At 70.8% G+C, this 56,433-nt stretch carries 52 protein-coding genes and 5 tRNA genes (1 of these 57 only partly in view); 40 read left to right on the top strand and 17 right to left on the bottom strand.

Annotation, left to right across the window (positions count from 1 at the left end; all coding sequences use genetic code 11):
* The 6 genes from CIK71_RS09430 to CIK71_RS09405 form a co-directional block, all read left to right on the top strand.
* On the top strand, positions 1-522 hold the final stretch of the coding sequence (locus CIK71_RS09430) for a thiamine pyrophosphate-dependent dehydrogenase E1 component subunit alpha (protein ID WP_096165197.1). It extends 618 nt beyond the left edge of the window; 522 of the gene's 1,140 nt are visible here — the last part of the coding sequence; its start codon lies beyond the left edge, outside the window; its stop codon occupies positions 520-522.
* Entirely contained in the window at positions 519-1,511 is a 993-nt protein-coding gene (locus CIK71_RS09425; protein ID WP_096165195.1) for an alpha-ketoacid dehydrogenase subunit beta, read from the top strand. The genes CIK71_RS09430 and CIK71_RS09425 overlap by 4 nt, the downstream gene beginning before the upstream one ends.
* A gap of 31 nt (positions 1,512-1,542) precedes the next feature.
* Positions 1,543-3,096 carry a dihydrolipoamide acetyltransferase family protein gene (locus CIK71_RS09420; protein ID WP_096165192.1) on the top strand — a complete coding sequence of 518 codons (1,554 nt, stop codon included), beginning with the start codon at positions 1,543-1,545 and terminating at the stop codon, positions 3,094-3,096.
* 211 nt (positions 3,097-3,307) lie between these two features.
* Positions 3,308-3,916, top strand: coding sequence for a fluoride efflux transporter FluC (locus tag CIK71_RS09415; protein WP_241964253.1), 609 nt, complete (start codon positions 3,308-3,310; stop codon positions 3,914-3,916).
* The gene (locus tag CIK71_RS09410) at positions 3,913-4,326 is read left to right on the top strand and encodes a fluoride efflux transporter FluC (protein ID WP_096165189.1); all 414 of its coding nucleotides are present in this window, start codon (positions 3,913-3,915) and stop codon (positions 4,324-4,326) included. Before CIK71_RS09415 ends, CIK71_RS09410 begins: the two co-directional genes overlap by 4 nt.
* Positions 4,323-6,251, top strand: coding sequence for a copper resistance D family protein (locus CIK71_RS09405; RefSeq protein ID WP_096165187.1), 1,929 nt, complete (start codon positions 4,323-4,325; stop codon positions 6,249-6,251). The genes CIK71_RS09410 and CIK71_RS09405 overlap by 4 nt, the downstream gene beginning before the upstream one ends.
* A 215-nt stretch (positions 6,252-6,466) precedes the next feature.
* Here CIK71_RS09405 and CIK71_RS09400 read toward each other — a convergent pair whose 3' ends face one another.
* From CIK71_RS09400 to CIK71_RS09385, 3 genes are all read right to left on the bottom strand, one after another.
* Positions 6,467-7,894 (bottom strand): flavin-containing monooxygenase, encoded by a 1,428-nt coding sequence (locus CIK71_RS09400; RefSeq protein WP_096165184.1) that lies wholly within the window; start codon positions 7,892-7,894, stop codon positions 6,467-6,469.
* 182 nt (positions 7,895-8,076) lie between these two features.
* Positions 8,077-8,709 carry a DUF1345 domain-containing protein gene (locus CIK71_RS09395; RefSeq protein WP_141393710.1) on the bottom strand — a complete coding sequence of 211 codons (633 nt, stop codon included), beginning with the start codon at positions 8,707-8,709 and terminating at the stop codon, positions 8,077-8,079.
* A 431-nt stretch (positions 8,710-9,140) separates the two neighbouring features.
* A complete protein-coding gene (locus CIK71_RS09385) occupies positions 9,141-10,130 on the bottom strand; it encodes an N-acetylglucosamine kinase (protein ID WP_096165175.1) in 990 nt (329 codons plus the stop codon).
* A gap of 224 nt (positions 10,131-10,354) precedes the next feature.
* Between CIK71_RS09385 and CIK71_RS09380 the strand changes: the two genes are divergently transcribed.
* From CIK71_RS09380 to CIK71_RS09350, 7 genes are all read left to right on the top strand, one after another.
* Positions 10,355-11,332 (top strand): N-acetylmuramic acid 6-phosphate etherase, encoded by a 978-nt coding sequence (locus CIK71_RS09380; RefSeq protein ID WP_096165173.1) that lies wholly within the window; start codon positions 10,355-10,357, stop codon positions 11,330-11,332.
* A 224-nt stretch (positions 11,333-11,556) separates the two neighbouring features.
* Positions 11,557-13,260, top strand: a complete 1,704-nt coding sequence (locus CIK71_RS09375; RefSeq protein ID WP_096165170.1) for an ABC-F family ATP-binding cassette domain-containing protein — start codon at positions 11,557-11,559, stop codon at positions 13,258-13,260.
* Between the two features lie 253 nt (positions 13,261-13,513).
* On the top strand, positions 13,514-14,812 hold the full coding sequence (locus CIK71_RS09370; protein ID WP_096165168.1) for a bifunctional o-acetylhomoserine/o-acetylserine sulfhydrylase: 1,299 nt from the start codon (positions 13,514-13,516) through the stop codon (positions 14,810-14,812).
* Between the two features lie 406 nt (positions 14,813-15,218).
* Positions 15,219-15,929 (top strand): HAD family hydrolase, encoded by a 711-nt coding sequence (locus CIK71_RS09365; protein ID WP_096165165.1) that lies wholly within the window; start codon positions 15,219-15,221, stop codon positions 15,927-15,929.
* On the top strand, positions 15,926-16,624 hold the full coding sequence (locus CIK71_RS09360) for an HAD family hydrolase (RefSeq protein WP_096165163.1): 699 nt from the start codon (positions 15,926-15,928) through the stop codon (positions 16,622-16,624). The genes CIK71_RS09365 and CIK71_RS09360 overlap by 4 nt, the downstream gene beginning before the upstream one ends.
* Positions 16,625-16,787: 163 nt before the next feature.
* Positions 16,788-18,728: a thioredoxin-like domain-containing protein gene (locus tag CIK71_RS09355; RefSeq protein ID WP_096165162.1), complete on the top strand. Its 1,941-nt coding sequence runs from the start codon at positions 16,788-16,790 to the stop codon at positions 18,726-18,728.
* A 60-nt stretch (positions 18,729-18,788) separates the two neighbouring features.
* Positions 18,789-21,314, top strand: coding sequence for a pyrophosphatase (locus CIK71_RS09350; RefSeq protein ID WP_245857438.1), 2,526 nt, complete (start codon positions 18,789-18,791; stop codon positions 21,312-21,314).
* A 208-nt stretch (positions 21,315-21,522) separates the two neighbouring features.
* Here the strand turns inward: CIK71_RS09350 and CIK71_RS09345 are convergent, their stop codons facing one another.
* Together CIK71_RS09345 and CIK71_RS09340 are read right to left on the bottom strand one after the other, a co-directional pair.
* Positions 21,523-22,098, bottom strand: coding sequence for a TetR/AcrR family transcriptional regulator (locus tag CIK71_RS09345; RefSeq protein WP_096165160.1), 576 nt, complete (start codon positions 22,096-22,098; stop codon positions 21,523-21,525).
* Positions 22,099-22,380: 282 nt separating this feature from the next.
* Positions 22,381-22,451: transfer RNA gene (locus tag CIK71_RS09340), tRNA-Gly, on the bottom strand.
* A gap of 151 nt (positions 22,452-22,602) precedes the next feature.
* Between CIK71_RS09340 and dcd the strand changes: the two genes are divergently transcribed.
* Both dcd and CIK71_RS09330 read left to right on the top strand, forming a co-directional pair.
* Positions 22,603-23,196 carry a dCTP deaminase gene (gene dcd / locus CIK71_RS09335; protein ID WP_096165158.1) on the top strand — a complete coding sequence of 198 codons (594 nt, stop codon included), beginning with the start codon at positions 22,603-22,605 and terminating at the stop codon, positions 23,194-23,196.
* Entirely contained in the window at positions 23,193-24,020 is an 828-nt protein-coding gene (locus CIK71_RS09330) for a hypothetical protein (protein ID WP_096165155.1), read from the top strand. Before dcd ends, CIK71_RS09330 begins: the two co-directional genes overlap by 4 nt.
* A gap of 129 nt (positions 24,021-24,149) precedes the next feature.
* Here CIK71_RS09330 and CIK71_RS09325 read toward each other — a convergent pair whose 3' ends face one another.
* Positions 24,150-25,541, bottom strand: coding sequence for an MFS transporter (locus CIK71_RS09325; RefSeq protein ID WP_096165152.1), 1,392 nt, complete (start codon positions 25,539-25,541; stop codon positions 24,150-24,152).
* A gap of 127 nt (positions 25,542-25,668) precedes the next feature.
* Here CIK71_RS09325 and CIK71_RS09320 point away from each other — a divergent pair, with 127 nt between their 5' ends.
* Genes CIK71_RS09320 through CIK71_RS09295 form a run of 6 tightly spaced genes read left to right on the top strand, consistent with a single transcriptional unit; the run spans position 25,669 to position 32,607 of the window.
* The gene (locus tag CIK71_RS09320) at positions 25,669-28,602 is read left to right on the top strand and encodes a Na+/H+ antiporter subunit A (protein ID WP_176485599.1); all 2,934 of its coding nucleotides are present in this window, start codon (positions 25,669-25,671) and stop codon (positions 28,600-28,602) included.
* Entirely contained in the window at positions 28,592-29,248 is a 657-nt protein-coding gene (locus tag CIK71_RS09315) for a Na(+)/H(+) antiporter subunit C (RefSeq protein ID WP_096165149.1), read from the top strand. Before CIK71_RS09320 ends, CIK71_RS09315 begins: the two co-directional genes overlap by 11 nt.
* Positions 29,245-30,807 carry a Na+/H+ antiporter subunit D gene (locus CIK71_RS09310; protein WP_096165146.1) on the top strand — a complete coding sequence of 521 codons (1,563 nt, stop codon included), beginning with the start codon at positions 29,245-29,247 and terminating at the stop codon, positions 30,805-30,807. Before CIK71_RS09315 ends, CIK71_RS09310 begins: the two co-directional genes overlap by 4 nt.
* Positions 30,804-31,340 (top strand): Na+/H+ antiporter subunit E, encoded by a 537-nt coding sequence (locus CIK71_RS09305; RefSeq protein ID WP_096165143.1) that lies wholly within the window; start codon positions 30,804-30,806, stop codon positions 31,338-31,340. The genes CIK71_RS09310 and CIK71_RS09305 overlap by 4 nt, the downstream gene beginning before the upstream one ends.
* Positions 31,337-32,005: an MrpF/PhaF family protein gene (locus CIK71_RS17715; protein ID WP_096165141.1), complete on the top strand. Its 669-nt coding sequence runs from the start codon at positions 31,337-31,339 to the stop codon at positions 32,003-32,005. The genes CIK71_RS09305 and CIK71_RS17715 overlap by 4 nt, the downstream gene beginning before the upstream one ends.
* On the top strand, positions 32,002-32,607 hold the full coding sequence (locus tag CIK71_RS09295; protein ID WP_096165138.1) for a cation:proton antiporter: 606 nt from the start codon (positions 32,002-32,004) through the stop codon (positions 32,605-32,607). Before CIK71_RS17715 ends, CIK71_RS09295 begins: the two co-directional genes overlap by 4 nt.
* A 66-nt stretch (positions 32,608-32,673) precedes the next feature.
* On the opposite strand, the gene CIK71_RS09290 is transcribed toward CIK71_RS09295, so the two are convergent.
* The 3 genes from CIK71_RS09290 to CIK71_RS09280 all read right to left on the bottom strand — a co-directional run bounded on the left by CIK71_RS09290 (position 32,674) and on the right by CIK71_RS09280 (position 36,099).
* Positions 32,674-34,359 (bottom strand): formate--tetrahydrofolate ligase, encoded by a 1,686-nt coding sequence (locus CIK71_RS09290; protein WP_096165403.1) that lies wholly within the window; start codon positions 34,357-34,359, stop codon positions 32,674-32,676.
* 62 nt (positions 34,360-34,421) lie between these two features.
* Complete coding sequence (locus tag CIK71_RS09285; protein ID WP_158542011.1) at positions 34,422-35,531, bottom strand: hypothetical protein; 1,110 nt, start codon at positions 35,529-35,531, stop codon at positions 34,422-34,424.
* 46 nt (positions 35,532-35,577) lie between these two features.
* The gene (locus CIK71_RS09280) at positions 35,578-36,099 is read right to left on the bottom strand and encodes a PadR family transcriptional regulator (protein ID WP_096165137.1); all 522 of its coding nucleotides are present in this window, start codon (positions 36,097-36,099) and stop codon (positions 35,578-35,580) included.
* 242 nt (positions 36,100-36,341) lie between these two features.
* On the opposite strand from CIK71_RS09280, the gene mvk reads away from it, so the two are divergent.
* Genes mvk through CIK71_RS09245 form a run of 7 tightly spaced genes read left to right on the top strand, consistent with a single transcriptional unit; the run spans position 36,342 to position 43,125 of the window.
* Positions 36,342-37,391, top strand: a complete 1,050-nt coding sequence (gene mvk / locus CIK71_RS09275; RefSeq protein WP_096165134.1) for a mevalonate kinase — start codon at positions 36,342-36,344, stop codon at positions 37,389-37,391.
* The gene (mvaD, locus tag CIK71_RS09270; RefSeq protein WP_096165132.1) at positions 37,346-38,314 is read left to right on the top strand and encodes a diphosphomevalonate decarboxylase; all 969 of its coding nucleotides are present in this window, start codon (positions 37,346-37,348) and stop codon (positions 38,312-38,314) included. Before mvk ends, mvaD begins: the two co-directional genes overlap by 46 nt.
* Positions 38,311-39,402 carry a phosphomevalonate kinase gene (locus CIK71_RS09265; protein ID WP_096165130.1) on the top strand — a complete coding sequence of 364 codons (1,092 nt, stop codon included), beginning with the start codon at positions 38,311-38,313 and terminating at the stop codon, positions 39,400-39,402. Before mvaD ends, CIK71_RS09265 begins: the two co-directional genes overlap by 4 nt.
* Entirely contained in the window at positions 39,392-40,525 is a 1,134-nt protein-coding gene (gene fni / locus CIK71_RS09260) for a type 2 isopentenyl-diphosphate Delta-isomerase (protein WP_096165127.1), read from the top strand. Before CIK71_RS09265 ends, fni begins: the two co-directional genes overlap by 11 nt.
* Entirely contained in the window at positions 40,515-41,567 is a 1,053-nt protein-coding gene (locus CIK71_RS09255) for a hydroxymethylglutaryl-CoA reductase (RefSeq protein ID WP_096165125.1), read from the top strand. Before fni ends, CIK71_RS09255 begins: the two co-directional genes overlap by 11 nt.
* A complete protein-coding gene (locus CIK71_RS09250) occupies positions 41,564-42,724 on the top strand; it encodes a hydroxymethylglutaryl-CoA synthase (RefSeq protein WP_096165122.1) in 1,161 nt (386 codons plus the stop codon). Before CIK71_RS09255 ends, CIK71_RS09250 begins: the two co-directional genes overlap by 4 nt.
* A 38-nt stretch (positions 42,725-42,762) precedes the next feature.
* Positions 42,763-43,125: a hypothetical protein gene (locus CIK71_RS09245; protein WP_141393709.1), complete on the top strand. Its 363-nt coding sequence runs from the start codon at positions 42,763-42,765 to the stop codon at positions 43,123-43,125.
* Positions 43,126-43,128: 3 nt separating this feature from the next.
* Here the strand turns inward: CIK71_RS09245 and CIK71_RS09240 are convergent, their stop codons facing one another.
* The 6 genes from CIK71_RS09240 to CIK71_RS09215 form a co-directional block, all read right to left on the bottom strand.
* The gene (locus CIK71_RS09240; protein WP_096165401.1) at positions 43,129-44,217 is read right to left on the bottom strand and encodes a type I restriction endonuclease; all 1,089 of its coding nucleotides are present in this window, start codon (positions 44,215-44,217) and stop codon (positions 43,129-43,131) included.
* 224 nt (positions 44,218-44,441) lie between these two features.
* Positions 44,442-45,047 (bottom strand): flavin reductase family protein, encoded by a 606-nt coding sequence (locus tag CIK71_RS09235; RefSeq protein ID WP_096165114.1) that lies wholly within the window; start codon positions 45,045-45,047, stop codon positions 44,442-44,444.
* Positions 45,048-45,150: 103 nt separating this feature from the next.
* Positions 45,151-45,223, bottom strand: a tRNA-Phe gene (locus CIK71_RS09230).
* A 113-nt stretch (positions 45,224-45,336) separates the two neighbouring features.
* Positions 45,337-46,359 (bottom strand): NADP-dependent oxidoreductase, encoded by a 1,023-nt coding sequence (locus CIK71_RS09225; protein ID WP_096165110.1) that lies wholly within the window; start codon positions 46,357-46,359, stop codon positions 45,337-45,339.
* Between the two features lie 253 nt (positions 46,360-46,612).
* A tRNA-Asp gene (locus tag CIK71_RS09220) sits at positions 46,613-46,686 on the bottom strand.
* 138 nt (positions 46,687-46,824) lie between these two features.
* A tRNA-Glu gene (locus CIK71_RS09215) sits at positions 46,825-46,897 on the bottom strand.
* A gap of 117 nt (positions 46,898-47,014) precedes the next feature.
* On the opposite strand from CIK71_RS09215, the gene CIK71_RS09210 reads away from it, so the two are divergent.
* Complete coding sequence (locus tag CIK71_RS09210) at positions 47,015-47,380, top strand: metallopeptidase family protein (RefSeq protein WP_096165398.1); 366 nt, start codon at positions 47,015-47,017, stop codon at positions 47,378-47,380.
* 133 nt (positions 47,381-47,513) lie between these two features.
* On the opposite strand, the gene CIK71_RS09205 is transcribed toward CIK71_RS09210, so the two are convergent.
* Together CIK71_RS09205 and CIK71_RS09200 are read right to left on the bottom strand one after the other, a co-directional pair.
* A complete protein-coding gene (locus CIK71_RS09205; RefSeq protein ID WP_096165395.1) occupies positions 47,514-48,185 on the bottom strand; it encodes a response regulator in 672 nt (223 codons plus the stop codon).
* Positions 48,182-49,321, bottom strand: coding sequence for a sensor histidine kinase (locus CIK71_RS09200; protein ID WP_241964133.1), 1,140 nt, complete (start codon positions 49,319-49,321; stop codon positions 48,182-48,184). The genes CIK71_RS09205 and CIK71_RS09200 overlap by 4 nt, the downstream gene beginning before the upstream one ends.
* Before the next feature lie 210 nt (positions 49,322-49,531).
* Here CIK71_RS09200 and CIK71_RS09195 point away from each other — a divergent pair, with 210 nt between their 5' ends.
* The 11 genes from CIK71_RS09195 (at position 49,532) to CIK71_RS17480 (ending at position 56,429) form a co-directional block, all read left to right on the top strand.
* Positions 49,532-50,515: an ABC transporter ATP-binding protein gene (locus tag CIK71_RS09195; protein WP_096165107.1), complete on the top strand. Its 984-nt coding sequence runs from the start codon at positions 49,532-49,534 to the stop codon at positions 50,513-50,515.
* 67 nt (positions 50,516-50,582) lie between these two features.
* A complete protein-coding gene (locus tag CIK71_RS09190; protein ID WP_096165106.1) occupies positions 50,583-51,317 on the top strand; it encodes an ABC transporter permease in 735 nt (244 codons plus the stop codon).
* Positions 51,318-51,549: 232 nt separating this feature from the next.
* Entirely contained in the window at positions 51,550-53,181 is a 1,632-nt protein-coding gene (locus tag CIK71_RS09185) for an alpha/beta hydrolase (protein ID WP_096165098.1), read from the top strand.
* Between the two features lie 99 nt (positions 53,182-53,280).
* A tRNA-Thr gene (locus CIK71_RS09180) sits at positions 53,281-53,353 on the top strand.
* 134 nt (positions 53,354-53,487) lie between these two features.
* A complete protein-coding gene (locus CIK71_RS09175; protein WP_096165095.1) occupies positions 53,488-53,694 on the top strand; it encodes a hypothetical protein in 207 nt (68 codons plus the stop codon).
* Positions 53,691-54,035: a hypothetical protein gene (locus CIK71_RS09170; RefSeq protein ID WP_096165092.1), complete on the top strand. Its 345-nt coding sequence runs from the start codon at positions 53,691-53,693 to the stop codon at positions 54,033-54,035. Before CIK71_RS09175 ends, CIK71_RS09170 begins: the two co-directional genes overlap by 4 nt.
* Positions 54,036-54,102: 67 nt before the next feature.
* Positions 54,103-54,399, top strand: a complete 297-nt coding sequence (locus tag CIK71_RS09165) for a hypothetical protein (protein WP_096165089.1) — start codon at positions 54,103-54,105, stop codon at positions 54,397-54,399.
* Positions 54,396-54,860, top strand: coding sequence for a hypothetical protein (locus CIK71_RS09160; RefSeq protein WP_141393708.1), 465 nt, complete (start codon positions 54,396-54,398; stop codon positions 54,858-54,860). Before CIK71_RS09165 ends, CIK71_RS09160 begins: the two co-directional genes overlap by 4 nt.
* 52 nt (positions 54,861-54,912) lie before the next feature.
* Entirely contained in the window at positions 54,913-55,368 is a 456-nt protein-coding gene (locus CIK71_RS09155) for a helix-turn-helix domain-containing protein (RefSeq protein ID WP_096165082.1), read from the top strand.
* Positions 55,365-55,880, top strand: coding sequence for a hypothetical protein (locus CIK71_RS17485; protein WP_141393707.1), 516 nt, complete (start codon positions 55,365-55,367; stop codon positions 55,878-55,880). The genes CIK71_RS09155 and CIK71_RS17485 overlap by 4 nt, the downstream gene beginning before the upstream one ends.
* Positions 55,881-56,174: 294 nt before the next feature.
* Positions 56,175-56,429 (top strand): PIN-like domain-containing protein, encoded by a 255-nt coding sequence (locus tag CIK71_RS17480; RefSeq protein ID WP_141393706.1) that lies wholly within the window; start codon positions 56,175-56,177, stop codon positions 56,427-56,429.
* The last annotated feature ends 4 nt before the right edge of the window (positions 56,430-56,433 follow it).

Here is a 56,433-nt window from a genome sequence, read left to right as displayed (position 1 = left end):
CCCACCTCGGTGCAGTCGCGAGTGCCTCTCGCGCAGCGCTCGCGCGGCTGGGGCATCCCCTCGGTGCGGGTCGACGGCAACGACGTGCTCGCCGTGCTCGGCGCCGTGCGCACGGCCCTGGACGCCGCCCGCGCGGGGGAGGGCCCGCGGTTCATCGAGGCCGTCACCTACCGCATGGCCGCCCACACCACGAGTGATGACGCCTCCCGCTACCGCCCGTCCTCCGAGGAGGAGGAGTGGGGCGAGAAGGATCCGATCCTGCGCCTGCGCCGCCACCTCGAGCAGCTCGGGGAGATCGACGAGGCGTTCATCGCCCGCTGCGACGAGGAGGCCCACGACCTCGCGATGCAGCTGCACCACCACATCCACGGCATGGAGGATCCGGACCCGGTGGGCATGTTCACCCATGCCTATGCCGAGCCCCACCCGATCGTCGAGGCCGATCGCGACCAGTACCTGGAGTACATCGCGCAGTTCGAGGACGATGACGAGGACGCCGAGCAGACGGGGAAGGACGCATGAGCGCGACGTCGACCACCAACCTCCCGATCGCCAAGGCGATCACCGCTGGGCTCCGCGATGCGATGCACGCGGACGACAAGGTGCTGCTGATGGGTGAGGACATCGGCGTGCTCGGCGGCGTCTTCCGCGTCACCGACGGCCTGCACGCCGCGTTCGGCGGCCAGCGCGTGGTCGATACCCCGCTGGCCGAGGCCGGGATCGTCGGCACGTCCGTGGGCCTCGCCGTGCGCGGCTACCGACCCGTGGTCGAGATCCAGTTCGACGGGTTCGTGTTCCCCGCGTTCAACCAGATCACCACCCAGGTCGCCAAGATGCACAATCGCACCGCGGGGGCCGTGCACATGCCCATCGTGATCCGGATCCCGCACGGCGGCGGGATCGGCGCGATCGAGCATCATTCCGAGAGTCCGGAGGCGCTGTTCGCGCACACCGCGGGCCTGCGGATCCTGGCCCCCTCGAACGCGCAGGACGCCTACTGGATGACCCGTCAGGCGATCGAGTGCGAGGATCCCGTGATCCTCTTCGAGCCGAAGAAGCGGTACTGGGTCAAGGGAGACGTGGACCCCGACCACCGCCCCGAGATCTCCCCCTGGCAGGCTCAGGTGGTGCGTCCGGGGACCGATGCGACCCTGCTGGCCTGGGGTCCGAGCATGCCCCTCGCGCTCGAGAGCGCGGAGGCCGCCGCCGAGGAGGGCATCGACCTCGAGGTCATCGACGCCCGGTCGCTGGCCCCCATCGACTATCCGACGATCATCGCCTCGGTGCAGCGCACCGGGCGCCTGCTGATCACGCATGAGGCCCCGGTGCTCGGCGGGATCGGCGGCGAGATCGCCGCCCGGATCTCCGAGGAGTGCTTCTACCACCTCGAGGCGCCCGTGCTGCGGGTGGGCGGCTACCACCTGCCGTACCCGCCGGCGCGCATGGAGCACGCCTACCTCCCCGACCTCGACCGGGTGCTCGACGGTGTGGACCGTCTGCTCGAGCACTGACGGCCGCGCCCCTGCGTGAAAGGATCCCCTTATGCCAGACGAGACTGCGACTCCCTCTTCCGCGTCGGTCGTGACGATCGCCCTCACCGACCCCGGTGAGGGTCTCACCGAGGCCGAGATCATCGACATCAGGGTCGCCGTGGGCGACACCATCGCGATCAACGACCCGGTGATCGAGGTGGAGACCGCAAAGAGCGCGGTCGAGCTGCCCAGCCACGTCGGCGGGACGGTCCTGGAGATCCTGGTCGCCGTCGGGGACGAGGTGCCCGTCGGCACCCCGCTGCTGCGCGTGGACACCGCCGGAGGCCCCGCCCCGGCGGCGGGCCCGGCTCCGTCCGGTGCGCAGGACATCGAGTCCGGCGAGGGATCTTCCGACGCCGACGCCGACGCCGACGCCGACGCCAACGCCGACGCCAACGCCAACGCCGACGCCGACGCCGGGGCCGACGCTGCTGCCACGGCGGCTGCCGAGGCGCAGACCGCCGCCGAGGTGGCGCCCCAGGAGAGCGAGGAGGGCGAGCCCAAGAACCTCGTCGGCTACGGCGCGAAGACCGCCCCGCAGCGTCGACGCCGTCGGCGCAGCGCCCAGGACGACGGCCCGCAGGTGCCCATCGACCGCATCCTCGCCAAGCCGCCCGTGCGCAAGCTCGCCCGGGACCTCGGGATCGCCCTGGCCGACGTGTTCGCCACCGGTCCGGACGGGACCGTCACGCGGGCCGACGTGCTCGCCGCGCAGCAGCGCGCCATGAGCGGCGGCGCCCCCGCCGGCGCCGTCGACCAGGACGGGGAGTACTTCCCCCAGGAGTCCCCGCAGGCACCGGAAGGACTCGGAGGAGCCATGAAGACCACCCGTGACCAGCCGTTCGCCGGCGTCACCAGCGATGAGCGCACCACCCGCGTGCCGATCCGCTCGGTGCGCAAGCGCACCGCGGAGGCGATGGTGGCCTCGGCCTTCACCGCCCCGCACGTGACGGTCTTCAACGAGATCGACATGACCCGCACCGTCCAGATCATCTCGGACCTCAAGTCCTCCCGGGAGTGGAAGGACATCAAGGTCAGCCCGCTCGTGGTGATCGCCAAGGCGCTGCTGGTGGCGATCCGCCGTAACCCCGAGGTCAACGCCTCCTGGGACGAGCAGGCACAGGAGATCGTCTACAAGCACTTCGTGAACCTCGGCATCGCCGCGGCCACCCCGCGCGGGCTCATCGTGCCCAACCTCAAGGACGCGCACCTGATGACCCTGCGCGAGCTGGCCGAGGGGATCGACGAGCTCGCTCGCACCGCCCGGGCCGGCCGCACGTCGCTCTCCGACACCCGCGAGGGCACCATCACGGTCACGAACTTCGGCGTGTTCGGCATCGACTCCGGCACCCCGATCCTCAATCCGGGGGAGTCCGTGATCCTCGGCGTCGGCGCCATCAAGGAGAAGCCGTGGGTGGTCGACGGCCGGATCGAGATCCGCCGGGTCGCCCAGCTCGCGCTGAGCTTCGACCATCGTCTGATCGACGGAGCGCTGGGCTCGGAGCTGCTGCGGGACATCTCCGCCGTGCTCGAGGATCCCGCCCTGGGCCTGGTCTGGGGGTGAACGCCCCGTCGCGCGGGCTGCGACAGGCGCATCGGTGCGAGGGTCGTGCTGGTCGCGCAGATGGTGCTGGGCGTGCAGGTCGTGCTGGTTGCGCAGATCGTGCCGGCTGCGCGGGTTCGGCTGCTTCCGGCGGGGGCCTCGAGGGTGCCGTGCCGCACGCCTGCGGTGCCAGCTGTGACCGCCACGAGGCGCGCGTCGGTACCCTGATCCGGTGACCTCGAGCCCCACCACGCCTCCGACCCCGCGCCGCGATGATCCGCGGATGCGCACGGTCGAGATGGCGGCGCTGAATCTCGAGGACGTCGACGCGACCGAGACCTTCGGCTCCGGGCCCGTGCAGACCACCCTGCCGCGCTGGAAGATCGCGCTGCTGGTCGCGGGCGGCGGCGCAGTGGGCTCGCTGCTGCGCTTCCTGCTGTCGGTGCTGATCCCGACCGTCACCACGCCCACCCTGGTCGAGCTGCCCTGGGCCACCTTCTGGGTCAACGCCGTGGGATGCCTGGGCCTCGGCGTGCTGACGGGTGTGCTCGAGGCGCGACCCGCACGGCCCTGGGTGCTCCCCCTGGTGGGCACGGGCCTGTGCGGAGGCTTCACGACCTTTTCCACCGTGGTGCTCGAGGGCTCCGCGATGATCGGTGCGGACTTCCCGCTGCAGGCGTTCACCTACGCCATGATGACCATGGTGGTGTGCCTGCTGGCCGTGGCGTTCGGGATCCTCGGCGGGCGCCGCGGGTTCGTCTTCGTCGCTCGGCGGCGGGATCGTCACGATCCGCGCGGCGGCCAGGCCACGAACCTGCAGGACGCGGAGGCGGACTCATGAGCCCCGGCACCGTCCTGCTGGGCGCACTGCTGGTGGGCATCGGCGGCGGCGCGGGCTCCGCGCTGCGCTGGTGGCTGCGCGATCTGGGCATGCGGGAGGCGGCGCGCCGCTACCGCAACGGCGACGTGCGCGTGAAGCCCTGGCTCACCTTCTTCGTCAACGTGCTCGCGAGCTTCCTGCTGGGACTGATCGTCGCGCGGCTCGGCTCCTCCGCCGCGGGTGCCGCAGAGCTCGGCTACCTGGTGCTCGCCGCCGGCTTCTGCGGCGGCCTGTCCACCCTCTCCACCGCCGCGCTCGACGTGGTCGAACTGATGCGACGCGCCGGCTTCGCGATCGCCGTGAGCTACCTGCTGCTCTCGGTCGGCACGAGTATGGCCATGCTCTGGCTAGGAGTGGTGATCGCCTCATGACCAGCACGCCCCCCACGCGGCCCTCGCCGCTGGTCGTCGGCGCCGTCGTCGCCGGACTCGCGGTCCTCTCGCTGCTGTCCGTCTTCGCGGCCGACGCCGCCGGCGGCGACAACCTCGTGCTGCGCGACGCGGGCCCGCTGGCCCGCCTGGGGTCACCGATCGCCTCGATGCTCGCTGATCTCGCCGCGGCGCTCACCCTGGGCGGCGCGGTCGTCGCCGGATGGCTGCTGCGCGAGGACGCGGATCGCGCCCGCGCCCTGTCCGTGATCGGGATCGCCGCCGCGGTCACCACCCTCGCCCGCGGCGCCTCGCTCGCCTTCTCCTATGCGGTCGCGACCGGCCAGCCCGTCGGCTCCGAGCGCTTCGGCTCCGACCTCAGCGTCTTCCTCGCCACGGAGCTCGGCCTCTGGCTGGTCGCCGCGCTGGTGATCGCGGCGACCGCGACGACGGCCGCCTTCACGGGCACCTCCCGCACGACCGCTCGCGTGGTCGCCGTCGCCGCAGGTCTGGTCGCCTTCGCCAGCGCCATGACCGGCCACGCCGCCGGGGACTCGAGCCATGAGGTCGCGACCTCCACGATGCTCGTGCACCTGCTCGCCGTGGGCATCTGGCTGGGCGGCCTCGGCATCCTCCAGGTGCTGCCCACCAGCTCGCGGGACGACGTCGCCGTGCTGCGCGGCTACTCCCATCTGGCGCTGATCTGCTGGATCGCGCTCGCCGTGAGCGGCGTCTGGGCGCTCGCCGTGCGCATGAACAGCATCGCCGAGATCCTCACCAGCGCCTATGTGCAGCTGGGAGTCGCGAAGGCGGTGCTGCTGATGGCGCTCGCCGGCCTCGGCGCGCTGCAGCGCCGCCAGCTGGCCACGGGCCTGGGCCACGACGCCACGGGCCGGGAGGCCGCCGGCACCTATCGCCGGCTCGCCCTGCTCGAGCTCGCCCTGATGGGCCTCGCGGTCGCGCTCGCCGCGGCCATGAGCTCCTCCCCGCCGCCGGCCGACGCCGGCACCCCGCCGGCAGGTCCGGCCGGCGTGCTCACCAGCTACCCGCTGCCCGATGCCCCGAGCGTCGCCACCCTGCTCACGTCCTGGCGTCCGGACCCCTTCGGCATGATGCTCGCCTGCGTGTTCGTGCTGCTGTGGTGGCGCCCGCGCGGTCCTGAGCGCGAACGCGGTGCGAGCGTGCGACTCGTGCTCAGCGGGGTCGTGCTGGTGCTGCTGACCAGCGGAGCGCTGAACGTGTACAGCAAGGTCATGGTCTCCGCGCACCTGCTGCAGCACCTGCTGCTGCTGGCGGCTGCCGGAGCGCTCCTGGGCAGCGCGGTCGCCGTGCCCCGGGTGCTGGGCACGCTCCTCGGAGACCGCTGGTGGCTCGCCGCGCTCCTCGCGGCGGTGCCCCTGGCGCTCCTCGCCGGCGTCTACGCGAGCCCCCTGCTGCGGCTCGCCCTGGACTCCCATGCCCTGCACCTCTCGCTGCAGATGCTGGCCCTGGCCGGGGGAGTGCTGATCACCCTCGTCGTGCGCGCTGTGCGAGGGACGGGGCTGCGACTGCTGGTGCTCGCGGTGCCGGTCGTGCTGGGTCTCGCTGCGGGCGTCACCCTGCTGCTCACCGATCTGCTGATGGCAGCGAGCTGGTTCGGAGGCACCGGACGGACCTGGCTCCCCGACGCCCTCGCCGATCAGCAGCGCGGCGGGATCGGCGTGCTCGGCGTGACCGTGCTGGCCGGAGGCGGCGCCGCAGCCGCCCTGTGGATCCGTCGGCCCCGCCGCGGCACGGAGACCGGAGCCGGCCACGGCACCGCAGGCGACGGTCAGGCCGAGCGCAACGAGCGGGCCGGGCGCGGGGACCGGGCCGGGAGTGGGGACCGGGCGGGGCGCGGCGAGCAGCCACGACCCACCGGGCGGGCGCGGCAGCGCGAACGGGCCTGACCGACGCCCCGGGTCCGCCCGGAGAAGCGAGCGCGATGCGCAGCGCCCGTGCCCCGCAACGCCTCGGACCCTGCGCACCGGCTATTCACTCCAGCGGGCAGCTCTTTCCAGCGGGCAGCTCACTGCAGCAGGCCGATCGCTGCAGCAGGCAGCTTCACTGCAGCAGAGGCCGTGCACTGCAGCGGCTGCTCACTCCAGCGGCCGGTGCACCGATCTCACTCGAACAGGCCGCGCACCGATCGCAGCCGCGCCAGCAGGGTGTCGCGGTCCACGGCGGGCACCAGCTTCTCGATGCCGTCGTGCGGGGTCCCGGACGCCGCGCGGGGAGTGACCCGGTGGGAGCCGATCAGCCCGCCCAGGCGGCCCAGGACGCCACCGGAGGAGTCGGTGTCGGCCGTGGGGATGGAGCTCTCGGAGCCGGCCCGCTGGCGCTGGAAGCTCGCCAGAGCAGGGGATCCGCCGTCGCGGGAGGCTGCGAGCACGTAGGCGGCGACGTCGGCCTGCTCGACGAGAACGGGGAGCACGCCGCCGGCCACGCGCTGCTGGCCGAGCACGACGAGGTCGTCGCGGCCGCGCGGGAAGGCTCCGAGGAACAGATCCAGGTCTCCGCTCGCGGTGCGGGGCACGACGTCCTCGGGCAGATGGTCCGCGCCGGACTCGTAGCCGGTCGCGAGCACGATCAGATCGGGGGCGTAGCGGAGATGACCGGCATGGCGCTCGGCGCCGAGGTGGGTGACGGTGCCGTCCTGATCGATCCCGGTGACATCGCCGACGGGGGAGATGCGCCCCTCCCGCACCCGGTCGAGCACGTGGTCCGAGACGATCACCGAATCCTCGAGGAGGGGGGCCTCGGGGCGGGGCAGCCCGGCATCGGCGGGGCGGCCGACGGTACGGGTGACGACGGTCTCGGCGATCTTCGCGTTCAGCCCGCCCAGCAGGGAGGGCTCGCGGGAGGCGGCGACGTCCCCGGGGACCCCGCCCACGCGGCGCGGCACCACCCAGTGGCCGCTGCGCATCGACCAGCGCACCTCGAGGGCACGACGGGCGGCGTCGACCGCGATGTCCGCGGCGGACTGCCCGGAGCCGACCACGAGGACCCGCTTGCCCTCGAGCCCGTCGGGCCCGTTCCACTCCTTGGAGTGGATGACCTGCACGGACTTGGGGACATCGGCGGCCCAGTCGGGGCGGTGGGGACGCTCGGAGATGCCATGGGCGGAGATCACCGCGCGGTAGATCAGGATCTCCCCGGTGGACAGCTCGACCTGCCACACATTGTCCTCGAAGGGGCGGGCGTAGCGCACCGCGACCTGCGGGCGGAAGTGCTCGGTCAGCTCATGGCGTGCGGCATAGGCGCGCAGGTACTTCGCCATGTGGCCGGGGCTGAGGAACTCCGGGAAGGAGACCGGCTGCAGCATGTCCTCGTACTGGGTGAACTCGCGGGAGGAGATCATGTCCATCGAGGACCAGACTGGGGTGTCCTCGCGCTCCTCGTTCCAGATGCCGCCGACGTGCTTGGCGCGGTCGACCAGGTCGAAGGGGACGCCCAGCGCCTTGAGGGCGGCGGCGGCCGCAAGGCCGGCGGGACCGGCGCCGATGATCAGCACCTTCTCGCGGCTGGGGATCTGGTCGTGAGGGTCGGGCATCGAGTGAGCCTTCCGGGTCGAGCGGCGCGCGGTGCCAGGGAGGCTTCCCGGGCACCCGTCTCAGCGGCGGGCGGACGCTGGCCATCCTAGTCTTCCATCGCGCCCGGGCCAGGAGGTTCACAGGGATCGTCGGTCCCGGCACGTCGGCCGCCCGGCGGGTCCGCGAGTCGGCCCTCGAGCGTTCAGCTCAGCGTCGTGAGCAGGGCGGAGACGCCCAGTGTGAGGAGGATCGTGCTGGTGACATGGGCGAGGATCACGTGATTGCGCACGATGCGACGGGCGGCCGACGTGATCGGGACGAGATCCGAGGCACCGCTGGAGGCCTGGATGAGCACGGCGCCGTACACGTAGTCGGACAGGTCCCGCTCGTGCGCCGGGCCGCCGGGCAGGTCGAAGGCGTCCCCGTGGGCGTCCTCGGCGGCGTATTCCACCGCGAAGGTCATCACCGAGCCGATCCAGGCGGTGGCCATGGCAGCGACCGTCAGGGCCAGGAGCGCCCCGAGGGGAAGGCCCTCGGGCCGGGTCACGAGCAGCCCGATGGCGATGGCGGCGGTGATCAGCAGCTGCAGCACCTCGCCGCTGGATCCGCTGCGCCCGGAGAGCCAGCGATAGGTGCGGACGTGCTTGCGTGCGCGCACCAGTCGGGCGGTGCCCACCATGCGTGCCCGCGGCTGACCCGTCAGCGCCCAGTGCGTGAGCGCGGCGAACAGCAGGGAGTACAGGGACATCGTGACGATCATCAGGAGCAGCACCGTCGCGGGGCTGCCGTCCTCGGCGGTGCCGATCCCCTGCAGACCGGTCATGGCCAGGGTCACGGCGAAGCCGACGCAGAGCGCCACGAGCAGCGAGAGCGCGGTGCGCAGGTTCTCCGAGAGGAGGCGGTCGCGCCAGGGCCGACGGATTCGCGTACCGGACCGGCCCCGTCGGCCCCATCGGCCCCGTCGGGTCCATCGACCCCGCGGGCCCCGTCGGCCCCATCGGCCCCGTCGGTCCCGTCGGTCCCGTCGGTCCCGTCGCGGGAGCCCTCTTGCCGTGGTGGCAGGGTCCCTGCGGTCCTCCCCGGCAGCAGTCGTGGCCGCTCCGGGCACGAGGGCGGGAGCGTTCGGCTCGCGGGGCTCCATCGGTGTGCTGTCCCGCGGCGCCGGAGCTGAGGGCAGCCGCCCTCCCGGCACGAGCCCTGTCCCATGGCCGACGCGTCGCCGTGCGGTCACCGGCCGGGGACGGCGCATCCTGGGCGTGGGCCGGCTCATCGCAGGTCGACCGCGGCCTTCTCCCGGGCCAGCCGGAGAGCTCCGGGCAGCCCGGTGGGTGCGGTGCGGAAGTCCCGACCGGAGGCCTCGAGCCCGGTGACGACCTCGTCGTGCAGGGGACCGGGCGTGGCCAGCACGGAGCCGGCCAGGACCACCGGCAGCCCGCAGTCGGGATCCAGCGCCCGCACGGTGTCCATGACATGCCGCACCGCGGTATCCAGGATCTCCCGGGCGGCGGGGTCCTCGGGGATCGTTCCGGGCAGCGGTGCGAAGCGTCCCAGCGCCGCAGGCGACCCGGCGGGAAGCAGATCGTCCAGCGCCCGGATCAGGTCCTGGCGGGGGTCCCCGGTGGGGGAGGGCGGCAGCAGTCCGTCGCGCAGGTCGAGGTCGAGCATGTCTCCCACGAGCTCCGTGAGCTCCGTGTGCCTGCCGCGGTGGTCGAGATCCGCGGCGACAGCCTGCAGGGTGCGCCGCCCCAGCCAGACGGCCGAGCCGATGTCGCCCAGCAGCCAACCCATCCCGTCGCGGCGCTCGACCGACTCGCGCCCGTCGAAGCGCACCGCGACCGCGCCGGTGCCGGCGAGCACCAGCAGTCCGTCATCGCCCACGCCTCCGGAGAGGAAGGCGGTGTGCAGGTCGTCGGTGATCAGCACCCGATCCGGCGCGATGCCCAACGGCTCGAGCCGCTCGGTGACCGCGCTGCGCACCTCCTCGGCGCGCGCAGGGCCGGCTCCGGAGATCCCCAGCGCCACAGCGGTGATGTCCAGCTCCGCCCCCAGCTCGCGGCGACCGGCCTCGAGCACCTCGCGCAGGGTCTCGGCCACGTGGTCCAGGGCCTCGGGGCCCGACGAGCGCAGATTCGCGCCGGGCCCCTTCGCCTCGGCGAGCACCTCGCCGTCGCGGCCGGCGAGGGCCAGGCGCGAGCTGGTCCCGCCGATGTCCCCGGCGATGACGACGGGGAACGGTGCGTTGGCGTCGGCGCCCATGGTGACTCCCTCGATCAGCGATGCCCCGATGGGCGGCGCCCGGGGGTGGGGACCCTCATCGTAGGCGGAGAGGCAGGCGCAGAGGCAGCGGATCGGACGGCGCGGGAGGGAGGCAGGGCGCGGCGTGATGGCTACGCTGGTCGTGGTGGACGCGGGCGTTCGCCGCCGATCACTGATGATCCCGATCTTCGCCCCACCTCCCGCACCCGATCCCAGGAGACACCGTGACCGAGTCCCCCCGCCGCGACGATGCCGCGATCCCCCTCGACCTGGTCGACCTGCCCTCACCCACCGAGGAGCGCAACCCGGCCAGCAGCGGACTCGACGCCCTCGACTCACGCGGCATGGTCGACGTGATCCTCGCCGAGGACGCGAAGGTCGCCACCGCGGTCCAGCAGCAGGCCGAGCGGATCTCCGAGCTGGTCGAGGTGTGCGTGAGCGCGATCGCCGGTGGCCGCACCGTGCATTACGTCGGTGCCGGCACGTCCGGCCGACTCGGAGTGCTCGACGCGGTCGAGCTCGCCCCCACCTTCAACGCCGACGACTCGATGGTCACCGCCCATCTCGCCGGAGGCCCTGGAGCGTTCATGACCGCGGTCGAGGGCGCCGAAGACGACCCCGAGGCGGGTGCCGCCATGGTGCGGGAGGTCTGTCAGGCCGGTGACGTGGTGATCGGTCTGGCCGCGAGCGGCCGCACGCCCTTCGTGCGCGGCGCGCTGCAGGCCGCCCGCGAGGCGGGGATGCCCACTGCCCTCATCTCCGCGAATCCGCGCGCCGAGCTCGCCGGGGAGGCGGACATCGCGATCCTTCCCGACGTCGGCCCGGAGGTCGTCACCGGCTCGACCCGGATGAAGGCCGGCACCGCCCAGAAGCTCACCCTGAACGCGCTGTCCACCGCCACGATGGTGCGCCTGGGCACGACGTTCGGGAACCTCATGATCGACGTGCGCCCCACCAACGCGAAGCTCGTGGGCCGGACCGTGCGGATGCTCGTGCAGGCCAGCGGCGAGAGCGCGGAGCGCGCCGGCGAGGTGCTGGAGGCCGCTGAGGGCAGCGTGCGCGTCGCACTGGTCGCCCTGCTCTCCGGGGCCGACGTCGAGCGGGCGGCCGCAGCACTGTCCGAGCATCCCCGGGACCCGCAGCGGATCGGCGACCCGGCCGGGATCCGCTCCGCCGTCGACGCCCTCACCACCGAGGACTGAACTCTTCCGGACGCTGTACGGGGCCGAGGCTGAACCGCTGCCGGCCCCGGGACGCTCGGAACTCGTGGTGGAGCCCTCCGCAGGACAGCTCCGTAAATTCCTCGATGCCCCGCGACCAGCTCCATAATTCCCTCGACGCCCCGCACGACAGCTCCTACACTCGCCGTCATGCTCCTGTGATCAGCCCCTGTCCCATCCGCGTCGTCGCGATCCGGAGCTGATCCATGCCGTCATCATCCTCACCCTCGTCCCTGGTCCCCACTGCCCTCCCCGGCACCGGCGACCCGGCTCTGCATCTGCGGGCCGACGGGATCTCCTTCTCCTTCCCCGACCGCCGGGTCCTGACCGACGTGAGCCTCGTGGTCCCCGCCGGGCGCCCCACCGGCCTGCTCGGCGAGAACGGCAGCGGGAAGTCCACGCTGCTGCGCATCCTCGCCGGAGAGCTCCCGGCGGACGCCGGCACCGCCTCCGCGCCGGGCCCGATCGGCTTCCTCCACCAGGAGCTGCCGTTCGGCCCGTCGGCGACCCTCGCCGACGTCATCGCTCACGCTCTCGAGCGCTCGCGCCGCCTGGAGCAGGAGCTCACCGCGGCCGGTGAAGCCCTCGCTGCCGCCGACGGCGAGCTCTCCGCCGGCGCGGCGCGCCACTACGACGAGGTGCTCGCCGAGGCGACGCTGGCCGACGTGTGGAACGCCGCCCAACGGGCGGATGTCGTGCTGGAGGGGCTGACCCTGGCGAGCCTCGCCCGGTCGGTTCCGCTCGGAGAGATCAGCGGCGGCCAGCGCGAGCGTCTCGCCCTGGCGCACCTGCTCATCGCCCGCCCCACCAGCTGGCTGCTGGACGAGCCGACGAACCATCTCGACGACGACGGCGCCGCCTTCCTCGCCGGAGCGATCGCCGCCCACCCGGGCCCGGTGCTCATCGCCAGCCACGACCGCGCCTTCCTCGACGACGCCACCACTGCCCAGCTGGACCTGGATCCCGCCGAATCCCCGGCCCGCACCGACCCGGGCGGACTCACCGTGTACTCGGGCGGCTTCAGCGACTACCTGCTGGCCCGATTCGAGGCCCGCGACCGCTGGGAGCATCGCTTCCGCACCGAGCAGGAGGAGCTGAAGGCACTCCGGCAAGCGGTGAAGGACTCCCGGACGGTGGGCCACCCCGGGGCACCGCCGCGCACCGAGGCGAGGGCCGCGAAGAAGTTCTACGCGGATCGAAACGCCACCGTGATCTCGCGCCGGCTGCGCGAAGCCCGGGCACGCCTCGCCCAGCTCGAGGAGGAGCAGGTGCGCAAACCGCCTGCGGAGCTGCATCTCACGCATCTCCCGCAGGCGCCCGGCGGCACCGGCGGGACAGGGTCGGTGCTGCTCAGCGCGAGCGGCGTCGCGGTCCAGGGGCGCCTGGACCCGGTCTCCTTCAGCCTCTCCCGCGGCGAGCGCCTGCTGATCACCGGGGCGAACGGCAGCGGGAAGTCCACCCTGCTGGACACGGTCACCGGCTGCCTCGACCCCACGGAGGGCGCCGTGGACCATCCGCGCGGCCTGCGCATCGGGCACCTCGGGCAGGACGATGTGGTGATCCCCGGCCGCACCGTCGGCCATCACCTGCGCGCGGCGGCGGGTCAGGAGAATGCCGAGACGGTCGACGCTCCCGTGCCGGAGCTGTTCGGGCTCGTGCATCCCCGCGACCTTCCTCGCCCCCTCGAGCTGCTCTCACGCGGGCAGCTGCGCCGCGTGATGCTCGCCGCCCTCCTGCTGGACCCGCCCGAGCTGCTCGTGCTCGATGAGCCCACGAACCATCTCGCGCTGGTCACCGCGACCCGCTTCGAGGCCGCGCTCGCCGAGTGGAGCGGGACCGTGCTGATCGCCTCGCACGACCGCTGGCTGCGCAGCCGGTGGGAGGGCGAGGTGCTCGAGCTCGGCTCCTGACCGCCCGGCTGAGGCCCAACCTTGCGGCCATTTCCCGATCCTGCGGCTGGTGCGCGTACCTGCACCTGGATCCCGGCCCTGGGCCTGGTTCCCGATCCGGCGCCCGGTTCCCGATCCTGAACTCGGTGCGTGTCCACGGTGAGACTCCTGCGGAACGCCCTCTCTCGGCGTCTGTCACACGGGTTCATGGTCCTCGCCACTGCCACGGGCATCGGCCACTCTGGGGAGGTCCCCCGCTGAGAGAAGGATCCCCATGACCGAGCAGAGCCCGAAGTTCGAGACCCTCGCCATCCACGCCGGCCAGAGCCCCGATCCGACCACCGGATCTCGCGCGCTGCCGATCCACCAGACCACGAGCTTCGTGTTCCCCAGCGCACAGGCCGCCGCGGATCGCTTCTCGCTCGCCGAGCTGGGCCCGATCTACACGCGGCTGAACAACCCCACCACCGAGGTCGTCGAGAACCGTGTCGCAGCGCTCGAGGGCGGCGTGGCCGCACTCATGGTCGCCTCCGGGCAGAGCGCGATCACGCTGTCGATCCTCACCCTCGCGCAGGCCGGCGACTCGATCGTGGTCTCGCCGAGCCTCTACGGCGGCAGCTACAACCTGTTCAAGCACACCCTGCCGCGCCTGGGGATCGAGGCCAGCTGGGTCGAGGATCCGGACTCCCTGGACTCCTGGAAGGCGGCCGTCCGCCCGAACACCAAGGCGTTCTTCGCCGAGTCCATCCCCAACCCGCGCCAGGACGTGCTCGACGTCGAGGGCGTCTCCGCGATCGCCCACGACGCTGGCGTGCCGCTGATCGTCGACAACACGATCGCCTCCCCGTTCCTGCTGCGCCCGCTCGAGTACGGGGCCGACATCATCGTGCACTCGGCCACCAAGTTCCTGGGCGGGCACGGCACCGCCATCGGCGGTGTGATCGTCGACGGCGGTCGCTTCGACTTCGGCGCGGACCCTGAGAAGTTCCCGCTGTTCAACGAGCCGGACCCGTCGTACAACGGCATCGTCTACAGCCAGATCGCGCCCGCGCTGCCGCCGTACGCGATCCGCGCCCGGGTCTCGCTGCTGCGCGATCTGGGCCCGGCGATCTCTCCGCACAACGCCTTCCTCATCGCTCAGGGCATCGAGACCCTGCACCTGCGCATGGAGCGCCACGTGGAGAACACGAAGAAGGTCGCCGACTACCTGGTCGGCAAGCCCGGTGTGGCCTCGGTGGCCTACGCGGGCCTGCCGGACTCGCCGTTCTACGACCGGGCGCAGAAGTACCTGCCCCGCGGCGCCGGCTCCGTGCTCGGCTTCGTGCTCGAGGGCGGGGTCGAGGCCGGCACGGCCTTCGTCGACGCGCTCGAGCTGCATTCGAACGTCGCGAACGTCGGCGACGTGCGCAGCCTGGTGATCCACCCGGCGTCGACCACGCACTCCCAGCTGAGCGAGGACGAGCAGAAGGCCGCGGGCGTCGAGCCCGGCTTCGTGCGCCTCTCTGTGGGCCTCGAGCACATCGACGACATCCTCGCCGATCTCGATCGGGGCTTCGCCGCGATCGCCGCCTGATCACCCCGTGACCGGCCGGTGGCGGTCCAGTACGGCCCCCGCCGGGCGGTGGGTCCTGATCGTGCCTGTCATGGGCGGTGGTCCCCGAGCGTGCCGGTCATAGACGGTGGGTCCCGAGCGTGCCTGTCACGGGCGGTGGTTTTCGGTCGTTCCTGTCGTGGGCGGGCCGGTGGTGAGGTGACGTGGCGATATCGCCAGAGCTCGTCACTATCGGCCCGCCCGTGACGCAGCGGGTCCGTCGACGGTGCGAGACTGCACGATTCCCGCCATCCGGTCCACCCTCCGCACAGCCCACCGGCATGGGCACGGTGCGGAGCTGGTGAGGACCGGGCTCCTGGCGCGGAACAAGCGCGGAACTGGCGCGGAACAGGCGCTATGGAGGAACGCTCTATACGCTGGAGCCATCATGAGCACCGACACCTCGCCCCTGCCCCTGCCGCCCTCGCCGCTGGACACCTGGCCTCCGGCGTGGACCCCGGCAGCAGCGATCTTCGACTGCGACGGCCTGCTGGTGGACACCGAGGGGCACTGGGTCGCCCTGCAGGACCGTTACCTCGCCCGCCACGGGGCCACGCTGGACCCGGCGACCCGTCGGGCGATCACCGGCCGCGCCGTGGAGACGGTCGTGGTGACCATCGGCGAAGCCGTCGGCAAGGACCCCTACGCGGTGGGGGAGGAGCTGCTCGAGGAGCACCGTCAGACGCTCGGGGGCGAGATCGCCCCGATCCCCGGCGCGCTGGAGACCCTGCGGGCGGTCGCGGCCGTGCGCCCCGTCGCCGTCGCCTCGAACTCCCCGCGCGATCTGCTGGACACCACGCTCGCCTCGCTCGGCATCACGGACCTCATCGACGCCTCCGTGTCCGTGGAGGACGTCGCCACCCCCAAGCCGGCACCCGACATGTACCTCACCGCGGCGGCGGCGCTCGGCGCGGACCCGGCCGACTGCCTGGGCTTCGAGGACTCCGAGACCGGGGCGGAGGCCGCGCTCGCCGCGGGACTGCAGCTGATCGCCGTCCCCTCCATCCCTGGTCAGGAGCCTCGCGCGCCGCGTCGTCTGGACTCGCTCGCGGATCCCGTGCTCACCTCCTGGATCGCGGGTTGGGAGAGCCTCCGATGAGCGCCGCGATACCCTCACGCGGCGCCGCCCCCTCCCGGTTCCTGGAGGCCTTCGGCGACTGGACACCCCGCGCGGTGGTCTTCGACTGCGACGGCCTGCTGCTGGACACCGAGACCGTGTGGCAGCGCGCGCAGGACACCGTCGTCGCCGCTCACGGAATCGTGCTGCTGCCCAGCGACGATATCGAGCTGCACGGGTCGACCCTCGAGGTGGCCGCGGAGATCCTCGCCTCGCGCGCCGACCAGGACGAGCAGGTCATCATCGACGATCTGCGCCGGGAGTTCGATCGGGAGCTGGGCACGGGGATCCGTCTGATGCCCGGCGCGGAGGAGATCGTGCGCCTGGCGGGCTCGAAGGTGCCGCTGGGCTGCGCCTCCAACTCGTGGCTGGAGTCGCTCGACCAGAAGCTCATGCTCGGCGGGCTGCGCGAGCACTTCCGTGTGCTCGAGGCCTCCGACACCGTGGAGCATCCCAAGCCCGCACCGGACATGTACGCCGCGGCGGCCCGCGCGCTGGGCGTCGACCCGACCGAGGCACTCGCCCTGGAGGATTCCGAGACGGGTGCCCGCGCGGCGCGCGATGCCGGTCTGAGACTGCTCGCCGTGCCCGCCCCCGGGCACCCGGCACCCTCGGCGGATCTCGCCCTGAGCGACCTCACCGACCCGGACCTCCTCGCGTGGATCGACACCTGGTGAGCGCGTCGGTGACGGGGCTGGTGAGCGTGCCGGTGACGAGTCCGGTGACGGGGCACGAGGCGTCCCGGCGGTGCGGGGCGGACGGCCCAGCGCCGGAGACTGTTTGTCCGCGCATGTCACCCGAGTTGGCCAGCGGACCCGCGCGCAGTGTTCACTGGTCCTCATGACCACACCGCCAGATCCCTCTGCGCCTCTGACTGCTCGTGCCCATGGATCCGCTCTGCGCGGCCGGGGATGGTTGAACACGGGCGGCGCCGACCTCGACCTCGAAGCCCTGCGCGGCAAGATCGTGCTGCTGGATTTCTGGACGTTCTGCTGCGTGAACTGCCTGCACGTGCTCGACGAGCTGCGCCCGCTCGAGGCGAAGTGGGCCGACGAGCTCGTGGTGATCGGCGTGCACTCCCCGAAGTTCGAGTTCGAGAAGGACCCGGACGCCCTGGCCGCGAACATCGAGCGCTACGAGGTCACCCATCCCGTCATCGATGACCCCGAGCTGGAGACGTGGACCGAGTACGGCGCCCGCGCCTGGCCCACCCTCATGGTGCTGGACGCCCACGGCCGCATCGCCGGGAACCTCTCCGGCGAGGGCCACGCCGCGAACCTCGATGCGCTGATCGGCCGTCTCGTCGCCGAGGGCGAGACCGACGGTTCTCTGCGCCGCGGGCCCGCCCCGACGGTGCTCGCCGAGCGCACCCCGCAGACCCTCCGCTTCCCCTCGAAGCTCACCACCCTGCCGGACGGCCGCCTGGTCGTCTCCGACGCCGGTCAGCATCGCCTCGTGGTCTTCCAGAACGACGGCCAGACCGTCGACGAGATCATCGGCACCGGCACCCGCGGGAACACCGACGGCGATGCCGAGACGGTCCAGTTCGCCGAGCCCAACGGTGTGCTGGCCCTCCCGCACGAGATCGCCGCCGAGGTGGGCTACGACCTCCTGGTCACCGACACCGCCAACCATCTGTTGCGCGGGGTCAAGGTGGGCCAGGACCGTCTGCTCCGCTCCCGCACCGCCACCGAGGTGGTGACGGTCGCAGGGACCGGCGATCAGTGGATGCAGGGGCAGGAGCTGCCCCGCGGTGAGGGCGATGCGCGCTCCTACTCGCTGTCCACGCCGTGGGACATCACCTGGTCCCATGTCCTGAACCGGGCCGTGATCGCCATGGCCGGCATCCACCAGCTGTGGACCTTCGACCCTGTCACGGGCGCCCTCATGGTGCTCGCGGGCACGACCCAGGAGGGTCTGGTCGACGGACCTGTCGTCACCTCCTGGTGGGCCCAGCCCTCCGGCATCGACGAGATGCCCGACGGTCGCCTCGTGGTCGCGGATTCCGAGACCTCCGCTGTGCGCGTGCTGGACCCCCACACCATGCAGGTGCGCACCCTGGTGGGCCAGGGCCTGTTCGACTTCGGGCACGTGGACGGCCCCGGCGGGCCGGACGGCATCGCACGCCTCCAGCACCCGCTCGCGGTCACCGCTCTGCCCGACGGACGCATCGCCGTCGCGGATACGTACAACGGCGCCATCCGCATCGTCGAGGAGCACGACGCGGAGGATCCGGAGGTGACCGCCGAGATCACGGTGGTCACCGTCGCGACCGATCTCGACGAGCCCTCCGCCGCGATCGTCGGCCCCCCGGTGGACGGGATCGGCCAGCTGATCGTCGTCGAATCCGGGGCGCACCGCGTCACCTGGGTGCCGGTGGCCAAGGCCGCCGAGCGGGTCATCGACCAGGGCGCCCAGCGCTCCGAGCGACCCACCACTGAGGTCGGTCCCGGTCCGCTCACGGTGCGGGTGCTGTTCACGCCGCCGGAGGGGCACAAGCTCGATGACAGTCTCGGCCCGTCCACCCAGGTCACCGTCTCCACGACACCCTCGGCGATGCTCACCGTCGGCGGGGGAGTGGACACCGCGCTCGAGCGCACCCTCGAGCTGGACCCCGCGTATACCGAGGGCGTGCTCCACGTGAGCGCCCGCGCCGCCTCGTGCGATGCGGACCCGGCCGTGGAGTTCCCCGCCTGCCACATGCACCAGCAGGACTGGGGTGTGCCGATCCGCGTCGTCGACGGCGCCCCGACCCATCTGGATCTGTCCCTGCTCGCCTGATAGCCCCGCTCGCCGGGGCGTCATGACGGTCCGGCGAGCCCCCACGACGGAAGTTGTCTAGTGGACCTGATCACGCAATTCCCCCTGGGCGATGACATCGCCGTGACCCTCCTGGTGCTCGGTGTCCTCGCCGTCGTCGCCCTCGTGGCCGGGGCCGTGGTGCCCAGCCGCCTGCAGCGCGACGAGGACTCCGACGAGGTGGACGACGACCTTGGGCGCCGGCTGGGCCGACAGCTCACCGCGTCCGGCTCGCTGGTGCTCTGGGTCGGACTGCCGGCGATGGTGCTGCTGTACCTGGTGCCCGGCTCGACCGACGATCGCATCCTGCGCTCGGCCATGATGCTGGTGGGTCTGCTGATCGGTCCGTTCGCCGCCTGGCGCGGACTGGCCGTGCAGCTGGCCGCGCTGGGGGTGGATGCCGAGCGTCGACCCGCGCTGATCGCCCGGCTCGGCGCCCTGACCGTCACCGGCGCGCTCGGCATCGCGATCCTCCCCGTCGTCGTGCTGGTGTGGTTCGTGCACGCCTCCGGGGCCTCGGCCCTCATGGCACTGGCCGCCGGCGCCGCGATCTCGGCGCTCGCGATCCGCGTGACCGCCGCCCCGCTGGACACGGCCGCCTCCGCAGCGGGCGTCCTGGTGGGGACCGACGAGCACGAGATCGAGGCCGACGACCCCGGGAACCTCGGCGCCGCCCACCTGCGCACCGCCCGCATGTACCGTCGCGGCGCCGCTCTCAGCGCCGACCTGGTCGCGCTCACCACGGCGGCCGCCGCCGTGGGCATTCTGCTGGGAGTCCCCGTGTTTGCCGGCGAGGGCATCCTGGTGGTGCTCCTCGGTCTCGGCGTGGCGATGCTCGCCGCCGGAGCGGTCGCCCTCGTCCCGCACCTCGGCGACGCCGGCCGGGAGCGCGGCGCCCTGCGCCTGGGCGGGCTGATCCCCGCCGTGCTGGGCGGCATCGGGATGGTCGTCGCCGCCGCGCTGTGGCTGCCCTCGGCCTACAAGAACCTGCGCTTCGCCCAGGTGGGCATGGAGACATTCACCGATCAGGCCGTGGCCGGCCCGGACCCTCTCCCGCGGGAGCAGCTGCTGCCGCAGATCGAGCAGGCCGGTGCGGACATGGGCGAGATGGTCTCCTACACCGACGACTCCCGTGACGCCAGCGCGCTCCTGGACGTCGTCGGCCTCTACACCGTCTCCCCGAGCACGGTCGTGGCGGGAGCCCTGGGGTTGGGCGTGGTGGTCGCCCTGGCCGCGCTGCTCCTGCTGGATCGCACCGGGAACCGTCAGGGCGGGACCGTGCTGCGCGCCGCCCGCACCAGTCGCACCGGCGGCGCCCTGGGCACCCTGGCGGGCCTGGGCTCCTCGGCGCTGCTCGCCGCCGGCGCCCTGTCCCTGCTGCTGCTGGTCGCCGCGGTGCTCAGCGTGCTCAGCGCCGGTGTGCCCGGCCTCGCCCTGCTGCTCCTGGTCCATGTGGGGCTCGGAGCGCTCGTGGTGGGCGTCTCCTGCGCCGGGTCGCTGATGGCCGCGACCCTCGCCGACCGCCCGGGCACCGAACGCGGTCTGCGGGACGCCGCGGCGGGCTCCGCGACCGGCCCTCGTGCGGTGCTGCTGCTGGCGGCCACCGCCGTCGCCCTGCCCGCCCTCCTGCCGGTGGTCACCGCGCTGCAGGGCGCGCCCCGCGCCGCCACCCTGTGGGAGGACCGTGCGCTGCACGCGCTCACGCCCCTCTCGCTGCCGGTGCTGGCCGGCGTGGGCCTCGGTGCGGTCACCGTGCTGCTGGTGACCGCCTCCCTGCTGGACGGGTCCCGACGGCTCGGGGCGTCCGCGGTGGTCGAGACCCGGGCGGCCTTCCTCGAGAAGCGCAGCGCCGTGAACTTCGACGAGCTGTCCGAGACGGTGCGCCGGGCCGCGCTGCCAGCCATGGTCGTGGTGGTCGCCATGCCGCTCGTGGCGGCGTTCGGTCTGGGCCCTGCGGCCCTGCCCGGCTTCGTCCTCGGCGCGGTGCTGTCCGCCGCGGCGCTCGGCCTGTGGTCGCTCGGCGCGGGGGCGACGCTCGCCAGTGCGTCGGCCATCATCGGGCACGGCCGCTACGGCGGCGCGGGCTCCTGGGGCCACTCCGGGGCGCTCGGCGGCGCGGTGCTCACCGCGGCGCTGCGCTCCGCGATCGGCTCCGTGGCCCTCCCGCTCATGCTCACCAGCTCGCTGGTCTCCGCGCTGATGGTCAGCTCCGCCGCGGGCATGTTCACCGATGACACCAGCGCCTTCCTGCGCTGGGGCATCGCCGTCGTCGCGCTCGTGATCGCGCTGACCTGCTGGGTGGTTGCCGCGACCGCTCCCGAGGTCGACCTCGAGGACGGCGAGGGGGAGATCGCGAAGCCGCTGTTCTCCCGCCCGGATGAGGAGCCCACCGACAGCCTGGACGCGATGGACTGGGAGGTCGAGGACGAGAGCGCCGAGCCCCTGGCGGCCTCGAAGACCGCACGGTCCACGCGCTCGCAGAGCTCTCAGGACCAGGACGGGAGCGCGCGCAGCAAGGGCGCCACGGCCGGCTCTGGCCGCAAGAGGCGGGGCAAGAAGCGCAAGTAGGCCCCAGCAGGCCCGGCGGGCCCGACTGAGCTGCGGGCGCGCGTCGCGACGCCCACGGGAAGCGCCCCGGGGAGGACGCCGGCAGGCATCGTCCCCGGGGCGTCGTCGGTGGTGCGCGTCTTCTCCGCTCCGGGCTGAGACTCCAGCTCTCAGCTCTCAGCTCGCAGCGCTCAAGCTCAGTCCTCAGACAGGCCTTAGACCTCAGACCTCAGACCTCAGCGCCGAGGCCTCGCAGCACGAAGTCCTCGAGGGCCTCGCGGGAGAAGCGGCGCGCCGTCGACCCCACCAGCAGCGAGTTGATGATGCGCACGGTCGCCGAGATGTCGAGGTCGGCCGCGAAGTCGCCCTTGTCGACGCCGTCGCTGATGATGCGATGCAGCACCTCCTCGATCAGCAGCACGTGCTCGCGCATGCGTGTTGCGGCGCTCTCGGTGAGCTGGCCGTTGCCCGTGGACTGAGGCATGTGGAACGACACGTTCAGCTCGAGCTGGGTGCGCACGTAGGCGAGCGCGGCGTCACGCGGGGTGGCCGACTCGCTGACCCCGGCGCGCAGCTGCGTGATGTAGTCCGCCGTCTCGTGCAGGGCGTACTCGACCAGCAGCGTCTCGCGGTCGGGGAAGTGGTTGTACATCGCCGTGCGTCCCACGCCGGCGGCTGTGGCGATCTTCGAGAACGTGATCGCCTCGAAGTCCTGGGTCTCGAGCAGCTCGGCGAGCGCGGTGAAGATCTTCTCCCGCGTGCGTTCTCGGTGCTCCTCGAGCGACCCTCCGATGATCTTGGGCATGACGCATTCTTACACTTCGACAGAATCCGGGTGCCACTGTCCTGAGGTGCAGATCTCCTCCGTGGCCTGCATCGGCAGCAGAATCGGGGCCGAATCCGTGTCCGGGCGGAGAACGAGGGCGCCGAAGCAGGTCCGGCGGGCGGCGGAGCGGGGCGCCGGGGAGAGCCCGTGGAACGGCCGACGGGACCCTTGAGCAAGCGGCTGGGCGAGGGGCCGACGAGGGCCCGGGGGCGGGGCCCGGAACGAGAAGAACCGTCGGCCCACGGCCGACGGTTCTCAGAGAGCGGGTGACGGGAATCGAACCCGCGCTATCAGCTTGGGAAGCTGAAGTTCTACCATTGAACTACACCCGCGAAGCGCCCTGGGGCCGATCAGGATCACGGTGGATCCGGACTGCCCGAGCGGACGCCGACCATCGTACCTGAGCGGAAGGACGTCCGCGAACCGAGTTCGCCAGGGGGCGTGATGCCGTGTCCCCGGCGGGCGCCGGTTAGGCTGGGCGACGTGCTGCTGAGCGATCATGACATCCGGGGCCAGATCGATGCCGGGCGAGTGCGCCTCGAACCCTTCGACGAGGAGATGATCCAGCCTGCGTCCGTGGACGTGCGGATCGATCGTTTCTTCCGCCTCTTCGACAATCACAAGTACGCGATGATCGACCCTGCCACGGAGCAGGCGGACCTCACCCGTGAGGTCGTCGTCGACCCGGAGGAGGCGTACATGCTGCATCCGGGCGAATTCGTGCTGGCCTCCACCTATGAGCAGATCACGCTGCCGGACGACGTCGCCGCGCGCTTGGAGGGCAAGAGCTCGCTCGGCCGGCTGGGCCTGCTCACCCACTCCACCGCCGGGTTCATCGATCCCGGTTTCCAAGGACACATCACCCTGGAGCTCTCGAACATGGCGACCCTCCCCGTGGCGCTGTGGCCCGGGATGAAGATCGGCCAGCTCTGCTTCTTCACGCTCTCCAGCGCCTCGGACAATCCGTACGGCAGTGCCGGTAACCTCAATCGCTACCTGGGGCAGCGCGGGCCCACGCCCTCGCGCTCCTCCCAGAACTTCCACCGCACCGTGATTCCCGTTCAGGAGGGCTCATGAGCGACGTCGTCGACTCCGCGGAGCCGGCTGCCCGCACCGGTCACCGTCTCCAGCTGCCGCGCGACACCGACCCGCAGGACGTGCTGGCGATGGTGCGCAATGTGCGCCCGGGGGCCGAGTTCTCCGAGGACGGCTCCCTCGAGACGGGGGAGGACACCCGCCTCGTCCCGGATCCGTCCCCGCGCGGCGCGGGCCGCTGGACGATCGAGACCCCGCGGGTGCGCGAGGACCCCGTCCCCGAGGGGATGGGCGATTCCCACGGCTACGGGCGCGCCTTCCCCGAGGGCATGCCGTTCGACGTCGAGCGGCGTGCACTGGACCTCGTGTGGTCGCTGGCCCGCCGCCTGTACGGCGCAGTCGTGACCGACGACGGCGTCCGCCTCGAACCCCATCCGTTCCACCTGCGCGACCTCATCGTGGTCAGCCCCCACGCGCTCGCCCCGGAATCGCTGGCCGAGCTGATCGCTCCGCTGGAGCCGGAGGCGGAGCTCGACCAGGTCGCCGACGGCACCCCGCGCACCGGATACAGCGCGACGATCCCGCTGGGTGACGGCGACGAGATCGTCGTGCGGGTCTCCCGCAGCAGCCGCCACAGCGCACTGGACGCCGTCGCCTGGCTCGACGATGCGGTCGACTACGAGCTCGTCCACGTGCCGAGGGACGACGAGGAGGACGCGATCGAGGTGCCCGACGCGGAGACGGCCGAGCGCTGGTCGCTGGCTTATCGCCGCATCGGCTTGATCGCCGGGCTGCTCACCGAGACCGTCGGTGGCTATGTCGTCGACCTCGAGGGTTTCCTGGTGGACCCCGCCGACCTCGCCTGAGTCCTAGGCGACCTCGGCGACCCCGCTGACCTCGCTTGAGTCGAGACCGGCCCCGTCGATCCCGCTGACCTCGCCTGAGTCCTGATCGGTCCCGTCGACCCCGTCGGCCGGTCCCGAGCCCCGGGCCCGTCAGCGGGTCGTCGGCTCGCCTGTCGGCGCGGAGCGCGCCGGCGTCGGCCTCCCGGCGTCGCCGAGCTTGATCGGCACGAAGGCGACCAGCCCCAGCGCGATGACGATGACGATCCCCAGGATTCCCGTGCGGGTGTCGTGGGAGATGGCGACGGTCGCCGCGAAGGCGGCGGTGCCCAGGAAGCCCAGCGCGCGTCCGGTGGTGGCGTAGAGGCCGAAGTTCTCGGTCTCCCGGCCCGGCTGCGAGAGGCGCGTGAGCAGGTTCCTGGAGGCGGACTGCACGGGGCCGACGAACAGGCAGATCGCCAGGCCCGCGATCCAGAACACCAGGGTGGAGCCGAAGATCAGCACCACCAGGCCCAGCACGATGATGCCGAGGCAGCCCAGGATGATCACGAACCGCGTGCCCCGACGGTCGTCCAGCCGCCCGCCGAGGAAGACGCCGATGCCGGCGACCAGGTTCGCGGCGATGCCGAAGATGATGATCTGGACGGTGTCGAAGCCGTAGGCGTTCGCGGCCAGCACGCCGGCGATGGAGAACACGGCGCCCAGCCCGTCGCGGTAGATCGCCGAGGCGACCAGGTACTGCAGCATGACCGGCTCCTCGCGGAAGGCGCGCACCACCCGTCGGCCGATGCTGGCGTATCCCTGCCAGGGGGTCCACCGCTCACCGGGCGCCGACGGCGGATGCTTCGGGGTCCAGATCATCAGCGGCAGCGTGCCCACCAGGATCCACAGTGCGACGAACAGGGGAATCGCCCGGTAGTTCCAGCCGTCGTCCCCGGTGACCCCGAGCAGACCCGTACCGGGCATCACGAACAGCACGAGCACCAGGCCGAGACAGACGATCGAGCCCCAATAGCCCACCGCCCACGCGGTCCCGGAGACCTTCCCGCGGTTCTCCGGCGTGGAGATCTCCGGCAGCACCGAGTTCACGAACACGCCGGCGAGCTCGCTGAACACGACCGCGAGGGCGATCAGTGCAGCGCCGAGAACGAGGTAGTCGGCGTCGAGGGCGACCAGCGGCATCAGCGCCACCACGACCACCGTGGCGAGCGTCGACAGCCGCAGCAGCAGATTGCGCACCCCGCCGCGGTCGGCGAGATTGCCCAGCAGCGGGGCGAGCAGCGCGATCGCGACGGCCCCGATCGACTGCCAGGTGGTGAGCACCTGCGAGCCGTGATCCTGCGCGGCCTTGAGCGCGTCCTCGCCTACGACGCCCTCGGAGGCGACGGCGCTGGCGACATAGGTCGCGAACACGAACGTGAGGATCACCGAGCTGAAGGCCGACATCCCTCCGTCCCACAGGGCGAAGGAGACGACGGAGCGCCGACGGGGCGGAGCGGAGGAGGGGGAGGGCGCGACCGGGTCGCCCGGGGGAGGGAGGGCCATGTGCTCACTCTACGGAGCACACGACCCGTATTCCGATGCAGAATGCGAGAAGGCGCTCAGATTCGGACGCCATATCTCCCGTAAGATGTTCACGGCCCCTTCCCTGCTTCGATGGACGGAGACGTGCATGTATACGATGCTCCTCGCCCATCTGGGGGCGGCACTCATAGGGCCGGTCCTGGTGCGGGCGATGGGCCGTTCTGCGTTCTTCCTCCTCGCGCTGGTGCCGGCGGCCTCTGCCGCCTGGCTGGCCACGATCGATCCTCGCGGGCTGGCCGAGAACCCCCTCGAGGTCTCCGTCCCCTGGATCCCGGCCTTCGACATCCACCTCAGCTTCCGTCTGGACCCCCTGAGCTGGGTCCTGGCGATGATCGCGACCTCGATCGGTGCGATCGTGCTGCTGTACTGCGCGCGGTACTTCAAGGACACCGAGCCCGGGCTCGGCCGCTTCGCCGGCGTGCTCACGGCCTTCGCGGGCGCGATGATCGGCCTGGTGCTCGCCGACGACGTGATGGTGCTCTACACCTTCTGGGAGCTCACCACCGTCTTCTCCTACTTGCTCATCGGGCACTATCAGGACAAGCAGTCCTCCCGTCGTGCTGCGATGAACGCGCTGATCTCCACCACCGCCGGGGGACTGGCGATGCTGGTGGGCCTGCTGATGATCGGGGCGCAGGCCGGATCGCTGAACCTCTCGGACATCCTGGCCTCCTCGATGTGGGCCGACGCCGGGCCGTACCTGGTGGTCGCCGTGCTGCTGATCCTGGCCGGGGCGATGTCGAAGTCCGCGCTGATCCCGACACACTTCTGGCTGCCCGGCGCGATGGCCGCGCCCACCCCGGTCTCCGCATACCTGCATGCCGCGGCGATGGTGAAGGGCGGCGTGTACCTGATCCTCCGGTTCGGTCCTGCGCTCACCCACATGGAAGCCCTCAGCATGGTCATCGCCGGGTTCGGTGCGGCGACGATGATCCTGGGCGGCTGGCGCGCCCTGCGGCAGACGGACATCAAGCTGCTGCTCGCCTACGGCACCGTCTCCCAGCTCGGATTCCTCTCCGCCGTCGCCGGGCTGGCCACGCATGACGCGCTGCTGGCGGCGCTGTCGATGCTGATCGCCCATGCCGTGTTCAAGGCACCGCTGTTCATGGTGGTGGGCATCATCGACAAGAAGTTCGGGACCCGTGACCTCCGGGTGCTCTCGGGGGTCGGGAAGGTCGCCCCGATGGTCGCGGTGATCGGCATCGTCTCGGCCGCCTCCATGGCCGCGGTCCCGCCGCTGTTCGGCTTCGTCGCCAAAGAAGCGCTGTTCACCGCGCTGTGGAACGGTGAGCCCTGGCACCGCCTGCTGCTGATCGCTCTGGTCGCGGGGTCGATCCTCACCGTCGCCTACTCCTGGCGCTTCGCGCACGGGTCCTTCGGCACCGCGCCGGGCGCCCCGCCGGTCGAGCGGCCCAGCATCCCGGTGCTGTTCTGGCTGCCGCCCGCCGCGGTCGCACTGTTCTCCGTGGTGCTCGTCGTGCTCGCCTCCCCGCTCGAGAAGATCCTGCGCGGCTTCTCCTCGGTGCTCCCGGAGACCGGGGAGGAGGTCCACCTCGCGGTGGTCCCGCACCTGGGCGTGCCGCTGCTCGCCTCGGTGGTCGCTCTCGGGGTCGGTGCGCTGCTGTGCGTGTTCGCGAAGCCGTTCGCGAGGTTCCAGAAGAAGGTGTCCCCGCAGACCTGGGCGAACGACGAGGTGCTGGACCGGATCGACGCCGAGCGCGGCTTCCGTCGCGTGATGCGTGCGGTGGACTCCGTCTCCATCGCGGTGACCCCGCTGTTCCAGCGCGGTTCCCTGCCCTACACGCTCGGCACGATGCTGCTGGTGCTCATCCTGCTGGTGACCCCGATCGCGGTCTCGCAGTCCTCGGTGCCGGACAACCTGGTGCTGTTCCACCATCCGGTCGAGCTGATCATCCTGCCCGTGGCGGCGCTCGCGGCGCTCGGCGCCGCGCGCTCACGGCGCCGCCTGCGCGCGGTCTTCCTGATCTCGGTGACCGGCTACGCCGTGGCGATCCTGTTCCTGGCCGCCGGGGCGCCGGACGTTGCCACCACCCAGGTGCTGGTCGAGACCGCGATGACGGTGGTGCTCGTGCTGGTGCTGCGACGCCTGCCCACCCACTTCTCGCGCCGGCCCCTGCGGATCGGCGCCTGGGGTCGTTGGGCGATCGCGATCGCGACCGCTGTGGTGCTGTGCGGGGCGGCCCTGTACGCGGCCGACGCACGCTACCTCGAGCCGCTCGGACCTGGTCTCATCGAGACGGCCTACACCATCGGCGGTGGCCACAACGTGGTCAACGTGGCGCTGGTCGATGCCCGCGTGTGGGACACGATGGGCGAGATCTCGGTGCTGCTCGTGGTCGCCACGGGCGTCGCCTCCCTGATCTTCGTCACCCGGCGCGAGCAGACGATCTCCCGCGTGCGGGACCTCGACTCCCGCACCTCGATCTGGCGTCGGCGCAACGATTCCGCCCTGCCCCAGAACGCGCTGGACTTCGATGCCCGGCCCGATGACGTCAGCGGCGGCAACAGGTGGCGCACCTGGCTCTCCGCGGGGCTGACCCTGGCCCCGGAGCGGCGCATGGTGATCCTCGAGGTCGTCACCCGCATCGCGTTCCCGCTGATGATGATGTTCTCGCTGTACCTGCTGATGGCCGGGCACAACCTCCCCGGCGGAGGGTTCGCCGGCGGCCTCGTGGCCGGGCTCGCCCTGGCTCTGCGCTATCTCGCCGGAGGCCGCTACGAGCTCTCCGAGGCGGCGCCGGTCCAGGCCGGCTTCGTGCTCGGCACGGGCATGGCGATCGCCGTCGCCGCGGGAGTGCTCCCGGTGCTGATGGGCGGCAACGTGTTCTCCACCGCCACTCCGGTGGTGGAGGTCCCGTTGCTGGGGGAGCTGCACTTCCCCAGCGCACTGATCTTCGACGTCGGCGTGTACCTCGTGGTCGTCGGCGTCATCCTCGATTTCCTCAGGACCCTCGGTTCTCAGATCGACCAGCAGCAGGAGGTGGAATCGGATGCCGGTTAGTCTCACCCTGCTCCTGACCGCCGGGGTGCTCATCGCCTGCGGTGTGTATCTCGTGCTCGAGCGCACCCTGACTCGAGTGGTCCTCGGTTTCGTGCTGGTCGGCAACGGGGTGAACCTGCTGTTCATCGTCGCTGCGGGACCACCCGGGAAGCCGCCGTTCGAGGGCAGCGGCGACCCCTCGGAGATGACCGACCCGCTCCCGTTCGCGATGGTCCTCACCGCGATCGTGATCTCCCTGGGCATCACGGCGTTCGGCATGGCCCTGGCCTACCGCGCCTGGCAGCTGTTCGGTCACGACGAGGTCCCGGACGACGTCGAGGACCGTCGGGTGCTGCGCCGCCGTCGTCGGCGCACCGAGGACACGGAGAAGCTGTCCTGGTCGCAGGCGCTGTCGGAGGAGTCCCGGCGCGGTGCCCTCATGCATTCCCAGGGCTTCGCCCCGGCCGAGGACGACGACCAGCTCGGCTCCGACCTCACCAGCGCGGAGGACGTCCCGCAGGACGCCACCGAGGCCGACGAGGGGCAACCGGCGCGCCGGCCCGGGCTGCGCCGCCGCGAGCGCGACCACCCTGCCGCCGACGCCCCCGGCACCGGCCGCGGGACGGAACCGGACCGCGACGACACCGCAGGACGGGGGGAACCGTGAACATCGAACTCCTCCTCGCTCTGCCGGTGATGCTGCCGTTGGGCGGCGCCGCCATCACCCTGCTGATGCGTCACCATGCCCGCGTGCAGCTGGGCCTGTCGATCCTCACGCTCGTCGCGATCCTCACGGTCGCGCTGGTGATGGGCTATCACGTGACCCAGGAGGGCGTGCTGGTCCTCCAGATCGGCAACTGGACCCCGCAGCTGGGGATCGTGCTGGTGGCAGACCGGCTCACCGCGCTGATGCTCGTGGTCTCGAGCTTCGTGACGCTGGCCGTGCTCGTGTACTCGAGCGCCCAGGAGGTCAACGAGCGAGCCGGACGCACCCCGCTGGCCATCTACTACCCCACGTATCTGGCGCTGGTGGCCGGGGTGTCGATGGCGTTCCTCGCGGGGGACCTGTTCAACCTGTATGTGGGCTTCGAGGTGCTGCTCGCGGCGAGCTACGTGCTGCTCACCCTCGGCGGGTCGGCCAGCCGCATCCGCGCGGCCACCACCTACGTGATCGTCTCCCTGCTCAGCTCGATCATCTTCCTGGCCGCGATCGCCGCGGTGTACGCCGCGACCGGCACCGTGAACCTCGCCGAGCTGGCGGTGCGCCTGGACGGACTGGACTCCGGCACCCGCATGATGCTCGAGCTGATGCTGCTGGTCGCGTTCGCGATCAAGGCGGCGATCTTCCCGCTGAGCGCCTGGCTGCCGGACTCCTATCCGACGGCGCCCGCGCCGGTGACGGCCGTGTTCGCGGGCCTGCTCACCAAGGTCGGCATCTACGCCATCCTGCGCCTGGAGACCCTGCTGTTCCCGGCGTCGCAGATCCAGAACCTGCTGCTGGCCGCAGCGGCGCTCAGCCTCTTCATCGGGATCCTCGGCGCCGTCGCGCAGACGGACCTCAAGCGCGTGCTGTCCTTCACGCTCGTCTCCCACATGGGGTACATGCTGTTCGGCATCGGGATGAGCACGCAGCTGGGCATGGGCGCGACCATCTACTACGTCGCCCACCACATCACCGTCCAGTCCACCCTGTTCCTCGGCGCAGGGCTGATCGAGACCCGCGGGGGGACCACGAACCTCATCAAGCTCGGCGGGCTCGCGAAGCTCGCACCGGTGATCGCGGTCCTCTTCTTCATCCCCGCCATGAACCTCGCCGGGATCCCGCCGTTCTCCGGGTTCATCGGCAAGGTGGGACTGATCGAGGCCGGTATCGAGTACGACCGCGCCTCGGGCTGGATCCTCATCGCCATCAGCGTGATCACGAGCCTGCTGACGCTCTACGCGATCGCGAAGATCTGGAACCGTGCCTTCTGGCAGGAGCCCAGCGAGGAGATCATCCGTCGCGAGGTCGCGATGCCGCGGGTGATGACCGGCGCGACCGCCGCGATGATCGCGTTCTCGCTGCTGCTGACGGTGCTGGCCGGGCCGATCATGACCTATGCGAACGAAGCGGCCGCCTCGGTGCTCGAGCGCACGCCCTATGTGAGCTCCGTGCTCGGGGACGACGCCGCCGACGATCTGGTCTACCGCATCGATCCCGGCGGCGAGAGGCTGGAGGACCGATGAGACGTCGAGTGGTGGAGCTGGCCCGTTCGTGGGTCTGGATCCTGGTCTCCGTGGCCCTGTGGTGCCTGCTGTGGGGCGGCATCGACCTGAAGAACGTGCTGGGCGGACTGGTCGCCGCGATCTTCGTGTTCGTGCTGTTCCCGATGCCCCCGCTGGGGCACGAGCTCACCGTGCGCCCGGTGCGGTTCGTCCTGTTCCTGCTGCGCTTCCTGTACGACCTGTGCGCGTCCGCGATCGAGGTGGGCTGGTACGCGATCCGTCCGGCTCCGCAGCCGCCCAGCTCGGTGATCGCCGTGAAGATGGCCTCCCGCTCGGATCTCTTCCTCACCACGACCGGCGTGCTGTGCACCCTGATTCCGGGGTCCGTGGTGGTCGAGGCGCAGCGCGCCACCGGGATGCTGTTCCTGCACACCATCGGCACCGGCACCCCCGAGGAGGCGGAGAAGGCTCGCCGCCAGGTCCGCGAGCAGGAGGTGCGGCTGCTGCGTGCGGTCGCCCGCCGAGAAGTGCTCGAGGAGGCTGGTCTGCTGTGACACCGTTCGAGATCATGCTGATCGTCTACGGGACGATCCTCTCCGTCACCGCGATCGGCGTCGTCTACCGCATGGTGGTCGGCCCCACGATCCTGGACCGCGCCGTCTCGACGGACTCGCTGGTGGTGCTGGTCGTGCTGGGCATGGCGCTGTACACGGCGTGGGCGAAGGAGAACTGGGCGGGCCCGGCAATGCTGAGCCTGACGGGGCTCGCCTTCGTGGGCACGGTGACCTTCGCCCGCTTCCTGAGCCGCGAGACCCCGGCCTCGAACGGCAGCACGCCGAGCCGGGAGCCGGGGACCGGCACCGGGCCGCTGGATGCGATCCACGTCGATCACGACGGCACCCAGCGCTCGCCGACCTCGACGGAGCCGATCAACACCATCGAGGCCGACCTCGAGGCGGAGCCCGCGATCTACCCGGTGACCGAGACGCACGACCACTTCGAGAGGGGCTTCGGCTTCGAGGAGACCCCGCGCGACGTCGAGTCCCCGGAGCACGAGGGAACCTCGGACCGCGAGGGGTCTGCGGAGCACGAGGGGCGCTCGGGCCACGAGGGAGCACCGGAGTTCGAAGGAACGCCGGAGCACGAAGGGCACTCGGGCCACGAGGGACCCCCGGACCGCGGCTCCGGGCCGACGGACGGAACAGGAGGCGCACGATGAGCGTGGTCGAGATCATCGCGGCGGTGCTGATCGGCGCCGGAACGCTGCTCGCCGCCGTCGCAGCGGTGGGCCTGAACCGCTTCGACGGCGTGCTGATGCGCATCCATGCCGCCTCCAAGCCGCAGGTGCTGGGCCTGATCCTGGTGTTCACCGGGGTGTCCCTGGTGGTGGGATCGTGGGCGCTCGCGGGCTTCCTGCTGGTGGTGCTGCTCGCCCAGATGATCACCGTTCCGGTGGCGAGCGTGATGGTGGGGCGCGCGGCCTTCCGGCGAGGGTTCATCCGCGGCGGCGACTACGCGATCGATGAGCTGAGCCCGCGCCTGGCGACGTCGACCGGCGATGACGACGAGGAGGGCGGCTTCCTCGATGACGTGGACGACGAGCACGAGGGCATGGCCTTCGACGGGGCGGAGGAGTTCCCCGAGAACATCGTCGAGACCACCGAGGGCGCCCTCACCGACCGCAACTGGGAGGAGCCGGAGGAAGGCGCGGAGGAGGTCGACCACGCTCTGCTGGACATCGACCTCGAGGACGAGACCGAGCGGGAGGCCGAGTCGGTCGCCGAGCGCGATTCCCGGGTGGAGCGGACCCCTCGACGCTGAGCCCGGCCGAGCCCGGCTGAGCCCGTCGCCCGTCCGAACACTCGCCGAGCGCCCTTCCAGGACCGCTCAGAACAGGCCGACGGAGTCCCCGGCCTCCGTCACGCCCATGCGCAGCGCCGCAGGCTCCTTGGGCAGCCCCGGCATGGTCATGATCGCTCCCGTCAGGGCGACGACGAAGCCCGCCCCGATCTTCGGCACCAGATCGCGCACGTGCAGCACATGACCGCTCGGCGCGCCCAGCAGCGTCGGATCGTCGGAGAACGAGTACTGGGTCTTGGCCACGCACACCGGCAGCGTGTCCCAGCCGTTGCGCTGCAGCATCCGCAGCTGCGCCGGTGCCCGCCCCTCGAGCACCACGTCGTCGGCCCCGTAGATCTCCCGCGCCAGGGTGCGCAACGAGTCCTCCAGGCCGTCGGCCGGATCGTAGAGGGGATGGAAACCGGGGCCCTGCCCGGAGTCGATCGCGGCGAGCACCTCGTCGGCCACCGCCAGGCCGCCGTCGCCTCCCAGCGCCCACACCTCGCTGAGCGCGGCATGGAATCCCTGCTGCCGGGCCCAGTCCAGGATCGCGTCGAGCTCGGCCTCGGTATCGCTGGGGAAGCGGTTCAGGGCGATCACGGGCTCGAGACCGAACTTGCGCAGGTTCTCGGCGTGCCAGGCGAGGTTCTCCGTGCCGGCCAGCGCCGCCGCCACGTCCTCTCGTTCGAGGTCCTTCTGGGCGACGCCCCCGTGCAGCTTGAGCGCCCGCACGGTCGCGACCACCACGGCGGCGTCCGGGGTGAGGCCGCCCAGACGCGACTTGATGTCCAGGAACTTCTCCGCGCCGAGGTCGGAGCCGAAGCCGGCCTCGGTCACCGTGATCTCCGAGAGCGACAGGGCCAGGCGCGTCGCGGCCAGGGAGTTGCAGCCGTGGGCGATGTTCGCGAAGGGCCCGCCGTGCACGAGCGCCGGGGTGCCGCCGAGGGTCTGCACCAGGTTCGGCAGCAGGGCGTCCTTGAGCAGCATCGTGATCGCGCCGCCCACGCCGAGATCCGCGACGCTCACGGGTGAGCGGTCGTAGGTGAAACCGACGACGATCCGGTCGATCCGCTCCTGGAGGTCGGCGAGATCCGAGGCGAGGCACAGGATGGCCATGATCTCGGACGCGACGACGATGTCGAAGCCGTCCTCACGCGGGACGCCCTGGGTGGGCCCGCCGAGACCCACGACGATCTGGCGCAGGGCCCGGTCGTTGACATCCATCACGCGCTTCCACTGGATGCGGCGGGGATCGATGCCGAGCTGGTTGCCCTGGTGGATGTGGTTGTCCACGAGCGCGGCGAGAGTGTTGTTGGCGATCTGGATCGCATGGAAGTCCCCGGTGAAATGGAGGTTGATGTCCTCCATCGGCACCACCTGCGCGTGGCCGCCGCCGGTCGCACCGCCCTTGATGCCCATGATCGGCCCGAGCGCGGGCTCCCGCAGCGCGACCATGGTGCGCAGCCCCTTCTGGGAGAAGGCGTCCGCGAGGCCGACGGTGGTGGTCGACTTGCCCTCGCCCGCCGGGGTGGGCGACATCGCCGAGACCAGCACCAGCTTCGCGCGGGGAGCGTCGGCAGCGGGAGCGGGCACCGCACGGACGTCGACCTTCGCCTTGGTGCTGCCATAGGGCACGAGGGCTTCGAGCGGGATCCCCGCCGCCTCGGCGATCTCGGTGAGGGGACGCAGGGTCGCCGCCTGGGCGATCGCGAGGTCAGGGTTCTCGGCAGACATCATTGTCCTCCAGGGTCGGCTGTCCGCAGGATCGCTGCGGACTCGGCGGTTCCTCGCTCAGCCTAGGCCGTCGACCCCTGCTGCGGGCGACCTTCGGGCATCGCGGCGGAGCGCCAGGTCCGTGCGTGGGAGACGGTGGTCCAGCCGCAGAGCAGCACGAGGACCGCGAAGATCACCAGGCGCCACGGCTGGCCGTCGTCGGTCACCGCTGTCGAGATGCCGAGAGCGGCCCAGACCAGGGTGAGCATCCCGTAGAGCAGGGTCATCCGGCGCGGCTTCACCCGCGGGTCGCGGGGCAGCGACTGCGCATAGCCCTCGGGGGAGGAGAACTCGGCGATGAGCGTCTTCCCCTCGTCCTGAGCATGCTCCCGGGCTTCGCGCAGCGTCACGCGGATCCGCCTCTCCGTGAGGTCCCCCCGTGCCCGCAGCGCAGCCTGCGCCCGCTCCAGCCATTCGTCGTCCGGGAGGTCGCCGGCCGCGAGGATCTGCGCGACGGTGACGGGTGAGGCCGGTGCAGCCGGGGAGCTCGCCGCCGGCCAGAGCTGCATGAGGAACCAGCACAGGAGCGCGTAGAAGGGGACCAGCAGCGCCGCCCACCAGCCGTTCGCGCGGGGGCCTATCTCGGCCAGCGGCATGATGATCAGCGCGATGCTCGTCGAGCAGAGCGCGAGGGCCCCGGCGCACAGCACGGCGGTGACGCCGAAGGAGAAGCGGCGCACGGCGCGCGTGTAGACCGTGATCAGGAGCGCGATCGCGGCGGAGATGAGGAGCGGCGCGAGGCCGTAGCCGAGCGTCAGCTCGCTGACCCCGCGACCCGGCAGCAGGGCGAACACGTTGCTCACCACGAACATGCCGCTGAGCGCCGCGGCGCCGCAGAGCGTGAGCACCGCCGTCTGGCGCGGGCCCATGCGCAACGGATCCTCGAAGACGGGGAGGCCCTCGCCGCGCATCTCCGCGACCCGGCGCCTCGCCCAACTGTCGGCGGGCCCGAAGAGCTCCTCGGGGCTCTCCCGGCTCTCGGCCACGAGGTCGGCCACGTCCCGCACGACCCTGTCGGCGACGTCGATCTGCACATCGTGGAGCGCCAGCGTCATGATCGCCCGGCGGGCCCACAGGACGTCGGCAGGGTCCTGGCGGGCTGAGAGGAAGAGGGCCTCAAGATCACTGCTCACGGAGGGCGCCTCCTCAGGCATGCCGTCGTCAGGTGGCGTGGGGTGCTCAGAGCGCATGGTGAGAGACTCCTTCGACGGTGTCGGGGGCTGCCGTGTCGAGGGCTGCTGCCGTGTCGGGAGCTGCAGCGCCGAGCACAGCGGTGTCGACCTCTGCGGAGCCGGTCGACGCGGAGGAGAGCGCGGCGGTGAGCTCGGCGAGGGCTGCGCGCTCCTGGGTGAGCTGGGTGCTCCCCGCGGGGGTGAGCGTGTACTGCCGGCGCGCCGGGCCCGACGGCCCGGGCACCCACTGCGCGGTGATCGCCCCCGAGTCCTCGAGCTTGCCCAGCACGGGGTAGAGGGATCCGCCCTTGGGGGAGCCGAAGCCACGGGTGTTGAGCGCCCGGCCGATCCCATAGCCGTGCAGCGGCCCCGGTTCGAGGCAGGCCAGCACGGCGCTCGGGAGCAGCGCCCGGATCCACGTCGCGGGCCACCGTGGTTCCCGGCGCTCCTCGTGCACTTCACCGGCAGCCTCGCCGGGCGCTCCGACGCGCTCCAGGTCAGACTTCGCATCTCGATCTAGGTCAGGCATGGAGCTAAGTATGCCGCATATCTAGCACTGACGTGACCCCGGGAACTGTCTGTCCGTGAGGCGCGGCACCAGGAGCGCCTGCGGGGCGGACGGGCGGCGCAGGGGCGCGATAATGTCGGCTGATCCTCGGATCCGGCCTCGGCCTGCCCCGTCACCGGCAGGCCGTCGGCGCTGCTCCGGCAGCGGGGGCACGGATCGGGCCCGGCTCCGGCCGAGCCCTCGTCGACGCCCACGGAGCCCAGATGCGCACCTCGCCCGCACCACAGCGCGATCCCTCGCGCCGTGCTGCCTCTGCGGCGACCGTCCGTGAAGGCGTGGGCTCGGCGCACGCCAAGGCGATACTCCTCGGCGAGCACTCCGCCGTCTTCGGTGCGCCGGCGATCGTGCTGCCGGTCCACGAGCTCACCGCCCGGGCGCGACTGACCATCCCGGACCCCGCGGGCGAGCCGGACGGGAGCAGGCTGCGCTGCGCCCTCTACGACGGCCCGGTCCGCAGCGCCCCGGAGGGCACCGCGCCGGTCGTCCTGGGCTGGCAGTATGCGGCTGAGCGCGTGGGCCTGCAGGACGCCGGCGGTCGCCTGAGCATCACCAGCGACATCCCGATCCGGCGCGGCCTCGGCTCGAGCGCTGCGGTCAGCGCTGCGCTGGTCGATGCCGTCGCCGACGCCGCCGGGCGCGATCTCGCCCTGGACGATCGGATGCAGCTGATCGCCGATGCCGAGGCCCTCGCCCACGGCAGGGCCAGCGGCATCGACGCCGCCGCCGTGCTCGCGCAGGCCCCGATCCGGGTCGAGCGCGGCACCCCCACCACGCTCCCGCTGGGAAGCGGGCAGATGCACTTCGTCATCGCCGACACCGGCGTCGCGGGCATGACGGCCACCGCCGTCGGCGGAGTGCAGGAGCTGCACCGCACGCGACCGGCCTACGTGGACACCCTCGTCGGCCGCCTCGCAGCACTGACCGACGAGGCCGCCGCGGCCCTCGCGGCGGACGACGTCGCCGCCCTCGGCGGCGCCATGGACGAGGCGCACAGCGCCCTCCAGAGCCTCGGCGTGAGCAGCGAGCGCCTCGACCACCTGGTCGAGGCGGCACGGGGCGCGGGCGCCGCCGGGGCGAAGATGACGGGCGGGGGGCTCGGAGGCTGCCTGATCGTGCTGAGCGCCACGGCCGACACCACCGATTTGGAACGTACCCTGGCAGAGGCCGGGGCGACCGGCACCTGGACGACGAGCTGCGGAGGGCAGTCATGGCCGAGGCTTCAGCACGAGCCCACCCCAACATCGCACTCGTGAAGTACTGGGGGAAACGAGACGCCGATCTCGTGCTCCCGGTCGCGGGGAGCCTCTCGCTCACCCTCGACGAGTTCCCCACCACCACGACCGTGCGGCTGGACCCCGCGGCCGCCGCCGACAGCTTCACGCTGGGCGGCGTCGCGCAGCAGGGCACCCAGCTCTCCCGCGTCACCGAGTTCCTCGACGTCGTCCGGGAGCTCGCCGACTCCGACGTGCGCGCCGCCGTGACCTCGATCAGCGAGATCCCCACCGATGCCGGACTCGCCTCCTCTGCAGCGGGCTTCGCCGCGCTCGCCGCCGCGGCGGCGGCCGCCTACGGCCTGGACCTCGATCAGAGGGCGCTGAGCCGTCTGGCGCGCCGCGGCTCGGGCTCCGCCACCCGCTCGGTCATCCCGGGTCTCGCCGTCTGGCACGCCGGCGACGACGAGGGCTCCTTCGCCGAGGCCGTCGACGGCCCGGAGCTGCGCATGGTCACCGTGACCCTCTCGCGCACCCCGAAAGCGGTCTCGAGCCGCGAGGCGATGGTCCGCACCGCCCGCACCTCCCCGTTCTTCCCTGCCTGGGTGACCTCCACCGAGGAGACCCTGCAGGAGGCCCTCGAGGCCTGCACCCAGGGCGACGTCGAGCGCCTCGGCCACCTCACCGAGCTGCACGCGCACCGCATGCACGCCGTGATCGAGTCCTGCGACCCGCCGATCCGGTACCTCAGCCCCACCAGCCTCGAGGTGTTCGACGAGGTCGCACGGATGCGGGAGGCAGGCCGGCGCTGCTACGCCACGTCCGACGCCGGCGCGAACGTCGTCGTGCTCACCACCCCGGAGGATGCCGAGCACGTCGCCGCCGAGCTGTCGGCGCACGGCGAGACCCGTGTGGTGCGCCCCGGCCCCGGCGTCGAGCTGATCTCCAGGACGGAGAGCGCATGATCGTCACCCGCGCCCCGGGCAAGCTCTACGTCGCCGGGGAGTACGCCGTGGTCGAGCCCGGCGAGCCCGCCGTGCTGATCGCGGTGGACCGCTATCTCACCGTCCGCCTGAGCGAGAGCACGGGCAGCGGGCGCATCCGCTCGGGGGAGTACGGCTCCGCGGCGCTGGAGTGGACCCGCGCGGCGGACGGCGTGAGCATGCTGCTCGAGCACCAGAGCGCCGACTACGTGTTCAGCGCCCTCCAGGTGGTCGAGAGCCTGCGCGACGAGCGCGGGATCCCTGCCCGCTACTTCGACCTCGACATCAGCAGCGAGCTCGACGACGCCCAGGGCCGGAAGTTCGGCCTGGGCTCCTCCGCGGCGGTGACCGTCGCCGTGATCGAGGCGCTCGATCAGTTCTACGGGCTGGGCCTGGACAGCATCGAGCGCTTCAAGGTCGCGCTGCTGGCCACGATCCGGATCTCCCCGAACGCCTCCGGGGGAGACCTCGCCGCCTCGACCTTCGGCGGCTGGGTGCTGTACACGGCCCCCGACCGCGCCGCGCTGCGCCGCGAGCTCGAGGCGGGCAGCGTCAGCGAGGCGCTCGCCGCGGACGCCTGGGATCTGCACAGCGTCACCCGCCTGCCCGATCCCGTCGGCCTGGAGCTGCTGGTGGGATGGACCGGCAGCCCCGCCTCCACCAATCGCCTGGTCGACTCCGTGCGAGGCAACGGCCGCGAGGCCACCACGGCCCACGAGCTGTTCCTCCAGGAGAGCCGGCAGAACGTCGATGCCCTGGTCACCGCCCTGCAAGGGGAGGACGCCGACGGCGTGCTCACCAGGATCCGCACCGCCCGCCGCCTCCTGCAGCAGCTCGGGGAGAGCAGCGGCATCCGCCTGGAGACGCCCGCGCTGACCGCCCTGTGCGATGCCGCCGAGGCGCACGGCGCGGCCGGCAAGCCCTCCGGCGCCGGCGGCGGCGACTGCGGGATCGTGCTGGTGCCCGAGACGGTGGAGCGTCGCCAGATCCTCTCCACCTGGGAGACCCACGACATCCGACTGCTGGACCTGTCCGTCCATCCACCCCAGGGGGCCCTCGATGAGCAGTGACCAGCCCCACGAGCCCCACGAGGACCTCGACACCGAGCGCGGGCGCCGCAAGGACGAGCACCTCTCGCTCGCGCTCAGCCAGCGCGCCGGCGCCCAGCCCCGCAGCGCCTTCGACGATGTCGAGTTCCTCCATCACGCCCTGGACGGCATCGATGAGACGGCCGTCGACCTCTCCACGCAGGTGGGCCCCGCCCGGTGGCCCCTGCCGCTGTACGTCAACGGCATGACCGGCGGCACCGCGACCACCGCGGCGCTGAACCGCGAGCTGGCGATCACGGCCCGGGAGACCGGGCTCCCGATCGGGACGGGCTCGATGAGCATCGCGCTGGACGACCCCTCGACCGCCGAGGGCTTCCGGGTGCTGCGCTCGGAGAACCCCGACGGCTTCGTGATGGCGAACCTCGGCGCCGGGCGCTCGGCCGACGACGCCCGCCGCGCGGTCGACCTGATCGCCGCCGATGCGCTGCAGCTGCACGTCAACGCCGTCCAGGAGACGGTGATGCCCGAGGGCCGACGGGACTTCTCCCGCTGGACCCGCTCGATCGAGCAGATCGTCGCCGCCTCCCCGGTGCCGGTGGTCGTCAAGGAGGTCGGCTTCGGCCTCAGCGGACGCACCCAGCTGCGCCTGCGCGAGCTCGGCGTGCAGATCGCCGACGTCAGCGGCGCCGGCGGCACCGACTTCGTGCGGATCGAGAACTCGCGCCGCGAGCGTCCCGACTACGCCCACCTCGAGGGCTTCGGACAGTCCGCCGTGGAATGCCTGCTCGACGCCTCCACCGACCTCCCGCTGCTCGCCTCGGGCGGGGTCCGCTCCCCGCTGGACGTCATCCGCGCTCTCGCCCTCGGCGCTCGCGCGGTCGGCGTCGCCGGCGGCTTCGCCCAGGTGGCCTCCGAGGGCGGCGCCGAGGCCCTGATCCCGCACGTGCGCCGGTGGTGCGAGCAGCTGCGTCAGCTGCACGCCTTGCTTGGCGCCGCCGGCCCGGCGGAACTCGTGCACACCGACCTGCTGCTGCGCGGCAGGGTGCAGGAGTTCTGCACCCTGCGAGGGCTGGACGCCGGCGCGATGTCCCGACGCCGGGAGCGCTCCCGGCCGATTCCTGAAGGAGAACCCCATGTCCGCTGAGGGCATCACCCCGATCCCCACCCGCTGGGTGGGTCCGATCCGCATCAGCGGCGACTCGGTGAACGAGGAGGTCGAGGTCCCGCTGGCCACCTACGAGACCCCGCTGTGGCCGTCGGTGGGCCGCGGCGCGAAGGTCTCCCGCCTGGTCGAGGGCGGCATCCGTGCCACCGTGGTGGGCGAGAAGATGACCCGCTCCGTGCTGCTGATCGCGCCGGATGCGCAGACCGCCATGCAGGCGGTGCGCACGCTGCGCGAACGCGGAGACGAGCTCGCCGAGGTCGTCTCCGGCACGAGCCGTCACGCGCGCCTGCTGGAGACCCATGAGGAGATCGTCGGAAATCTGCTGTTCCTGCGCTTCGCGCTGGAGACGGGCGACGCCTCCGGGCACAACATGGTCACGCGCGCGGCCGACGCCCTGCTGCAGACCGTGCTCTCCTGGGACCTGGGCCTGGAGTACGGCTCGGTCTCGGGCAACTACTGCTCCGACAAGAAGGCCACCGCCGTCAACGGCGTGCTCGGCCGCGGCCGCAGCGTCGTGTGCGACCTCCTCATCCCGCACGAGATCGTGGAATCCACGCTGCGCACCTCCGCCTCGGCGCTCGTCGACCTCGTGGTGCGCAAGAACTTCGTGGGCAGCACGATCGCCGGAGCCCTGCGCTCCGCCAACGCCCATTACGCCAACATGCTGCTCGCGTTCTACCTGGCCACCGGCCAGGACGCCGCGAACATCGTCGAGGGGTCCCAGGGCATCACCTACGCGGAGGAGCGCCCCGAGGGCCTGTACTTCTCGTGCACCCTGCCGCACCTGATCGTCGGCACCGTCGGCAACGGCAAGGACCTCGGCCACACCGCCGAGGCCCTCGAGCGCCTGGGCTGCGCGGACCCGTCGGCCGAGCCCGGCGCGAACTCGCGCCGTCTCGCCGTGCTCATCGCCGCCTCCGTTCTGTGCGGCGAGCTGTCGCTGCTGGCGGCCCAGACCAATCCCGGAGAGCTCATGGCTGCGCACGTGGCCATGGAGCGTCGTGGAGGAGGCACCAAGTGACCAGCATCGGCATCCACGATCTCGCGGTCGCCACCACCCACCACGTCCTCGATCTCGCCGAGCTGGCCGAGGCCACCGGCGTCGAGCCCGCGAAGTACCACCGGGGGCTCGGCCAGGAGCAGATGAGCTTCCCTGCGCCCGACGAGGACATCGTCACCATGGGCGCGAGCGCCGCCGCGCCGCTGCTCGCCGAGCACGGCACCGACGGCATCCGCTCGCTGCTGTTCGCCACCGAGTCCGGGGTGGACCAGTCGAAGGCGGCGGGCGTCTTCGCCCATCACCTCCTGGGGCTGCCCTCCACGGTCCGCACGGTCGAGTTCAAGCAGGCCTGCTACGGCGGCGCCGCCGCGCTGCAGACCGCCCTCGGCATCGTCGCCCGCAACCCCGAGGAGCGGGTGCTCGTGATCGCGAGCGACGTGGCCCGCTACGAGCTCGACGGCCCGGCCGCCCCGACCCAGGGCGCGGGCGCGGTCGCGATGCTGGTGAGCGCCGATCCGGCGCTGCTGGCGATCGAGCCGCATTCGGGCGTGCACACGGCGGACATCGACGACTTCTGGCGTCCCAACGACACCACCACCCCGCTCGTGGACGGTGCGCTGTCGCTGCAGACCTATCTCGACGCCCTGCTGGGCTCGTGGGGGGACCTGCAGGCCCACGGCGGGCCCGGCGTCGACGAGATCGACCGCTTCCTGTACCACCAGCCGTTCACGAAGATGGCCCGGAAGGCGCATGCGGCGCTCTTCCGGCACGAGGACCGGCCTGTCGACGAGAGCGCCCTGGAGACCTCGTTCCTGTACAACCGGCAGCTCGGCAACAGCTACACGGCGTCGCTGTTCGTGGGGCTGGCCGCGCTGCTGGACCACGACGACGACCTCGCCGGTCGGCGCCTGGGCCTGTTCAGCTACGGCTCGGGCTCGGTCGGGGAGTTCCTCACCGGGATCGTGCAGAGCGGCTACCGGGAGCGCCGGCGCCGCGAGGCGACCGAGTCCGTGCTGGCCGCCCGGGTGCCGCTGACTGTCGAGGAGTACCGGGCGCTGCACGTGTCCTACACGGACGACAGCGACGAGCGCGAGACTCCGCGGACCACGGCGGCGCCGTTCCGCTTCGCGGGCGTGCGCGATCGCATCCGCCGTTACGAGCGCACCGCCGGCGCCTGACCGGCCGGGGCCGCACGCAGGCGGTACCGTCTCCTGCCATGAGTGATGTGCGCGGATGGGTGGCAGTGACACGCGAGGACGGCGAGACGGTCGGCTACCTGGAGCCCGTGACCGACGACTACGACCTCGTGCAGCCACGCACGCTCCTCGGGCACGCCCGGGGAGCGCCCGTCGACTTCGTGACCGGCGAGCACCTGGTGGCGGAGCTCAGCCTCTCCGAGCTCGCCGAGCAGTGGGTGCTGGATGCGGGCACCGCCGACGAGATCGCTGCGCTGACCATTCTCGAGCTGTCGCCGCACGGTGTCGTGCTCGCCGACCACTTTGCGACCAAAGGCCTGTCCGCTACGGAGAAACTGCACGTGGCATGGCCCGACCTGGAGGAGCGGCTCAGTCGTCGCTAGTGCTCAGAGGTAGCGCTTCACGGCCTCTCGGATCGCGTCGGAGTGTGCATAGATCTCGTCGAGCGAATCGATGGGGTGTCGGGTCTCCGTCTTCGTCTCGTCGAGCAGACCCAAGTATTTCTGCTTCGTGTTGAAGTGGAGTCGTGCGACGGGCTTGCGATTGTTGTCGTCGATCAGGATCGCGAAGTACGACTTCTGGTCACGGTGGACGATGCGATGCGGCTTGACCTCGCTGCACGCGATGGCCTTGACGATCTGGTATCCCTCGAGCTCCTCCAGCGTCGTCTCGATCTCCGTATTTCGATCGAGGTCGTCCTCGGCGGCCTGCTCACTCGTGATCTCGCGAGCGGAGTCAGGCTCGGCAGGCACCGTGACGCCGGCACCGAGAGCGGTCTTGAGCCGGTCATTGACCTGTTCGGTGAGGAACTGCTTGGACGCCTTCCGGACCAGGACGCTGAACTGCTCGCGCACCTTCGCGGTGAACATTCCCTCGTACACGCGGGTGGTGAAGAACCTGGTCCACTCGTCGGACGGCTCTCGGAACTGCGCTGCGATCTCACGCCGTAGGGCGCCGACGTACTTGAGCTCTTCAGCGGCGTTGATGATCGAATCGAGGTCGAAGCTCTCCTTGCTGATCTTCTGGATCTCGGGGATCAGGGTCTCGTCGATGTCGAGAAGATCAAGCACCAGGAAGGGCTTCGAGTCCATCTTGTTCGGCGCATCGAGGTCCGTATAGAACTGCCAGACGACGCCATTGGTGAGCACCGCGAGTCGGGCGTTCGTCGTGCCGAAATATCTGAAGAGCTGCGAGGCGTTCTCGACTTTCAGCGCACCGAGCGCCGCCTTGCACTCGATGAGGAGCTGCACCTCGCCATCCCGAACGATCGCATAGTCGACCTTTTCGCCCCGTTTGATGCCGACGTCGGCAGTGAACTCCGGGACGACTTCGAGCGGATCGAACACGTCGTAGCCCAGGATCGTCGCGATGAAGGGCATGACGAAGGCGTTCTTCGTCGCTTCCTCGGTCTCGATGGCTGAAGCCTGATTGCGCACCTTCAAGGCCAGCGCCTCAAGTCGCTCGCTGAAATCCATCGTGATTCCCCGTTCCGTGAGATACGTGGCCTGTGCCATGGTGCGAATCACCATAGTCAGTACGTCGGACTTTTATGGGGGGAACGGCGGCGAAGACCATGACCGGGCCAGGGATGGAGGAGCCACCCACTCTGAGACTCTGCAGGCTCATGGGGCCGCTCGGAGCCACGACGTCGAGCTGCCAAGCGGCAGATGACGATCCCACCGAGCATGACGTGGCGGCCTCAGCACGGCCGGCGCATGTCGAAGCGCTGATCCGCGCTGATCCCGAAGTACGTGGTCGGCCCGCCGCCGCGCAGCACCGGCTCGGCGGCGGCGGTGTCGACGATCCCGTCGACGAGCAGGGACTCGTCCAGATGGACGCCCACCACCTCGCCGACGGTGAACCACGACCCGGAGGCCTCGCCGGTCGCGGAGCGGAGATCGATGATTTGGGTGACTCGGCATTCGAAGGTCGCCGGTGACGCGGCCACGCGCGGCGCGGCGATCTCCACGGACTCAGCCACCTCCACCCCTGCGGCGTCGAACTCGTCGACCTCAGCAGTGGTCGAGGAGGCATTCATCGCCTCTGCGAGGGAGCGGGTGACCAGGTTCCAGGTGAACTCTCCGGTCGCGCGGCAGTTGGCGACGGTGTCCTTCCAGGAGTTGCTGGAGAATCCCACGAGCGGTGGGGAATAGTTCAGGGCATTGAAAAACGAGTAGGGCGCGAGATTGCGGCCGCCATCGGCGCCCTTCGTGCCGATCCAGCCGATGGGCCGCGGCGCAACGATGGCGTTGAAGGGGTCATGCGGCAGGCGGTGGCCCTCGCACGGGCGATAGAAGTGGGTCACGAACGCATCAAAGCACGTCTGCCGGCAGCGCGAACTGCACGGGCCGGCCACCACGCCGGGAACGACGAAGCCCCCTGGCGAACCAGGGGGCTTCGTCTTCACGTGGCTCCGACCGGCGTCGATCCGGTGACCTTTCGATTTTCAGTCGAACGCTCTACCAACTGAGCTACAGAGCCGTGACCGCGAGCGGCCGAGGACCAGAGTAGCAGGGGACCGTCTGTGCTCCCAACCCGATGCGGCCGGTGAGAGGCACGCCACCCGAGGGGATCGCGCGGCGTGCCTCCGGAGGTCAGGAGACCTTGACGAGCGCCTTGCCGAAGTTCTGCCCGCGCAGCATGCCCGCGAACGCCTCGGGAGCGCGGTCGAGCCCCTCGGTGATGTCCTCCGTGTGCTGGACCTGGCCAGAGGCGACCCACCCGCTCATGTCGCGCAGGAAGTCCTCGAACATCGAGCTCACGAACTCGAGCTGGATGAATCCGCGCAGGGTGAGGCTCTTGGACAGCACGGTGCCCATCAGCTGGCCGCTGCGGTCGGGGCCCTCCGGCAGGGAGGTCGAGTTGTAGCCCGAGACGAGCCCGCACACCGGTACGCGGGCGTACGTGTTCAGCTGGGGCAGGACGGCGTCCCACACGGCGCCGCCGACGTTCTCGAAGTACACGTCGATGCCGTCGGGCGTGGCCTGCGCGAGGCGACCGGGCAGATCGGGCGCGCGGTGGTCGAGGGCCTCGTCGAAGCCGTACTCGCGCAGCTGGCCGACCTTCCGCTCACCGCCGGCGATGCCGACGGCCTTCGCGCCGTGGATCCGTGCGATCTGGCCGACGGCGGAGCCCACCGGGCCGGTCGCGGCGGCGACCGCGACGGTCTCCCCGGGCTGGGGCCGGCCGATCGCGAGCAGCCCCGCATACGCGGTGAAGCCCGGCATGCCCAGCACGCCGAGGGCGGTGGTGACCGGGGCGACGGAGGGATCCAGGCGGCGCAGTCCGTCGGCCGATTCGAGGCTGTACTCTTGCCAGCCGCCGTAGGAGAGGACCATGTCGCCGGGCGCGAATCCGTCGGCCGCGGACTCGACGACCTCGGAGACGGTGCCGCCCTCGATCACGTCGCCGACCTCCATCGGGGCCGCGTACGACTTCGCGGAGCTCATCCGGCCACGGACGTAGGGGTCCAGGGAGATGTAGTGGGTGCGCAGCAGCACCTGGCCGGCCGCGGGGGAGGAGACCTCGACCGCGTCGTGCAGGTAGTCGTCGGCGGTGGGCTCACCGTGCGGGCGGGAGCCGAGGCGGATGCGGTGGTTCAGAACAGTGGAACTCATCCCTCGAGCGTAGGACCGCGCCGCGGCGCGTGGCCCGACGGATGCTTGTGAGGGGTCCGACAGCGCGATCGGGAATCAGCGGCGACCTGCGGCAGGCGTCGTCCCGGCAGGGGGAACGGGCAGGCTGACGGGATGTGGGCCGATGGAGTGCGCGGGCCGACGGGATTGCGCGAGCAGACGGAGTGCGGGCCGACGGGGATGCGCGGAAAGCGAAGAAGCCCCGGAACGATGTTCCGGGGCTTCTTCTGGAGGGCGACCCTGACCGGGCTTGAACCGGCGACCTCCGCCGTGACAGGGCGGCACTCTAACCAACTGAGCTACAGGGCCTTGCATGTCTCTGCGCTGCTGCGCTTCGACCTAGATAACTCTACCGGACGTTCTCGGCGCTCAGGACCACTTTCCTTGTGAGCCGCCTCGCACTCCGGCACCGCACGGTCCTGAGGATGCAGAACCGAACCGTACGAGTACCCCCAACGGGATTCGAACCCGTGTCGCCGGCGTGAAAGGCCGGTGTCCTAGGCCACTGGACGATGGGGGCCCGGGCAGTGACTGCCCGACGAAAAGCATACCCATGCCGAGCGCCGGGCGTCTGCGTGATTCCCTCCGATGCGGCGTACGCGACACCATCGGCCATCCGTCGTGGTTCGATGTCGGCATGATCCGGATCAGTCGCGAGGAGTTCGAGGAAGCGGTCGACGACGCCCTCGACTCGCTGCCAGAGAAGATCGCCCGCTCCATCGCGGAGGCGAACGTCGCGATCCTCATCGAGGAGGAACCGCTGCAGGAGCAGGCGCAGGGGACCGAGCTGCTGGGTCTGTACGAGGGGATCCCGCTGGACAAGCGCTCCGTGTTCGACGGCTACGCGCAGCCGGACCGGATCTTCGTGTTCCGCGGGCCCCTGCAGCGGGTCGCCACCTCGCGCGAGCACCTGGTCGAGCAGATCGCGGTGACGGTGCTGCACGAGCTCGGGCACCTCTTCGGCCTCAGCGACGCCCGCCTGCACGAGCTCGGCTGGGGCTGACCGGTGATGGGTCTGGTCGGCGGCTGGGGCTGACCGGTGACGGGTCTGGTCGGCGGACGGGGCTGACTGGCGACTGGGCCCGGCTGACGGAGGTGGCCCGGGCCGGCCGGGACCGGGACCCGCCCGGCTGAGGTCAGGCGCCCGCGTCGGCGTCGAGGTCGCTGAGCCCCGCCTCGTGGGCGATGATCGCGATCTGCACGCGGTTGGTGCAGTCGAGCTTGGAGAAGATCTTCGAGACGTGGGCCTTCACGGTCGCCTCGCTCATGAACAGCCGCATCCCGATCTGCGCGTTGGACAGCCCCGCGCCGACGGCGCCGAGCACCTCCGTCTCGCGCTCGGTGAGCTGATCCAGCCCCGGATGGCGATCCTGGCGGGTGCCGGGATTCGCCTCCGAGAAGTGGGAGAGCATCCGCCGGGTGATCGTGGGGGAGAGCATGGCGTCCCCGCCGGCCACCACGTGCACCGCGCGGGCGAGATCCTGCGGCGGGGTGTCCTTGAGCAGGAAGCCGCTGGCGCCCGCTTCGAGGGCCTGGAACACGTACTCGTCCATGTCGAACGTGGTGAGCATGATGATCTTGGGCGGGTTCGGCAGAGCGCAGACGGCCTTGGTGGCCGCGATCCCGTCCAGCCCCGGCATGCGCACGTCCATCAGCAGCACGTCAGGGCGATGCTTCTGCACGAGCGTCACCGCCTCGGAGCCGTCGCTGCCCTGGGCCACCACGTCGATCCCGGGATCGGCCCCCAGGATCATCGCCAGCCCTGCACGGACCAGGGAGTCGTCATCGACCAGTCCTACACGCGTCACGTCGGCATCGGCCACGGGATCACCGCCCTCACTTCGAAGCGTCCATCATCGGTGGGGCCGGATGAGATCGTGCCGCCGGCGTGCGTCACACGGGTCTCGATGCCCGACAGGCCCATCCGGGCGCCGGGCAGGTCCGTCATGAACCCCTTGGGCAACACATTACTGACCTCGATCACCAGGTCGGTGCCAGGCTCTCCGATCAGTGCCACGCGGGCCTTGGTGTGCAGGGCGTGCTTGTGGATGTTCGTCAGCCCCTCCTGCACCACGCGATAGGCGGTGCGGGCGAGCTGATCGGGCACCGGATCGTCGATGAAGTCGAACAGGTCCACGGAGATGCCCGCCTCCTGCGAGGTGGTCACCAGGCGCCGCACATCGTCCCAGGTGGGCTGCGGAGCCAGGGGAGCCTCCTCGCCGTCTCCGCGCAGCACGCCCAGCACCTCGCGCAGCTCGGACAGCGCCGTGGTGGCCGTCTGCCGGATCAGCCCGGCGGACTGCTGGACCTGCTCGCGCTCCAGGTTCGGGTTCACCTCGAGGGCGCCTGCCTGCAGCGCGACCAGGGAGATCTTGTGGGCCACGATGTCGTGCATCTCCCGGGCGATGCGGGTGCGCTCCGCACGTCGGGCCTGATCCTGGGCGACCGCCCGCCCGGATTCCGCCTGCTCGGCGCGCTGGTGCAGCTGCGCGAGCAGCATCCGCCGGGTCGAGGTGTACATGCCCATCGCCGCGGATGCGGCGACGATCAGCACCACCAGCACCAGCCCCGTGATCCCCGCGGCGCCCGCGGTCCCTTCCACCTGCAGCAGGAGGGCCGGTGTCACTCCGCTGACCACGGCGAGCACCGCCACCAGCAGCGTGCGCAGGCGCTGATGGCTGCGTGTGGCATAGGTGTAGCAGCCGATCACCAGCACGGACAGGGACCAGGCGGCAGCGTTGAGGACGAGCACCAGCGGGAGCAGCCAGGGCCAGTGCCGGTGGCGGAGCACGAGCGCGATGCCCAGCAGCAGGGTCAGGATCGCCTGCCCCACCTCGAGCATGGTGGTGCCGAGGATGATGCCCGCGATCGTCTCCGCCCCGACCACGGCGAGGATCAGCACGTCCTGCCAGGTCCGGCGCACGGGCGCTCCCAGTTCTTCCACGGCGTCACTGTATCGGCGTGCGGGCGGCCGTGACGGTGCAGGGCCCGGTCTGCGCCCGATCATCTGCGGAGGTCGGCCCGCTGGCCGACCCACCCCCGACGGAGGTCGGGGGCAGGTGGCATCGACCCCCTGTTGCGGCCGACGTTCGTCGCACCTCGGCTGGCCCCGCGTCGCTGTCGGGAGGGGCACGGATCCGGGACTCTGGTGCACATGACTTCACAGACCACCTCCACCGCCGCGCGCGGCTCCGTCGCCCTCGAGGTGCGCGGTGTCTCCAAGAGCTATGGCGGACGCACCGTCGTCGATGACCTCAGCTTCACCTGCCAGCCGGGCAGCGTCACCGGCTTCCTCGGCCCCAACGGCGCCGGGAAGTCGACCACCCTGCGCATCCTCACCGGACTCGCCGAGGCGGACGCCGGCCAGGCGCTCGTCGGCGGAAGCCCCTACCGCAGCCTCGAGAACCCCGCGCGCACCATCGGCGTGATGCTCGATGCTCGGGCCCTCCACGGCGGTCGTACCGGCCTGGAGACGCTGCGGCTGACGGCGCGCACCCTCGGGATGCCGGCCTCCCGGGCCGACGAGGTCCTGGAGATGGTGGGCCTCGCGGATGCCGGCCTCAAGCGCGTAGGCGGCTATTCCTACGGCATGCGCCAGCGGCTCGGCATCGGCGTGGCCCTGATCGGCGACCCGTCCGTGCTCATGCTCGACGAGCCCGCCAACGGCCTGGATCCCGAGGGGATCCGGTGGATGCGTCGCCTGCTGCGCTCCTTCGCCGACGCCGGCGGCACCGTGCTGCTGTCCAGCCACCAGCTGCTCGAGGTGCAGGCCACCGTGGACCGTCTGGTGGTGATCGCCCAGGGCTGTCTGGTGCGCGAGGGCACGCTCGACGAGCTGACCGGCGAGGCCGGGACGCGTGTGGGGGTCCTGGACCCCGCGGCGCTGCGTGCCGCGCTGGACAAGCACGGCATCGCCTACGAGCACCGCTCCGGCGACCAGCTCGAGGTCAGCCTCGCGCCCGAAGACATGGGGCGCCTGGCTCTGCGCGAACAGCTCGTGCTCACCTCTCTGGGCGCCACCGATCGCGGCGGCCTCGAGGAGGTCTTCTTCACGCTCACCGGGCAGTCCGAGCCCACTGCGGCCGCTGCGGGCGGCGCGGACGCCCCGGCCTCCGAGCCCGCCGCGACCGCGTCCTGACTCCCGACCCCTCGGGCCCAGGCCGCTCGGCCCGCGCCCGGACCCCACCCCTCCTCGAGGAGACCCCATGAGACCCGTACTCGACATCCGCGCCCACCTCGACACCCGCAGCGCCGCCATCCTGATGGCGATCTCACTGCTGCTGATCGTCGCCTTCGCCGCCCTCGGCGGCTTCGTGCAGCCCGCCGTCCTCGAAGACGGCACCTCCCACATCGACTTCACCGGATTCGTCCTGACCCTCCCGCTGTCCCTGATCATCCCGGTCATCACCGTGATGATCACCGCGGGGGAGTGGTCCGACGGCTCCATCCAGAACACCTTCCTCCAGCGTCCCGGCCGCCTCGGCGTGCTCGGCTCCAAGGTGATCGCCGCGATCGTCGTGGTCGCCGCGCTGCTGGTGGTGTCCTTCGCCGCCGGTGCCCTCGCGACCTGGATCGGCGGCGACCTGATCGGCAACGGCGCCGTCTTCGACTCGCTCGAGACCGTGTTCACCACGCAGCTGGCGTCGCTGGCCGCGACCCTGCTGTTCTCGCTGGCCATGGGTCTCGCACTGCAGTCCACCGTGCTGGGACTGCTCGCCGCGATCGGCTTCCCCTTCGTGATCGCCACCGCGACGGGCATCGCGGCGATCACCGGCTCCGAGACGGTCATGGACATCGTCAGCGCTCTGGATCTGGACACGGCGGCCACCACGCTCGCCGACGGCTCCGGGGGAGCCTTCGAGCTGATCCCGATCGCGCTGCTGCTCGTCCTGCCCGGTGCCTACGGCATCTGGCGCTGGAACCACCGCGAAGTCGGCTGAGAGGACGCGTGGCGCGTCGGCCGGGAGCAGGATCCGGCCGACGAGAGGCCTAGGATGGTCGCGGCCGACGGGCGGCCGGGCCGACGTGGCCCGATCACCTCGGTCATGAGCCCGGCCACCAGGCACGAGCCACGTGGCACGAGTGCCCAGCCCCGCGCCACGGGTCTCGACCAGGGGGCTCGGCCCCCGGGCCCGCCCCGCCCGTTCCGCCCTCAGGACAAGGACACCCCGCATGACATCTGCCGCAGTGCCGCGACGGCCGCTCTCCCGGATCACGGCGGCAGCCGCTGCGATGGTCCTGCTCCTCAGCGGCTGCACCCAGCTCGGCAGCGGCTCCGAGAGCGCCTCCGACGGCGGCGGCACCGACTCCGGCCAGGAGGAGCCGTCCGGTGAGCCGGAGCACCCGTTGGTGGACATCGGCACGTCGGCCGCGGCGGACCTCCCCTCCGATCCGGCGACGGATCCGGACTACTCCTCCTACTACGAGCAGGACATCGAGTGGGGCGAGTGCGAGGACGTCTACGCCGACGGCATCGAGTGCGGCACGCTCACCGTGCCCCTGGCCTGGAACGACCCGGACGGCAAGACCATCGACCTCGCCGTGGCGCAGATCCCCGGCACCGGGCAGGACGACGACTCGCTCGTGCTCAACAACGGCGGGCCCGGCGTCTCCGGCGTGAACTTCCTGGAATCCGCGCCCTATATGTTCTCCCCCGAGGTCCGCTCCTCCTACGACCTGGTGGGCTTCGACCCCCGCGGCGTCGCCCGCTCCGCCGGCATCGAATGTCTCAGCGACGAGGAGACCGACGACTACCTCTCGGAGACGGTGGAGCCGGGAGAGGCCGGCGGTGACGAGGTCTTCGACGACTGGGAGAAGAAGATCGCGGAGTCCTGCGAGGCGAACTCGGGGGACCTGCTTCCCTATCTGGACACCTACTCCGCCGCACGGGACATGGACGTGCTGCGCGCGGCCCTGGGATCCGAGAAGCTCGACTATCTCGGCTTCTCCTACGGCACCTACCTCGGATCCAGCTTCGCGGACCTCTACCCCGAGCGCGTCGGGCACTTCGTGATCGACGGCGCCCTGGATCCGAAGAACACGATGGACGACTTCTTCGCCGGTCGGGCCGCAGCCTTCGAGGACTCGGCCGACGCCTTCGTCCAGAGCTGCCTGGACTCCGGGGAATCCTGCCCGGTCTCCGGCGATGTCGCCGAGGGGAAGCAGCAGCTGAACGAGTTCTTCGACTCGGTGGACAAGCAGCCGCTGGACAGCGGGAACCCGGATCGTCCGCTGACCGGGGCCATCGCCCGCTCCGTGTTCTACATGCTGATGTACAGCGACGAGCTGTGGGACTCGGGCTGGGACGCGATCAGTGCCGCGATGGACGGTGACGGCAGCCTGCTGCTCGCGACCGCCGACCAGTCCAACGAGCGCCTGCTGGACGGCTCGTACCGCACCAACTTCACCTATGCGATCACGGCCGTGAACTGCCTGGACCACCCCTGGAACGCTGATGAGCAGTGGCAGGAGGACCAGGCCGAACAGCTCGCCGAGGAGTACCCGACCTTCGGAGCCCAGATGGGCGACAACGGCTGCGGCCAGTGGCCGGTGCCTCCGCTGCGCGAGCCGGCGGCGATCACGGCCGACGGTGCCGCTCCAATCCTCGTGATCGGCACGACACACGACCCGGCGACCCCGTACCCCTGGGCGCAGAGCCTCGCCGAGCAGCTGGACAGCGGCGTGCTGCTGACCTTCGAAGGCCAGGGCCACACCGCCTACGGCCGCTCCGGCGGATGCATCGAGGAGCAGGTCGATGCCTACTTGCTGGAGGACACCGTGCCGGAGGACGGCTTCACCTGCTGAGAGGCGGGAAGGGAGTGACGGGGATCGCGTCCCGTCGCTTTGCGCCCGTCCTCGTGCGTCCCGTATGGTGAACCGGTCCGGCACGTGACCGGCAGATACGCCGCCTTAGCTCAGTCGGTAGAGCGATTCACTCGTAATGAATAGGTCGCCGGTTCGATTCCGGCAGGCGGCTCCGCAGGCCAGGCCCGGTTTCCTTTCGTGGAGATCGGGCCTGTTTCATGCTCGGGATGCCCATCAGGTTGCCCATCCTGGCAGATGCCCGTCTGGGGATGCCCAACCGTCAGTCCCCAGGTGCACACTCGCCTCATGAACATGAAGGACTGGCTGCGGGACCTCGAGTCCGAGATCGACCGCCGCGTCACTGCCGCCATCCGACGCGGGACGCTCACGAGCTCGGACGAGACCATGGAGTGCCGGGTCGCGCCGAACGGCGAGCAGGTGTACTTCTCGATCCGCGGGATGCTCGAGGACGGTGACGGGTCGCAGGACCCTGGCTGGATGGAACCCGCGTGAGCGACCTCGACCTGTACTTCGCCCACCAGAAGACAGTGCAGACGATCCACGGCTTCACGATCCGCTACCGGCTCGCGCTCATCGGGCCGACGGTAACCGTGGTGCATTCCGAGATCGACGAGTCCCTGCCTGAGCGCTCCGTCCGGATCGCGACCGGTGACGCAGGGCTGGTCGTCGAGTCGGCGTCGTGGATTGACCGGCGCGACGAGCTCGACGCGCACGTCCTCGTCTGGCTGCTTGAGCACATCGACCTCCGCGCCTCACGCCCCCGCCCCGCAGCCCGCCGGTACGACGAGGTGTGGATGAACGCGTGGAGGGAAGCGAACCCGGGCCGCCGATAGAGTCGACCCGACGATGGCACCTAGGAACGACAGCACCAGGAGCGGATTCGATGACTTCTTGGGCCGCATGAACGACACGTGGGGCGAGAAGCCCCGCGAGACTGACGCGCCCGTCAAGTGGAAGTACTGCACCGAGCACACCGACGTGAAGAAGAAGGCGAAGGTCTGGCAGCGCATATCCGCGAAGGGCTCGGAGTATGTCGAAGAGACGAAGAACCCCATGTTCGGGCTCCGGCCGCCGCTCGCTCTGGCGTTCCGCGGGCAGAAGCAGCCTCGGCAGGTAGCCGCGAAGAGTGATGTCATCGAGTCTGTTCGTCGGACCACACCAGGTCTGTCCGGCCATCGGGCTAGGGTTCCGCTATGAGTTTGCTTCGTTCGTCGCGCTGCCAGGACGCGTCTTGGGCACCGCAGATTCTCCACTGGGCGGTGATTGAGGGTGATCGTAGGATTGTCGTTCGAGAGTTCACCGATGCAATCCGCTCCGCGGTCGATCCGCGGCACTTCGTTGATGCAATGGCCGACATCCGCGCGACCCTGGAGACGATCGAGCGTTGCTGTGCGACAGTGCCTGGTGAAGTTGAGCCAGTCGCCAGGGACCAAAACCTGTTCGAGCTGAAAATTAGCTTCAAGACGTGGGGGCTCCTGGTGAGGATCTACGAGACAGAGGATCCACGGCTGCCCGGGTACCTCGTAGCTCTCCGGGCGCACCAGAAGGTCGTCAACGTCTCCCAGCAGGACATCGACCAGATGCAGAACCTTGAGATTGACATTGCCAGCAGACGCTGGGTCAGCGGGCACGCCACCCTGTGGGGCATCGCGGGGTGAGGGTCCCCATCCTGCACTTGCCCCAACGGCGAAGAGATATAGGATCAACCCTATGAACCACATCGACCCCTTCGATGAGCTGTTCGAGTCACCCACCGCCCAGCTTGCACTGCACCTGGCCCGCGAAGATCGCAAGCTCCTCGCGGACCTTGTTGCCATGCGCAAGAGCTGCGACCTCACGCAAAGCGAGCTTGCGGAGAGGATCGGAGTCTCCCAGGCCACGATCAGCGAGTTTGAGCGAGTTGGCAATGATCCGCGGATGTCCACGGTTCGTCGGTACGCTCGAGCGCTTGGAGCAATGATTCGCCACCAGCTGGACCCTGATGGGATGGCGGACGGCTCTGAGGACCTCACTCACTTCGCCTCCTCGGGTGTAGCGACAACGCGTACCGCTGACGCCGTGACTCGCGAGCTAAGGGACCATCCCGTCGCCTTCAAGGGATGGAACTCAACGAGCGCGAAGGAAGCCGTACGTGAGCGTGCCGTTCGGATGGGGGCTCACGCATGACAGACGAACCCATTGATAACCAGCGTGACGCATCTGCGGATCACGATTCCCGGCATGGCTTGAGACAGATGTTCCCGCCCGGTGCTCCCGAAGTTGCGATCGGATCACTACAGATAGGCCGCTCAATGGTTGCCCCGAGTGGTGCGGTGACTGTGCCTGGCGAAGAGGAGCCAGAAGATGGCTTGGACTGGACCATCTCCGGTATCGCCACCGATCAGGAGCAACCACCGATGGCACTCCTGGGCGACCTGTTTGCTCGTCGCGATGGTGTCGTAGTTGGCGTCTCGGTGAGTGCGTCAATCGCGCTCAAGGATGCTGCAGGTGTCCTGACGGAGGATGAGGTGAGCGACCGTACTCAATACCTTGCGCCGTGGGCGACCCACGCTTTGTACGACGTGGCCGCGTCGGAGGCTCGGCGGCTTTTGCTTAGCGTTGGAGCCGATTCGTCGATGATACCCTTGATTACGCCGATTCCTCCCAACGAAACCGCTTCTGCAGAGAATCTGGGCTGAATATACGAAAGCGCCCTCACCCTCCCTAAGGAGGATGGGGGCGCTTCTTCATGCTGATGATGATGCTGATGGCGCTCATCGTCGTCGTGCGTCGCGGTCGTCTTCGTCGTGCTCACGCTCGCACTGGTCTCGGGCCCACAGCGACGGGTAGGTCGCGGTGCAGCCCCCCACTGCCAGTCGAGTCCTTCGGCCCATTTAGGCGTCGGCATCGGGACGCTCTCTCTAGTCAGTGATCTTGGCGACTGCCCGCCACTGTTGCCTCCGATTTCGAGTTATCCGAGCAGGTGGTCGTTGATGTTCGCCGCAACAGGGAGTGGTCGGCCGCAGTCGCGTGAGGAGCGGTCTGTCCTCGTTGACCGGAGCATGGGAAAGATGGCCGCAAAGGGACTCGCCGTCCTTGGCCTCCATCCCGTGTGGATCGGCGAGGTCTACACGAACGACGCGAAGCTTGTGCCCGATGTCGTGTGGATACATGAGGCAGCCCAGCGAGGCTACCCGGTCATCACGAAAGACCGGACGATCTGGGTTAATGTGGCTCTTCAGAGTTGAGTGT

Origin of the sequence: Brachybacterium alimentarium (assembly GCF_002332425.1) — a bacterium.
Classification (GTDB): domain Bacteria; phylum Actinomycetota; class Actinomycetes; order Actinomycetales; family Dermabacteraceae; genus Brachybacterium; species Brachybacterium alimentarium.
Note: the sequence above shows the minus strand (reverse complement) of the source record. Positions and strands in the feature narration are given on the sequence as shown.

Bases quoted from the DNA above. Each gene is read 5' to 3' on its own strand.
- CIK71_RS09345 (WP_096165160.1), bottom strand. From the start codon at position 22,098: ATGCCCAAGATCATCGGAGGGTCGCTCGAGGAGCACCGAGAACGCACG.
- CIK71_RS09370 (WP_096165168.1), top strand. From the start codon at position 13,514: ATGACCGAGCAGAGCCCGAAGTTCGAGACCCTCGCCATCCACGCCGGC.
- CIK71_RS09375 (WP_096165170.1), top strand. From the start codon at position 11,557: ATGCCGTCATCATCCTCACCCTCGTCCCTGGTCCCCACTGCCCTCCCC.
- CIK71_RS09385 (WP_096165175.1), bottom strand. From the start codon at position 10,130: ATGGGCGCCGACGCCAACGCACCGTTCCCCGTCGTCATCGCCGGGGAC.
- CIK71_RS09245 (WP_141393709.1), top strand. From the start codon at position 42,763: ATGAGTGATGTGCGCGGATGGGTGGCAGTGACACGCGAGGACGGCGAG.
- CIK71_RS09240 (WP_096165401.1), bottom strand. From the start codon at position 44,217: ATGGATTTCAGCGAGCGACTTGAGGCGCTGGCCTTGAAGGTGCGCAAT.
- CIK71_RS09265 (WP_096165130.1), top strand. From the start codon at position 38,311: ATGATCGTCACCCGCGCCCCGGGCAAGCTCTACGTCGCCGGGGAGTAC.
- mvk (WP_096165134.1), top strand. From the start codon at position 36,342: ATGCGCACCTCGCCCGCACCACAGCGCGATCCCTCGCGCCGTGCTGCC.
- CIK71_RS09160 (WP_141393708.1), top strand. From the start codon at position 54,396: ATGAGTTTGCTTCGTTCGTCGCGCTGCCAGGACGCGTCTTGGGCACCG.
- CIK71_RS17485 (WP_141393707.1), top strand. From the start codon at position 55,365: ATGACAGACGAACCCATTGATAACCAGCGTGACGCATCTGCGGATCAC.
- CIK71_RS09355 (WP_096165162.1), top strand. From the start codon at position 16,788: ATGACCACACCGCCAGATCCCTCTGCGCCTCTGACTGCTCGTGCCCAT.
- CIK71_RS09410 (WP_096165189.1), top strand. From the start codon at position 3,913: ATGAGCCCCGGCACCGTCCTGCTGGGCGCACTGCTGGTGGGCATCGGC.
- CIK71_RS17480 (WP_141393706.1), top strand. From the start codon at position 56,175: ATGTTCGCCGCAACAGGGAGTGGTCGGCCGCAGTCGCGTGAGGAGCGG.
- CIK71_RS09165 (WP_096165089.1), top strand. From the start codon at position 54,103: ATGAACGACACGTGGGGCGAGAAGCCCCGCGAGACTGACGCGCCCGTC.
- CIK71_RS09405 (WP_096165187.1), top strand. From the start codon at position 4,323: ATGACCAGCACGCCCCCCACGCGGCCCTCGCCGCTGGTCGTCGGCGCC.
- CIK71_RS09315 (WP_096165149.1), top strand. From the start codon at position 28,592: ATGCCGGTTAGTCTCACCCTGCTCCTGACCGCCGGGGTGCTCATCGCC.
- CIK71_RS09290 (WP_096165403.1), bottom strand. From the start codon at position 34,359: ATGTCTGCCGAGAACCCTGACCTCGCGATCGCCCAGGCGGCGACCCTG.
- CIK71_RS09420 (WP_096165192.1), top strand. From the start codon at position 1,543: ATGCCAGACGAGACTGCGACTCCCTCTTCCGCGTCGGTCGTGACGATC.
- CIK71_RS09360 (WP_096165163.1), top strand. From the start codon at position 15,926: ATGAGCGCCGCGATACCCTCACGCGGCGCCGCCCCCTCCCGGTTCCTG.
- CIK71_RS09195 (WP_096165107.1), top strand. From the start codon at position 49,532: ATGACTTCACAGACCACCTCCACCGCCGCGCGCGGCTCCGTCGCCCTC.
- CIK71_RS09225 (WP_096165110.1), bottom strand. From the start codon at position 46,359: ATGAGTTCCACTGTTCTGAACCACCGCATCCGCCTCGGCTCCCGCCCG.
- CIK71_RS09185 (WP_096165098.1), top strand. From the start codon at position 51,550: ATGACATCTGCCGCAGTGCCGCGACGGCCGCTCTCCCGGATCACGGCG.
- CIK71_RS09255 (WP_096165125.1), top strand. From the start codon at position 40,515: ATGTCCGCTGAGGGCATCACCCCGATCCCCACCCGCTGGGTGGGTCCG.
- CIK71_RS09305 (WP_096165143.1), top strand. From the start codon at position 30,804: ATGAGACGTCGAGTGGTGGAGCTGGCCCGTTCGTGGGTCTGGATCCTG.
- mvaD (WP_096165132.1), top strand. From the start codon at position 37,346: ATGGCCGAGGCTTCAGCACGAGCCCACCCCAACATCGCACTCGTGAAG.
- CIK71_RS09400 (WP_096165184.1), bottom strand. From the start codon at position 7,894: ATGCCCGACCCTCACGACCAGATCCCCAGCCGCGAGAAGGTGCTGATC.
- CIK71_RS09425 (WP_096165195.1), top strand. From the start codon at position 519: ATGAGCGCGACGTCGACCACCAACCTCCCGATCGCCAAGGCGATCACC.
- CIK71_RS09365 (WP_096165165.1), top strand. From the start codon at position 15,219: ATGAGCACCGACACCTCGCCCCTGCCCCTGCCGCCCTCGCCGCTGGAC.
- CIK71_RS09325 (WP_096165152.1), bottom strand. From the start codon at position 25,541: ATGGCCCTCCCTCCCCCGGGCGACCCGGTCGCGCCCTCCCCCTCCTCC.
- CIK71_RS09155 (WP_096165082.1), top strand. From the start codon at position 54,913: ATGAACCACATCGACCCCTTCGATGAGCTGTTCGAGTCACCCACCGCC.
- CIK71_RS09175 (WP_096165095.1), top strand. From the start codon at position 53,488: ATGAACATGAAGGACTGGCTGCGGGACCTCGAGTCCGAGATCGACCGC.
- CIK71_RS09320 (WP_176485599.1), top strand. From the start codon at position 25,669: ATGTATACGATGCTCCTCGCCCATCTGGGGGCGGCACTCATAGGGCCG.
- CIK71_RS09280 (WP_096165137.1), bottom strand. From the start codon at position 36,099: ATGCCTGACCTAGATCGAGATGCGAAGTCTGACCTGGAGCGCGTCGGA.
- CIK71_RS09210 (WP_096165398.1), top strand. From the start codon at position 47,015: ATGATCCGGATCAGTCGCGAGGAGTTCGAGGAAGCGGTCGACGACGCC.
- fni (WP_096165127.1), top strand. From the start codon at position 39,392: ATGAGCAGTGACCAGCCCCACGAGCCCCACGAGGACCTCGACACCGAG.
- CIK71_RS09295 (WP_096165138.1), top strand. From the start codon at position 32,002: ATGAGCGTGGTCGAGATCATCGCGGCGGTGCTGATCGGCGCCGGAACG.
- CIK71_RS09330 (WP_096165155.1), top strand. From the start codon at position 23,193: ATGAGCGACGTCGTCGACTCCGCGGAGCCGGCTGCCCGCACCGGTCAC.
- CIK71_RS09190 (WP_096165106.1), top strand. From the start codon at position 50,583: ATGAGACCCGTACTCGACATCCGCGCCCACCTCGACACCCGCAGCGCC.